The 57,671-nt window shown below is 59.1% G+C and carries 50 protein-coding genes and 1 pseudogene (1 of these 51 cut by a window edge); 21 read left to right on the top strand and 30 right to left on the bottom strand.

The features are described from left to right. On the bottom strand, positions 1 to 484 hold the start of the coding sequence (locus FHX16_RS10410; protein WP_114713745.1) for an ABC transporter substrate-binding protein. It extends 842 nt beyond the left edge of the window; only the first 484 of its 1,326 coding nucleotides appear in the window; the start codon lies at positions 482 to 484; its stop codon lies beyond the left edge, outside the window. A gap of 666 nt (positions 485 to 1,150) precedes the next feature. Here FHX16_RS10410 and FHX16_RS10405 point away from each other — a divergent pair. Both FHX16_RS10405 and FHX16_RS10400 read left to right on the top strand, forming a co-directional pair. Then, on the top strand, positions 1,151 to 1,297 hold the full coding sequence (locus FHX16_RS10405; protein WP_183755383.1) for a hypothetical protein: 147 nt from the start codon (positions 1,151 to 1,153) through the stop codon (positions 1,295 to 1,297). 147 nt (positions 1,298 to 1,444) lie between these two features. Continuing rightward, positions 1,445 to 3,166 (top strand): hypothetical protein, encoded by a 1,722-nt coding sequence (locus FHX16_RS10400; protein WP_183861926.1) that lies wholly within the window; start codon positions 1,445 to 1,447, stop codon positions 3,164 to 3,166. Positions 3,167 to 3,223: 57 nt separating this feature from the next. Here the strand turns inward: FHX16_RS10400 and FHX16_RS10395 are convergent, their stop codons facing one another. From FHX16_RS10395 to FHX16_RS10380, 4 genes are all read right to left on the bottom strand, one after another. Continuing rightward, complete coding sequence (locus tag FHX16_RS10395) at positions 3,224 to 3,367, bottom strand: hypothetical protein (protein ID WP_183862038.1); 144 nt, start codon at positions 3,365 to 3,367, stop codon at positions 3,224 to 3,226. Continuing rightward, positions 3,360 to 4,454: an amino acid ABC transporter permease gene (locus FHX16_RS10390; protein WP_183861924.1), complete on the bottom strand. Its 1,095-nt coding sequence runs from the start codon at positions 4,452 to 4,454 to the stop codon at positions 3,360 to 3,362. Before FHX16_RS10390 ends, FHX16_RS10395 begins: the two co-directional genes overlap by 8 nt. Positions 4,455 to 4,456: 2 nt before the next feature. Then, positions 4,457 to 5,605 (bottom strand): amino acid ABC transporter permease, encoded by a 1,149-nt coding sequence (locus FHX16_RS10385; protein ID WP_183861922.1) that lies wholly within the window; start codon positions 5,603 to 5,605, stop codon positions 4,457 to 4,459. Between the two features lie 66 nt (positions 5,606 to 5,671). Beyond that, positions 5,672 to 6,694 (bottom strand): amino acid ABC transporter substrate-binding protein, encoded by a 1,023-nt coding sequence (locus FHX16_RS10380; protein WP_183861920.1) that lies wholly within the window; start codon positions 6,692 to 6,694, stop codon positions 5,672 to 5,674. A 475-nt stretch (positions 6,695 to 7,169) separates the two neighbouring features. On the opposite strand from FHX16_RS10380, the gene FHX16_RS10375 reads away from it, so the two are divergent. Together FHX16_RS10375 and FHX16_RS10370 are read left to right on the top strand one after the other, a co-directional pair. Beyond that, complete coding sequence (locus tag FHX16_RS10375) at positions 7,170 to 8,363, top strand: amidohydrolase family protein (RefSeq protein ID WP_183861918.1); 1,194 nt, start codon at positions 7,170 to 7,172, stop codon at positions 8,361 to 8,363. Further along, positions 8,363 to 9,847 carry an amidohydrolase family protein gene (locus FHX16_RS10370; RefSeq protein ID WP_183861916.1) on the top strand — a complete coding sequence of 495 codons (1,485 nt, stop codon included), beginning with the start codon at positions 8,363 to 8,365 and terminating at the stop codon, positions 9,845 to 9,847. The genes FHX16_RS10375 and FHX16_RS10370 overlap by 1 nt, the downstream gene beginning before the upstream one ends. Before the next feature lie 133 nt (positions 9,848 to 9,980). Here FHX16_RS10370 and FHX16_RS10365 read toward each other — a convergent pair whose 3' ends face one another. Further along, a complete protein-coding gene (locus tag FHX16_RS10365; protein ID WP_183861914.1) occupies positions 9,981 to 10,676 on the bottom strand; it encodes a GntR family transcriptional regulator in 696 nt (231 codons plus the stop codon). A gap of 442 nt (positions 10,677 to 11,118) precedes the next feature. Between FHX16_RS10365 and FHX16_RS10360 the strand changes: the two genes are divergently transcribed. From FHX16_RS10360 to gltS, 5 genes are all read left to right on the top strand, one after another. Next, the gene (locus tag FHX16_RS10360; protein WP_183755391.1) at positions 11,119 to 11,376 is read left to right on the top strand and encodes a glycine zipper domain-containing protein; all 258 of its coding nucleotides are present in this window, start codon (positions 11,119 to 11,121) and stop codon (positions 11,374 to 11,376) included. 370 nt (positions 11,377 to 11,746) lie between these two features. Continuing rightward, positions 11,747 to 13,294 carry an AbgT family transporter gene (locus tag FHX16_RS10355; protein ID WP_183861912.1) on the top strand — a complete coding sequence of 516 codons (1,548 nt, stop codon included), beginning with the start codon at positions 11,747 to 11,749 and terminating at the stop codon, positions 13,292 to 13,294. Positions 13,295 to 13,337: 43 nt separating this feature from the next. Next, on the top strand, positions 13,338 to 14,540 hold the full coding sequence (locus FHX16_RS10350; RefSeq protein WP_405049271.1) for a M20/M25/M40 family metallo-hydrolase: 1,203 nt from the start codon (positions 13,338 to 13,340) through the stop codon (positions 14,538 to 14,540). A 112-nt stretch (positions 14,541 to 14,652) separates the two neighbouring features. Beyond that, positions 14,653 to 16,488, top strand: a complete 1,836-nt coding sequence (locus FHX16_RS10345; RefSeq protein ID WP_183861908.1) for an SLC13 family permease — start codon at positions 14,653 to 14,655, stop codon at positions 16,486 to 16,488. Between the two features lie 84 nt (positions 16,489 to 16,572). Next, positions 16,573 to 17,778, top strand: a complete 1,206-nt coding sequence (gene gltS / locus FHX16_RS10340) for a sodium/glutamate symporter (RefSeq protein ID WP_183861906.1) — start codon at positions 16,573 to 16,575, stop codon at positions 17,776 to 17,778. A gap of 95 nt (positions 17,779 to 17,873) precedes the next feature. Here the strand turns inward: gltS and FHX16_RS10335 are convergent, their stop codons facing one another. The 5 genes and pseudogenes from FHX16_RS10335 to FHX16_RS10315 form a co-directional block, all read right to left on the bottom strand. Next, complete coding sequence (locus FHX16_RS10335; protein ID WP_259127526.1) at positions 17,874 to 19,013, bottom strand: helix-turn-helix domain-containing protein; 1,140 nt, start codon at positions 19,011 to 19,013, stop codon at positions 17,874 to 17,876. Between the two features lie 10 nt (positions 19,014 to 19,023). Beyond that, a complete protein-coding gene (locus FHX16_RS10330) occupies positions 19,024 to 19,275 on the bottom strand; it encodes a hypothetical protein (RefSeq protein WP_183861904.1) in 252 nt (83 codons plus the stop codon). Positions 19,276 to 19,576: 301 nt separating this feature from the next. After that, positions 19,577 to 19,942: pseudogene (locus tag FHX16_RS10325) on the bottom strand (AI-2E family transporter); the annotation flags it as partial. Positions 19,943 to 20,077: 135 nt separating this feature from the next. Beyond that, positions 20,078 to 23,167 (bottom strand): efflux RND transporter permease subunit, encoded by a 3,090-nt coding sequence (locus FHX16_RS10320; protein ID WP_183861902.1) that lies wholly within the window; start codon positions 23,165 to 23,167, stop codon positions 20,078 to 20,080. After that, positions 23,164 to 24,270, bottom strand: coding sequence for an efflux RND transporter periplasmic adaptor subunit (locus FHX16_RS10315; RefSeq protein WP_183861900.1), 1,107 nt, complete (start codon positions 24,268 to 24,270; stop codon positions 23,164 to 23,166). Before FHX16_RS10315 ends, FHX16_RS10320 begins: the two co-directional genes overlap by 4 nt. Positions 24,271 to 24,854: 584 nt before the next feature. Here FHX16_RS10315 and FHX16_RS10310 point away from each other — a divergent pair. Then, on the top strand, positions 24,855 to 26,003 hold the full coding sequence (locus tag FHX16_RS10310; protein ID WP_259127522.1) for an alpha/beta hydrolase: 1,149 nt from the start codon (positions 24,855 to 24,857) through the stop codon (positions 26,001 to 26,003). Between the two features lie 39 nt (positions 26,004 to 26,042). On the opposite strand, the gene FHX16_RS10305 is transcribed toward FHX16_RS10310, so the two are convergent. The 7 genes from FHX16_RS10305 to FHX16_RS10275 are packed head-to-tail and all read right to left on the bottom strand — an operon-like array spanning position 26,043 to position 31,569. Next, on the bottom strand, positions 26,043 to 29,168 hold the full coding sequence (locus FHX16_RS10305) for a complex I subunit 5 family protein (protein WP_183861898.1): 3,126 nt from the start codon (positions 29,166 to 29,168) through the stop codon (positions 26,043 to 26,045). Beyond that, positions 29,162 to 29,530: a sodium:proton antiporter gene (locus FHX16_RS10300; protein ID WP_183755399.1), complete on the bottom strand. Its 369-nt coding sequence runs from the start codon at positions 29,528 to 29,530 to the stop codon at positions 29,162 to 29,164. The genes FHX16_RS10305 and FHX16_RS10300 overlap by 7 nt, the downstream gene beginning before the upstream one ends. 17 nt (positions 29,531 to 29,547) lie before the next feature. Beyond that, positions 29,548 to 30,249 carry a hydrogen gas-evolving membrane-bound hydrogenase subunit E gene (gene mbhE, locus FHX16_RS10295; RefSeq protein ID WP_183861896.1) on the bottom strand — a complete coding sequence of 234 codons (702 nt, stop codon included), beginning with the start codon at positions 30,247 to 30,249 and terminating at the stop codon, positions 29,548 to 29,550. After that, positions 30,246 to 30,590, bottom strand: coding sequence for a monovalent cation/H(+) antiporter subunit G (mnhG, locus tag FHX16_RS10290; protein WP_183861894.1), 345 nt, complete (start codon positions 30,588 to 30,590; stop codon positions 30,246 to 30,248). Before mnhG ends, mbhE begins: the two co-directional genes overlap by 4 nt. After that, positions 30,583 to 30,834 (bottom strand): hydrogenase subunit MbhD domain-containing protein, encoded by a 252-nt coding sequence (locus FHX16_RS10285; protein ID WP_183755402.1) that lies wholly within the window; start codon positions 30,832 to 30,834, stop codon positions 30,583 to 30,585. The genes mnhG and FHX16_RS10285 overlap by 8 nt, the downstream gene beginning before the upstream one ends. A 5-nt stretch (positions 30,835 to 30,839) precedes the next feature. After that, entirely contained in the window at positions 30,840 to 31,100 is a 261-nt protein-coding gene (locus FHX16_RS10280) for a monovalent cation/H+ antiporter complex subunit F (RefSeq protein ID WP_183755403.1), read from the bottom strand. Continuing rightward, positions 31,093 to 31,569 carry a Na+/H+ antiporter subunit E gene (locus FHX16_RS10275; RefSeq protein ID WP_259127514.1) on the bottom strand — a complete coding sequence of 159 codons (477 nt, stop codon included), beginning with the start codon at positions 31,567 to 31,569 and terminating at the stop codon, positions 31,093 to 31,095. The genes FHX16_RS10280 and FHX16_RS10275 overlap by 8 nt, the downstream gene beginning before the upstream one ends. Before the next feature lie 543 nt (positions 31,570 to 32,112). On the opposite strand from FHX16_RS10275, the gene FHX16_RS10270 reads away from it, so the two are divergent. After that, positions 32,113 to 33,837 (top strand): hypothetical protein, encoded by a 1,725-nt coding sequence (locus FHX16_RS10270; protein ID WP_183861892.1) that lies wholly within the window; start codon positions 32,113 to 32,115, stop codon positions 33,835 to 33,837. 591 nt (positions 33,838 to 34,428) lie between these two features. Here FHX16_RS10270 and FHX16_RS10265 read toward each other — a convergent pair. The 4 genes from FHX16_RS10265 to FHX16_RS10250 form a co-directional block, all read right to left on the bottom strand. Further along, complete coding sequence (locus tag FHX16_RS10265; RefSeq protein ID WP_183861890.1) at positions 34,429 to 35,628, bottom strand: mandelate racemase/muconate lactonizing enzyme family protein; 1,200 nt, start codon at positions 35,626 to 35,628, stop codon at positions 34,429 to 34,431. 19 nt (positions 35,629 to 35,647) lie between these two features. Continuing rightward, a complete protein-coding gene (locus FHX16_RS10260; protein ID WP_183861888.1) occupies positions 35,648 to 37,009 on the bottom strand; it encodes a mandelate racemase/muconate lactonizing enzyme family protein in 1,362 nt (453 codons plus the stop codon). Between the two features lie 68 nt (positions 37,010 to 37,077). Next, the gene (locus tag FHX16_RS10255; protein ID WP_183861886.1) at positions 37,078 to 38,244 is read right to left on the bottom strand and encodes a mandelate racemase/muconate lactonizing enzyme family protein; all 1,167 of its coding nucleotides are present in this window, start codon (positions 38,242 to 38,244) and stop codon (positions 37,078 to 37,080) included. Between the two features lie 55 nt (positions 38,245 to 38,299). Beyond that, entirely contained in the window at positions 38,300 to 39,010 is a 711-nt protein-coding gene (locus tag FHX16_RS10250) for a GntR family transcriptional regulator (RefSeq protein WP_183861884.1), read from the bottom strand. Positions 39,011 to 39,213: 203 nt separating this feature from the next. On the opposite strand from FHX16_RS10250, the gene FHX16_RS10245 reads away from it, so the two are divergent. From FHX16_RS10245 to FHX16_RS10220, 6 genes are all read left to right on the top strand, one after another. After that, entirely contained in the window at positions 39,214 to 40,692 is a 1,479-nt protein-coding gene (locus FHX16_RS10245; protein ID WP_183861883.1) for a sugar ABC transporter substrate-binding protein, read from the top strand. A gap of 73 nt (positions 40,693 to 40,765) precedes the next feature. Further along, positions 40,766 to 41,725 carry a carbohydrate ABC transporter permease gene (locus FHX16_RS10240; protein ID WP_016555152.1) on the top strand — a complete coding sequence of 320 codons (960 nt, stop codon included), beginning with the start codon at positions 40,766 to 40,768 and terminating at the stop codon, positions 41,723 to 41,725. Next, a complete protein-coding gene (locus FHX16_RS10235) occupies positions 41,722 to 42,612 on the top strand; it encodes a carbohydrate ABC transporter permease (protein WP_259127499.1) in 891 nt (296 codons plus the stop codon). Before FHX16_RS10240 ends, FHX16_RS10235 begins: the two co-directional genes overlap by 4 nt. Positions 42,613 to 42,623: 11 nt before the next feature. Beyond that, a complete protein-coding gene (locus FHX16_RS10230) occupies positions 42,624 to 43,721 on the top strand; it encodes an ABC transporter ATP-binding protein (RefSeq protein WP_183755411.1) in 1,098 nt (365 codons plus the stop codon). 33 nt (positions 43,722 to 43,754) lie between these two features. Beyond that, a complete protein-coding gene (locus tag FHX16_RS10225) occupies positions 43,755 to 44,918 on the top strand; it encodes a mandelate racemase/muconate lactonizing enzyme family protein (RefSeq protein ID WP_259127496.1) in 1,164 nt (387 codons plus the stop codon). Between the two features lie 21 nt (positions 44,919 to 44,939). Next, positions 44,940 to 45,683: a ribonuclease activity regulator RraA gene (locus FHX16_RS10220; protein ID WP_183755413.1), complete on the top strand. Its 744-nt coding sequence runs from the start codon at positions 44,940 to 44,942 to the stop codon at positions 45,681 to 45,683. Positions 45,684 to 45,829: 146 nt separating this feature from the next. Here FHX16_RS10220 and FHX16_RS10215 read toward each other — a convergent pair whose 3' ends face one another. Both FHX16_RS10215 and FHX16_RS10210 read right to left on the bottom strand, forming a co-directional pair. Then, positions 45,830 to 46,624: a potassium channel family protein gene (locus tag FHX16_RS10215; protein ID WP_259127493.1), complete on the bottom strand. Its 795-nt coding sequence runs from the start codon at positions 46,622 to 46,624 to the stop codon at positions 45,830 to 45,832. A gap of 206 nt (positions 46,625 to 46,830) precedes the next feature. After that, positions 46,831 to 47,787, bottom strand: a complete 957-nt coding sequence (locus tag FHX16_RS10210) for a LysR family transcriptional regulator (RefSeq protein WP_259127491.1) — start codon at positions 47,785 to 47,787, stop codon at positions 46,831 to 46,833. 98 nt (positions 47,788 to 47,885) lie between these two features. Between FHX16_RS10210 and FHX16_RS10205 the strand changes: the two genes are divergently transcribed. Beyond that, positions 47,886 to 48,713: an SDR family NAD(P)-dependent oxidoreductase gene (locus tag FHX16_RS10205; RefSeq protein ID WP_259127489.1), complete on the top strand. Its 828-nt coding sequence runs from the start codon at positions 47,886 to 47,888 to the stop codon at positions 48,711 to 48,713. A 134-nt stretch (positions 48,714 to 48,847) separates the two neighbouring features. Here the strand turns inward: FHX16_RS10205 and FHX16_RS10200 are convergent, their stop codons facing one another. Next, entirely contained in the window at positions 48,848 to 49,360 is a 513-nt protein-coding gene (locus tag FHX16_RS10200) for a GNAT family N-acetyltransferase (RefSeq protein ID WP_259127487.1), read from the bottom strand. Between the two features lie 330 nt (positions 49,361 to 49,690). Between FHX16_RS10200 and FHX16_RS10195 the strand changes: the two genes are divergently transcribed. Further along, a complete protein-coding gene (locus tag FHX16_RS10195) occupies positions 49,691 to 52,381 on the top strand; it encodes a PAS domain S-box protein (protein WP_259127752.1) in 2,691 nt (896 codons plus the stop codon). A gap of 74 nt (positions 52,382 to 52,455) precedes the next feature. Continuing rightward, entirely contained in the window at positions 52,456 to 52,752 is a 297-nt protein-coding gene (locus FHX16_RS10190; protein ID WP_071224919.1) for a hypothetical protein, read from the top strand. A gap of 295 nt (positions 52,753 to 53,047) precedes the next feature. Here FHX16_RS10190 and FHX16_RS10185 read toward each other — a convergent pair whose 3' ends face one another. The 3 genes from FHX16_RS10185 to FHX16_RS10175 form a co-directional block, all read right to left on the bottom strand. Next, on the bottom strand, positions 53,048 to 54,133 hold the full coding sequence (locus FHX16_RS10185; protein ID WP_183861870.1) for a patatin-like phospholipase family protein: 1,086 nt from the start codon (positions 54,131 to 54,133) through the stop codon (positions 53,048 to 53,050). Between the two features lie 232 nt (positions 54,134 to 54,365). Then, entirely contained in the window at positions 54,366 to 55,115 is a 750-nt protein-coding gene (locus tag FHX16_RS10180) for a 2OG-Fe(II) oxygenase (RefSeq protein ID WP_183861868.1), read from the bottom strand. Next, positions 55,112 to 55,678 (bottom strand): methylated-DNA--[protein]-cysteine S-methyltransferase, encoded by a 567-nt coding sequence (locus FHX16_RS10175; protein ID WP_183861866.1) that lies wholly within the window; start codon positions 55,676 to 55,678, stop codon positions 55,112 to 55,114. Before FHX16_RS10175 ends, FHX16_RS10180 begins: the two co-directional genes overlap by 4 nt. A gap of 179 nt (positions 55,679 to 55,857) precedes the next feature. Between FHX16_RS10175 and FHX16_RS10170 the strand changes: the two genes are divergently transcribed. After that, complete coding sequence (locus FHX16_RS10170) at positions 55,858 to 56,073, top strand: hypothetical protein (protein ID WP_183861864.1); 216 nt, start codon at positions 55,858 to 55,860, stop codon at positions 56,071 to 56,073. Between the two features lie 193 nt (positions 56,074 to 56,266). Here FHX16_RS10170 and alkB read toward each other — a convergent pair whose 3' ends face one another. Together alkB and FHX16_RS10160 are read right to left on the bottom strand one after the other, a co-directional pair. Continuing rightward, positions 56,267 to 56,917: a DNA oxidative demethylase AlkB gene (alkB, locus tag FHX16_RS10165; RefSeq protein WP_183861862.1), complete on the bottom strand. Its 651-nt coding sequence runs from the start codon at positions 56,915 to 56,917 to the stop codon at positions 56,267 to 56,269. An 8-nt stretch (positions 56,918 to 56,925) separates the two neighbouring features. Further along, a complete protein-coding gene (locus tag FHX16_RS10160) occupies positions 56,926 to 57,549 on the bottom strand; it encodes a hypothetical protein (protein ID WP_183861860.1) in 624 nt (207 codons plus the stop codon). Positions 57,550 to 57,671: the final 122 nt, after the last annotated feature.

Here is a 57,671-nt window from a genome sequence, read left to right as displayed (position 1 = left end):
GCAGTTCTGGCCGCTCGAACCAATCCTTGCGATAGGTCCAGCCGACGACGTCGCCCATGGCGGGCAGTGCCCAGTAGTTCGGCGTGTTCTTCGGCCATTCCGAATAGCCCACGACGGTCGCCGGCACGAAGTCATCCATCTTGATGCCTTCCTTGTCGAAGAAGTCGTTGAGCTTGACGTAGTGGCCGTTCTCAGCCGAGCCGCCGATCCACTGGCTGTCGCCGATGATCAGGTCGCATAGCTTGCCGTGGGAGTTCAGTTCATTGAGGAAGCGGTCCGCGTAGCTCGTCCAGGGCACGAACTCGAACTTCATTTCGGTGCCGGTCTTGGCGGTGAAATCCTTCGAGAGTTCGACCAGCGCATTCGCCGGGTCCCAAGCGGCCCAGCAGAGTGTCAGTTGATCGGCTTTGGCGAGATTGGGCAGCGCCGACGAGATGATGAACGCCGAGGCCAGCCCGAGAAGGGCTTTCGATTTCTTCTGCATTAGTTCCTCCCAGAACCAAAGGCCGGCTCCCCGCCGACCGCGCAAGTTCACCCATTTCTGAAAATGCTAACATGAACTCCTCAACTCTCATGTTTAGCAATATGTTTAGTAATAGATAAATTTATAAACAAAGCAAGCGGGTTTTTATTGTTGCGACGCCTAGGGCCGGACTGCTTGTTTACGACGCCGAAAGGCCAGAAACCTTGCCGATATCAGGGCTTGCCTTGCTATTGGCGGCGTGTCGCCCAAAAGCTGAGGCGCCCGGGCATGGAACTGCTTCTCCATGATCGTCGCCGCTTCCGTCGCCGCGAGGATGGAAGCGCTTCGGTCGCGCCTCCGGCGCACATCGAGATCATCCGCGTCTAGAGATCAATGGATACCGATATCGTATCCCTGGGGTAGTACTTGGCGCACCCGGCACGCTCAATGCCTCGATACGTTGAAATTATTCTCGCTCCCTGCGAGGTTTTCCGGTAATATAGTTGGGGAAGCGATAGCCGACTAGCGCTCGAGAGAGCTCATGAATTCGCGCCTCGTCGCTCGGCACTACTCAAATTTCAGATGACATATCTTCCGCCACCGCAAGGTGGCGTCGATGCAGCACGCGTGGCCGCTATTTCGCACGTCAACGGTCCCGCAAGTCCTTGAAGCAACGGGAGAAGGAAGATGGATTTCATCGAACAATGGTTCGGGGTTTCCCCAGACGGCGGCGACGGTACGACCGAACTCCTCTTTTTTGTGATCATCATGGTCCTCCTTGCTGCTATCGTCTGGCGTCGCTGGATAACGCATCGCAAAACCCGCAACTTTTGAGTGCTCCAATGGTTCCCGTCCCGTTTGGCGGCGGCGGAGCAGTGCGCGGCATTTCGGCCATGAACGATCTCTCGTTTTCGGACCACTGCGGTCAAAGCAACTTGCAGCGGCGGTTCATGGACGAGCTACTTGCGAGGAGGCACGCCTATGACCACGGATGTTGTCACAATTTATGAGGACGCAGGCTTTGGAGGACGAAGCAAAGCGCTTGCGCCGGGTGGCTACCGCTTTTTTACACCCGACGATTTCAACGACGTCGTGTCTTCCATCAGGATTCCAACAGGGCTCGGGGCGCAACTCTTCGAGCATGCCGATGATGGCGGCGGCTATGGCATTTCCATCGACTTGCTGGAGGATTGTCCGGATCTCTCTGTGTACGGTTTCAATGACAAGATCTCGTACGTGAACGTGTTTTCAATCGCCGATCGACCGGGCTTTGTCTGGGCGCGGAGCCGCATGGAAAACGGCCAGTTCATCCCGGGTCACTGGGAGCGCCAACGAGCGAATGGAGCCCTGCCAGACAACTCTACGGCAGTGGTGTCGCCGCCATATGCGCCACATCCCTCCACTGCGGCAACGGTGATGCAAGTTGACGGCGCCCAAACAATCATCACGTTCCTGGGCGGCCAGAACGGCTCGGACGCAGCAATGTGGGATCATGCGGTTGCCGACCAGATGGGGATCATCGGCAGCGACTTCAGAGGCCCCGAAGAGATTGGCTCGGCCGCTTTCGAGCGGGCGTCGAACAATATAGCAATTCCTGACAACTTGAACTTCTGGTATCCGCAAAAACAGCCGCGTGACCACCGATCCGTCGTCTATTTCAAGCGGACGCTGGTCGGCAAAGTGGATAGCGTTCATATCGCCGATATCAACGGTACCTACGAAGACCATGACGTCAACATAGACGTCATTCCCAACGAGAAGTACCAGTACCTTATCACCGACGGGCATCCACGCGAGTACACCGACATCATGAGCGCCCAGTGGAATCTGAGTCTTCACCAGTTGGGCAAGCCCAATTGCGACGATAGCGAGAGTGTCGCCGAGGCCGCCCTGGTCGAAGCGGAAATACAGCCTGACGGCGATGTCCACTCCGGAACGGCGCAGACATTGAACGACTTGATCTTGGCACGAGGGCCTCAGGATATCTGCATCTACGGTGTCTGGATTTACGACAAGGGCCACTGCTGCCACTCGGAGATTCATCCCGCCGAGCAAATCTGGTGGCGGGATGATGTCAGCGCCAATCAGCACAAGTATACGCTTAATGTCTTCTGCGATGCCTCCAAACGTTTCTGGTGGCGGGACCAGATGGACGATGGCACCAAACTCAAGCCTTGGGGTGCGCCACCGATTGCCGGCACATTTGCCATCGCGTTCGAGGCTGAATTGGGCAAACCCGCCGTCACATTCGAGGTATCCAACATCAATGATTACAACGTCGCGGTCATTCCCAATGGTAACCAAGTCTACAACCTCGTTTACCAGAACAACGTTCTCGTGTCGTTCATTCCACACAACGACGCGTTCAAGGTGACGTATGAGAACGTTGGATTGACCCGCGACAACAAGGTCAGGGGATTCCTCGTCATCCAGACAACGGTTGGAACTGTTACCCAGACGACAACCCGTCTGGTCATTCCCAATTCCAATCCGCAGTTAGCGCCGATCGTTGCGGATATCCCGCCCGGCACGGACGTCAACACGATAGATCAGCGGTTCGAACGGGAAGCCTTCAAGAAAGTTGAAGGGCGCTATATGTTCAGCGTGATGCAGACCAATCCGTTGCCGCACCTTGTGCACGGCGTCTGGAATTCAGATTTCCTACGACACCGGCTGCATGTCACACCGGAGATCGGCAGATAACACCACGCGAACTCGGGCTGCGTTTGCTTACGGCCCCAAAGCGGACCAACTTGTCGTTCAGCCAACAAAGCGGTCCGCCGACGGCATATGGTCACGCCCGGCGATCACGCCTGTCGATACCAGTGTCTCAAAGAACTCCACCTTGAGGTCGAAGGACTTCAGGAGTTTTTGGGTGCTTGGCAGGTGAATGAAATTAATCATGAGTCGTCCTGAAATAACGCTCGAGGAAGCGACTGTAAGCCCCCATCAGCGCGCTGAAGATAAAATAGACGGCGGCAGCAAAGACATAGCCTTCGAGCACCGCAATACCCTGCCAGGCGGGATCGCGCATGGCCGAGCGTACCGTGTCGAGGAAATCGAGCAGGCCGACAATGGTGACGAGGGTGGTGTCCTGGAAGAAACTGATAAAGAGCGCGACGAGCGGTGGGATGACCTTCTTGATTGCCTGCGGCAACACGATCGTGAGCATCGTCAACCAATAGCCCATGCCGAGTGATGCACTCGCCTCCAGCTGACCTCTCGGCACGTCCTGCAGTCCGCCGCGCACAATCTCGGCGATATAGGCCGCGGCAAAGATGATAATGGCGATCTGGGCACGCAGAAGCTTGTCGACCGTCACACCATCCGGCATGAACAGCGGCAGCATGACTGTCGCCATGAAGAGGATGCTGATCAACGGCACGCCGCGAACGATTTCGATGAAGCTGGTCGCCAGCACACGGATCACTGGCAGGTCGGATGCGCGCGACAAGGCAAGCAGGATACCAAGCGGCAACGCCAGGGAAAGCCCGACGAAAGCGAGCATGAAGGAAAGCGGCAGGCCGCCCCATTGGGTCGTTGGAACCGCGGGTAGCCCGAGGACGCCGCCAGCCATCAGTCCATACAGAACGGGCAGGATGACGAACACCCAAACGAGCAGCAGGTTACGGCTCCATAGCTGCGGAACCATGGAAGCGACGGCCGCGCCGATGAAGACAATCAGCGAAAGAAATGGCCGCCACTGTTCCTCGAACGGATAAAAACCGAATGCCATGTAGCGAAGCTTGGCGCTGAGGAATGGCCAGCAGGCACCGCTCCCCACCTTGCAATCCTCAGGCGTTCCGGCAAACGTTGCGTCGATGAGCAGCCACCGGGTGGCGAGCCAGCCGATACCGATGACGGCTGCGCCGCAAAGGATGGTGATCAGCACGTTGCCCGGCGTCCCGAAGAAATCTTGCCACCAGCGGGATAGCCGTCGGGGAGGCGCGTCGCCTGTGGTTGTGCCGAGCACGAGTTGGAGTTCCGTCACGGTCAGCGCTCCTTCAGGGCAACGTGCTTGTTATACCAGTTCATGATGAGCGAAATGGCGATCGACAGGCCAAGATAGGCGCCCATGAAGATCGCAATGGTTTCCATTGCCTGTCCGGTCTGGTTCATGACGGTGTTGGACACCATCACGAGGTCGGGGTAACCGATGGCGATCGCCAGAGAACTGTTCTTGAAGACGGTAAGATATGTGTTGGTGAGCGGCGGAATGATCAGGCGAAGTGCCTGCGGCAGGATGACAAGGCGCATGGCTCGCCGCCGGGGCAGACCGAGCGCCATCGATGCTTCCCATTGCCCTTTATGGACGGCCTGGACGCCGGCACGGACGATCTCGGCGACGTTGGCAGATACGCTGAGTGCAAGCCCGAACCAGAGTGCCACAAATTCCGGCCTGACCTGCAATCCTCCCGTCAGGCGGAAGCGGCCCTTTTCCGGCAAGTCGATGGCCATGTTAACGTCCCCCAGCAGCAGGACGAGGCCAATCGGAGCAATGGTAGCGAGCAATGCGATGAGGGGGCCATGGTTGGAGGTGCCCGTAGCAAGCCGTCGGCGCAGCGCGATATGTCGAATGAGGAGCGCCGAGACGATGCCGAGCCCGACTGCTCCGAGAGCAATGGAAAGGCCGCGCTCAAAGCTGATGGAGGGGATGACCAGGCCGCTGTTGGAGAGATAGACATGCGGCGCGAGCGGCAGGGCTGCTCGAACAGGCGGCAGCACATTGATGATCACCGCGTACCAGAACAAGAGGTAGAGCAGAAGCGGAATGTTCCTGAGCGCCTCGACGTAGGACAGCATCAGCCGCTGGAGCAATGGATTGCGCGACATGCGACCGATGCCGACTGCAAGCCCCAGGATCGTGCCAAATAAGCCGGCCAGCAGCGAAACCTTGACTGTGTTCGCAAAGCCAACGAAGAGGGCGCGAGCAACGGTGTCGGTCGGCTCGTAGGCGATCGCGGCCTCGCTGATGACGAAACCGGCCTGGCGCGACAGATAGGAAAAGCCGGTCGTGATGTCATGTCTGGCAAGATTGTTGCTTGCGGTCGCAAACATCGACCAGGCGACAAGCGCGACGACGCCGATTGCCATCCACTGGTAAAAGAGCGCGCGAAAGCGCGCGTTGTTCATGAAAGCCATTGAGAGCATTCCGATGAGAAACCGCGCGAGGTGGTTGCGCCCGCAAGCTGCGGGCGCAATGTTGTCTCAACGGAACGGTGGAGCGTAGAGCAGGCCACCGGAATTCCAGGGCGCGTTCGGGCCGCGCGTCATGGCGAGGCGGGTGTTTTCCCCAAGGGCGCGGTCGAAGACTTCGCCGTAATTACCGACAGACTTGATGATGTTGTAAGCCCACTTGTCGTCGAGCTTCAGCATCTCACCCAGATTGTCGGTAACACCAAGCATACGCTGGATCTCCTGGTCGTCGCTCTTCAGCTTTTCATCGACATTGGCCTTCGTGATGCCCTTTTCCTCTGCCGCCATCAGCATCCAGACGGACCAGGACACGACGTCGCGCCAGTTGGAATCGTTTTGGCGAACGGCTGGTGCGAGCGGCTCCTTCGAGATCGTCTCAGGCAGGACGACATAATCGTCCGGCTTGTTGGAGACAGCGCGGATCGAGGCAAGGTCAGATCGGTCCGAGGAGATTGCGTCGCAACGTCCGCTGAAGAAGGCAGCGCGGTTTTCATCCGGGCTTTCGAAAACGACGAGCTCGAACTTGGAGCCCAGCTTGCCGAAGAAATCGCTGAGGTTCTGCGCCGTCGTCGTGCCCGGCAGCGTGCAGATTGCGGCGTCCTTCAGCTCTGCGGCGCTGGTGACGCCGAGCGACTTTGGCACCATGAGACCCTGACCGTCATAGAAGACGACTGGTGCGAAATCGAGGCCGAGGGAGGCTTCGCGGCTGTAGGTCTGCGTCGTCTGGCGTGAGAGAACGTCGATCTCGCCGGACTGCAGGGCCTGGAAGCGGGTGTTGATGTTGGTCGGAACATATTCGACCTTGTCACCATCTCCCAAGGCTGCTGCCGCGATCGCCCGGCAGATGTCGGCGTCGAAGCCCTCCATGCGCCCTTGGTCGTTGGGTGCCGCAAAACCCGGCGTCGCGAGCGACACGCCGCAGATCAGCTTGCCGCGCTGCTTCACCGTGTCGAGTGTGTCGGCATTGGCGATCGCAGCGGTGGCCAGTACGCCGAGAACTGCGCTGAGGCAGCCGGCCAGAGTTAGTCCTTTCATTCAATCCTCCCGTGATTGCGGCGTTATCGTCGGCAACTCCTCTTCGCCTTGGGTACGATAATGCCTCCAATATTGTCTACAATACATTATTTGCGTTGACAACGTATGGCCTGTCCTTTGATCGGGGAAGCTCTGACTGCCGTGAAACGCGCGGCCTGCAAGCCTGTGGAGCGTAGCCACAGTCTTTGGCTCAGTAAAATATTGTAGACAATTTGCGTTGACATAGCTTCGAAGGCTGCCTTAATAGCCGACGCGGGAGCAAGGGACGTGGTTGCTCGCGGAGGAGCATTCGCCCTGCCAGTGTAGCAAGGCGTTGCGGCTTGGACTGGCTGCAAACGAGCTGGACCAGCCTTCCGTGTGGGCTTTCTCCCAACCTGAAGTCATTGATAAAACCGTCCGCCCTTTAGCGAACGGACCGAGCCGCATCCTGTCAACTGGCCCACCTGATGCGCACAAGCCGAAACGGAGGTACCCCATGCACGATCTCTTACTCCGCAACGCCAGGCCGATGGCTGGCGAAAGCTGCGACATCCTGATCAGGCATGGCAAGATCGCGGGTCTTGGATCGTATCGGCCAGAAGACGGCATGGCCGTGGAGGATGGCAACGGCGCGATAGTCGTGCCGGGCCTGATCGACGCCCACACCCATCTCGACAAGACGACCTGGGGCATGCCCTGGCATGTCAACGATCGCCCCGCGATCCTGCAGGGGCGGATCGATTTCGAAAGAGAAAACCGGCAGGAGATCGGCATCGACGCACACCGGCAATCGATGCGTCATGCGATCGGCCTTGCGGCGAACGGCGCGAGCCACATCCGCAGCCATGTTGATATCGACACCAGGCACGGGCTGTCCCTGGTTGAGGGGGTGTGGAGGACGCGAGACGCGCTGAGGGACATCATCGATATCGAGATTGTCGCCTTCCCGCAATCCGGCGTCATGGTCATGCCGGGTACGGTGGATCTGTTGGATGAGGCACTGCGGCAGGGCTGCGAAGTGCTGGGTGGCATCGATCCCTGCGGGATCGACCGCGATCCCAAGGGACAACTCGACATCCTGTTTGCACTCGCCGTGAGACACGGCGTTCCGATCGACATCCACCTGCATGAAGCCGCAGATCTCGGCGCATTCACCATGGAACTGATCTTCGAACGCATCCGCGCCAACGGCATGGAAGGCAAGGTGGCGATCAGCCACGCCTTTGCGCTCGGCATGAATGACTATGTCAGGGTCGGGAAACTGATAGAAGAGATCGCCCGTCTCGACGTTGCGATCCTGACGACCGGTGCGCCGTCCGTCAACGTGCCCTCGATCATGCGGCTCAAGGAAGCGGGCGTGCGTGTCGGTGGTGGCTGCGACGGCATACGCGATACCTGGGGCCCGTGGGGGCAGCCCGACATGCTCGACCGCGCAAAGGTGATCGGCATGAAGAATGGACTGCGCACGGACCAGGAGCTTGCCCATGTTCTGAACGTCGTTTCGAAGGGCGGCGCCGACGTCATGCGGATCGACGGTTACGGCCTTGATGTTGGCTGCAATGCCGATTTCACGCTTCTGACCGGGGAGACACTTGCGCACGCCGTCGTCGACACCGCGCCCCGACCACTGGTCGTCAAGAACGGCCGCGTTGTTGCCCGCAAGGGCAAGGCCATCGTGGAGATGCCGTGATGAACAAAGCATCCCTGGAACTCGGCCGCCGCCCCGAAGGCCGTACGCTTCTTACCGCAAGCTGGGTTGTTGGCCACCAGGACGGCTCCCACCGCCTGCTGCGCAATGGCGAAGTGGTATTCGAGAACAACGAAATTCTCTTCGTCGGCCATCGCTTTCCTGGCGAAGTGGCTCGGCGCATCGATTTCGGCAATGCACTGATCAGCCCCGGCTTGATCGATCTCGACGCACTGTCCGATCTCGACACGACCATTCTCGCCATCGACAATCATCCCGGCTGGGCCAAGGGTCGCGTCTGGCCGCGCTCCTATGTCAAGGCCGGCCCCTATGAGATGTACAGCCAGGACGAACTGGCCTTCCAGAAGCGCTTCGCCTTTGGCCAGTTGCTGTTGAACGGCATCACGACGGCAGCGCCGATCGCCTCGCTGTTCTACCGCGAGTGGGGCGAGACCGTGGCCGAATTCGATGCGGCGGCTGATGCGGCCGGCGAACTCGGTCTCCGGGTCTATCTCAGCCCCGCCTATCGCTCCGGCGGCATGGTGCTGGAAGAACCGGGGCGCATGGTGCCGGTCTTTGATGAGGAGCGCGGCTTGAAGGGCCTGAAGGACGCTATCTCTTACATCGAGCGGCAGAACGGTCGTCACGGCGATCTCGTCCGTGGAATGCTGGCGCCTGACCGCGTCGAGACGTCTACCCTGGCACTCCTCCAGCGCACGGATGCTGCGGCCCGCGAACTCGGTTGCAAGTTCCGCCTGCACATGGCGCAAGGCGCCATGGAGGTCGATACGGTTCGCATGCTGCACGGCTCGACCGCCCCTGTCTGGCTTGCCAAGGCCGGCCTTTTGAGCGACCGGTTGATCGCGCCTCACGCCACCAATGCAACGGAGGAGGACCTTGCCCTCTACGCGAAAAACGGCGTTTCCATCGTTCATTGCCCGCTGGTCTCGGGCCGCGGCGGGAGCACGCTCAATTCCTTCTCGGCCTGCCGCAAACGTGGCATCAACATCGCCATGGGCACTGATACGGCGCCTGCTGACATGTGGATGAACCTGCTCGTCGGGTTGATCACGGGCCGCATCAACGATGGCGCGCCGGATCGGCTTCGCTCGGCCGATCTCTTCGATGCCGCGACGCTTGGGGGCGCGCGTGCGCTTGGCCGGACGGACCTCGGCCATCTGTCCCCCGGCGCTCGTGCCGATATCGCCGTCTTCGATCTCGACGACGTGATCATGGCGCCGTCGATCGATCCTATTACAACTTTGGTCACCAGCGGTTCGGGCAAGGTGACGCGCGCTGTGTTCGTCGACGGCCGCGTCTCGATGCTGTCCCGCAAGGTTGCGGGCCTCGACATGGAGAAGGCACGGGTACAGGCGCAGGCGCAGTATGACGGGCTGATCGCCAAGTATCCCGAACGAAGCTGGAGCAATCCCCCGGTCTCGGAGATCTTCGCTCCCAGCTATCCGGTTGACGCTGACCTTGGGTGAAGTTCGGTAGGCGGTCATCGACGTCCGCTATCTCGAACTAGAATTTCCGGGTCACCGCGACAAACAACGCGCCCCGTGAACTCCCGGGCGGCATCGGGTTTATCAAGGAGGCGACATCTGCTTAAGGATACAGCTACGCAAGGGCTGCTCGCAGGTCATGGGAAAGGTCGCGGATTTCGCTCAGGTCGAGTTCTGATTCAACGTGCTCTAGGTGATGGGCCATCAGGTGAGTGGCCTTCTCGGCATCCTTGGCGGCGATCGCCTCGACGATCTCCTCGTGCTCGTCAGGTCCGCAATTGAAGCGGCGGTTCGTGTTGCGGTAGACAGCAGTGATCAGCGAGGAGCGGGCGATCAGATCCCTCATCGTCGTGAACAGGAAGTCGGAGCCGACGGTTTCGGCTAGCAGTAGGTGGAAGCCACCGGAGAGCTTGATGATGTCGCTCGTGACGTCCGCGGCATTGGCAGCCCGTTCCTTGGCAACATGGTCGCGCAGCCGCCTGAGGTCGGTCTTGTTGACAGACTGGCACAGGCGTTCGACGACGCAACGCTCCACCGTGCGGCGTACGAAGAAGACATCGCGGGCCTCCTCGACCGAAGGCTTGGAGACGAACGCGCCCCGATTGGGAATGATCGTGACGAGACCATCGCGTTCAAGCACCGTGAGGGCCTGGCGGATGCGGGCGCGGCTGACGTTGAAAATCGCCGCCAGTTGCTCTTCCTTGAGCTGAATACCGGGGCGGAGCCTGCGCTCAGCGATAGATAGCCAGACTTTCTCGACAATTTGTCGCGCAGACGGGCCAGGTTGTTCGGTCACGAAATTCACTCCCATTCGGGTAAGAGAAGCTCGATGCCGCAGGGAAAGTCAACCGTAGCAATTGGTGTTTTGGTTGCATAATTGTCAGCAATATCGGGGCAAATTGTCGAGGAGAGGCAGTGAGTTCTTTGATGCAGGTCGACTTATCGGGCTTCAGGGCAAGCTGCCCGTCTGTTGAGGCGACTCATGACATCACGGCGGACTGGACCTGTGCGGATGAACATGCCGACGTGAAGCGGTGTGGACCGTAATCGAGGGCTGCCAGGCGGGTGTGAGGACAGTCTGATCATTCCGCCCCGGCGGACGGCCCTTGCCACATTGTCCAGAGATTTGAACTCAGAGCTTGGTTTTGGGATTCTATGCTGATCACAGCCATCTTGGCCACACTATAGTCACTGCAAGCAACGCCTTTCTCCTACGGTCTTCGGATTTGTAAAACGTCGCAAAGGGGAGATTAATGAAGAGGTTACTGATTTTCTCGTTGGCGGGCCTGGCGCTTGCGAGCTGCACACCGACGCAACAAGGTGCGGGTATCGGCGCCGCCACTGGTGCGGTGGTTGGTGGTGCCGTCACGAACGACGTGCGTGGTGCGGCCGTCGGCGCGGCGATCGGTGGAGCCTCCGGCGCCGTGATCGGAAACGTGGCCGGTCGTCCGGGCCAGTGCGAGTTTCGCGATCGCAACGGTCGGCGCTATATCGCAGCCTGCCCGCGCTAACGATGAAGACGGGCGGTGTCATTCGCGTGAGCAGGCGATGGGGGCCAACACGTTCTCTCAACACGGGCCATCCTGACGCCGGCTGGATTTTTGCGATATGCGGCATTCCCGTCACCGAAAGAGCGCGCTGATTTTAGCTCCTGCAACGGCTCTGGTGAATGAGCAGGCATGGCGTTTAACGCATTGAAATATAAAATTATATTTGTCGTTGCAGCAACGGGTTCACTTGCCGGCGACGTGCAAAGCGGTTGATCCATAGCGCTCCATTCGTGCCATTTCGCAGGCCGACCACTGTTAAGGCAACGCACCTAGCAAGCTCATTTGACCATCCATCGGGTGCGACATACGTCGGTTCAACTGGAGGCAAGACATGGCCACTGCCAATACCGCATCAAAGACCACGATGCAGAGGTTCCTGGACGGCGTCGAAAAAGTGGGAAACATGGTTCCCCATCCTGTGATCATTTTCCTGATCCTGATTGGCATCGTCATCGTCCTGTCAGCCGTACTTGGCGCTTTCGGAGCGGCCGTAAGCTATGAGCGCATCAATCCCGACACGCACGAGATTGAGCAAGCGTCGACATCGATCCGAAGCTTGCTGAATGTCGAGGGCATTCGCTTTCTATATTCGTCCCTTATTCCCAACTTCATGAGTTTTACGGCTGTCGGATTGATGATCGCTGCCATGATCGGTGCCGGCGTGGCCGAAGAATCCGGTCTCGTCACAGCGCTGATCCGCAAGCTCGTCATTGTCTCGCCGAGCTGGGCGCTGACCTATATCCTGGCTTTCGTCGGTATCCTCGCAAGCATCGCGGCAGATGCCGGCTATCTGGTGCTGATCCCGCTTGCCGGTGTGGCTTATATGGCAGTCGGGCGGCACCCGTTGGCTGGTCTTGCGCTTGGTTTTGCCGCCGTGGCTGGTGCCTTCACGGTCAACATGCTGATCAAGCCGCTCGATGCCGTGCTCGTTGAATTTACCAACGACGCTGCGCATCTGGTTGATCCAGCGCGTTCAATCGGTCTTGCATCAAACGTCTGGTTTTCCATTGCCTCGGTGCTGTTTTTGACCGTGGTGATAGCGTTCATAACCGATCGCATGATCGCGCCCAGGCTTGGTGAGTATGATCCGGCAGCGGCGGAAGGCGGTGTGCAGGCTCAAGGGGCCACCCTTTCTGAGCAGGAATCACGCGGCTTGCGGTTCGCACTATACGGCCTTATCGGTCTCCTGGTTGTTTTCCTGCTGTTGACCATCCCGAGCGGCGCGCCTCTGCGCAATCCCGATACCGGCGAGCTCATCGGCAACTCACCCTTCATGAACGGCCTGATTGCACTCATCATGCTGATCTTCCTGGTAACAGGATGGACCTATGGCATCGGCGCCGGAACGTTGAAAACGCTGGCCGAGGTCATCGCGGCGATCGAGAAGTCGATCAAGAACATGGGCGGCACAATCTTCCTGTTCTTCGTTCTTAGCCAGTTTGTCGCCTATTTTACCTATACAAACATCGGCACCGTCATGGCGCTCAGCCTTTCAGGCGTGTTGCAGGCAGCCAATATTGGCGCACTGCCGCTGCTTATCGGCTTTATCGTTGTGGTCGCGATTATCGACCTGCTGCTAACCGGCGCCATTGCCAAGTGGGCAATCTTCGCTCCGGTCTTCGTCCCGCTTCTCATGAAGCTTGGTGTTGAACCGGAAGCCGTCCTTGCCGCCTATCGCGTCGGCGATTCCCCAATGAACGCGATCACTCCACTCAATGCCTACTTCGCACTCGTCGTCGGCTTTGCCCAGAAATACGACAAGTCCGCAGGTGTCGGCACGATCGTCTCACTGATGCTTCCCTATGTGGTGCTGATGTTCGTGTTGTGGACCGGCCTCTTTGCGGTCTGGAAGGCCCTCGGACTGCCATGGGGCCTATGACAATCCTCAAGCGAATAGATACTCGAACGAACGGATGGACATCATGAGCAACATCTCAATTCCTCTCGACGTCGCCGCAGCTGAAGACCATCTGATGCGTTTCCTGTCGGTGGAGGGTGTCACCGGGTCTGAGAGGAACATCGGCCTTGCCGTCTGCGACGCCTTGAAGAAGATCGGCGTCCCGGAATCGGCTATTCGCTTCGATGACGCCAACAAGCGTATTCCGCTGCCGACGGAGACGGGCAATCTGATCGTGGACATCCCGGGAACGCGGCCCGGGCCACGCCTTCTCTTTTCCACCCACCTGGACACCGTGCCGCTTTGCGCGGGCGCCAAACCAAAGCGCGAGGGCGACCGCATCGTGTCCGACGGGACCACGGCACTTGGCGGCGATGCCCGAACCGGGGTGGCACTCCTTGTCGTGGTTGCCGAGACGCTGATCAAGCATAAGCTGCCTCATCCGCCAATCACCCTACTGTTTACCGTTCGCGAGGAGAGTGGGCTGCATGGGGCACGAGAACTCAACCCGGCTGACCTCAACGGCGCGGCAATGTGCATCAATGTCGATGGCCAGATGGCTTCAGAACTCATTGTCGGCGCTGTCGGGCAGGAAAACTGGGAAGTCGAAATCAAAGGTCGCGCGTCGCATGCCGGCGTTGCGCCAGAGAAGGGTATTTCGGCGACACTGGTTGGCGCCGTGGCGTTGGCGGAAGCAAAGCATAACGGCTGGTTCGGCAAAGTGGTCAAACCGGATGGTCGCGGCACAAGCAACGTCGGTATTTTCGGTGGCAAGGACAACAAACCCGCAGGTGATGCGACCAACGTCGTAACCGACTACGCCTTCATCAAGGGCGAAGCGCGCAGCCCGGAAGCTGCTTTCGCGACGAAGATTGCCAACGGTTACAAGGAGGCGTTCGCGAAGGCGCAGAGCGAAGTGACCGACTATCAGGGCGACAAGGCAGAGGTGAAATTCAGCCACAAGCCCTCCTATCCGCCATTCGAGTTGGGCAAGGACACGCCGATCGTGAAGCGCGCGACAAAGGCCTTGCAAATGCTTGACATCGAGCCAGTGTATGTCTTCTCGAACGGGGGATTGGATGCCAACTGGCTCGACAAGCATGGTGTGCCAACCATCACCATCGGAGCCGGGCAAGCCGAGATCCACACGATCAAGGAATATGTGAACCTCAAGGAATACGAGAAGGGCTGCCGTTTGGGTGTACTCATGGCGACACTCGACGATTGACGAGTTCTGGAAGGTTAATTTGGTCGGCCGCAGTCGCTCGGCGCTCATGAACGCCTGCGCTGGGGCCGGCTTGATTTTGGACGGTTCGGGCAGGCAAGAGGGAGCAGGGCGATTGAGTCCAATAGCATACACAGCGACTATCATCGCCGTTGCCGTCGTACTGTTCGTCTGGAACAAGCTGCCGGTCGTCTTCGTCGCCATGCTGACGGCACTTGCCTTGTGGGCGAGTGGTGTCCTGACGCTTGGACAAGCCCTTGGCGGTTTCGGTGATCCAGCGGTCATCTTCATCGCATCCCTTTTCGTCGTCAGTTCCGGGCTCGAGGTCACCGGGGTGACCGCTTGGGCCGGACAACTGCTGATCCGCGGGGCCGGCGAGGAAAGCCGGACACGCCTTCTCCTCCTGACCATGGCACTTGTATCGCTCCTGACCGCGCTGATCAGCGTCAATGGCGCTGTCGCAGCCCTGCTGCCGGTCGTGGTCGTCATAGCTGTCCGCCTTCGGCGCAGTTCGTCGCAGCTGCTCATGCCGCTGGTGTTTTCGGCACATGCAGGCTCGATGCTGGCCCTGACCGGAACACCGGTCAACGTGCTGGTTTCAGAAGCAGGCATCGACGCAGGCGTCGGTGGGTTCGGCTTCTTCGAATTTGCGCTTGCGGGCATCCCACTCCTGGCAGGCACCATGGCCATCATCATCCTCTTCGGAAAGCAGCTGCTTCCGGAGCGTAACGGCGCGACTATGCCCGCCGATTTCAGTCGCCATGCCAAGACACTGGTAGAACAATACGGCCTTGCAAGCGGGATCTACCAGATGCGAGTGCGTGCAAGCTCGCCCTATGTCGGCAAAGCCGCGAGCGCGTTCGATCTTTCGGGCCATCCGGGATTGCAACTCGTCGCCATTCAGGAGGGCGAGACGGCCGGTCCACTGCGCAGGTCTGCCATCGCTGAGGGCGATCATTTTATCTTGCGCGGTGAACCTGACGTTGCAGCGGCCTACGCTGCCGACATGCACCTGGCCCTTCGCGACGACAAGGCGAACGGTCAGGGTGAAGAGACCTTGTTCAATCGCAACTCAGGCCTTGCAGAGGTCGTCATCCCGCCACGCTCCGGCCTCATCGGCCAAGCAGTTTTTCCCGGCATGGTGACCGAGAGCGGCGATCTGATCATTCTGGCTGTCCAGCGCGCCGGCGCCGGAATATCGCCTGGCAGCGCCGCCAAGGAAGCGGGCGGTATCGTCCTGCAGGCAGGCGACACAATGCTGCTGCAGGGAACGTGGAAGGCGCTCGATGTGCACCTGAACGATCCCGACGTTTTGGTTGTCAATTCGCCCGAGCTTGTCCGACGCCAAGCGGTCCCGATGGGTCCCGGCGCGCGTCAGGCCGTTATCATCCTGATTGCGATGGTTCTGCTGCTTGCCACTGGTATCGTGCCGCCGGCGGTGGCTGGCTTACTTGCTGCAGGAGCAATCATCCTTTCGGGGATCATGAGCGTCGAACAAGCCTATCGGGCTGTGGGCTGGACGACCGTCATCCTCGTTGGCGCGATGATGCCGCTTTCGACAGCAATGGTAGAAACAGGCGCGGCGAAGCTGATGGCGGAGCATCTGGTGAATCTCGTGGGTGACGCCGGTCCGGTTGCGCTGCTTGCCGGACTGTTTGTTCTGACGGCAATCATGGGGCAACTCATCTCCAACACTGCAACAGCATTGATTGTCATCCCGATCGGCGTCGCAGCGGCCACCGCCATGGGCATTTCTCCGCGCCCCGTCCTTATGAGCACGGCCGTTGCAGCCGCCGGCGCCTTCCTCACGCCAATCGCAACACCGACGAACCTGATGGTGATGGGCCCGGGGGGCTATGCCTTCAACGACTACTGGAAACTGGGATTGCCGTTGCTGATCTGGTTTTTCGTCGTGTCAGTGTTCATCGTCCCTCTAATCTGGCGCTTCTAAGCTGCCGGTTATCCAGGCAGAGGCGCGCTGGAACAACAGTCGACTGCAAGTGCGGCAAGGCCAGGATGTCAGTAAGGGTGACACATGTCGGTGATACAGGTCCCGGGACTTTTGTCCTTTACCATCGCAATTCTCGTCTTTTTTGCTGGTGCCAATCTCAATCGCTTCATTCCCATGCTAGCTCGGTGGAGCATTCCGGAAGCAGTCACCGGCGGACTTCTCGCGGCGTTGGCGACACTTGCCGCCTACGAATTCTTTTCCGTCGAGATCAGTTTTACGCTTGCCGCACGCGACATGCTGCTTCTCTACTTCTTCACGGGCGTCGGGCTTAACGCCAGGCTTTCCGATCTGGTGGCAGGTGGAAAGCCACTACTGATCCTTCTTGCCATCACGCTTGTGTTCCTGGTCATCCAGAACGCAATTGCCATCGGCGCCAGCAATCTGCTTGGTCTTCCCCCAGGGATGGCGATATTACTGGGGTCGACGTCCCTGATCGGCGGTCATGGCACCACCATTGCATGGGCTCCGATCATCAGCAATCGTTTCGGGCTTACGAGCGCACTGGAGGTTGGCATTGCCAGCGCCACGCTTGGTCTTGTGATTGCCAGTCTCATCGGCGGGCCGATCGCACAGTACCTCATCACCCGTTATCGGCTGAGCGGAAGCAAAGACGAAGAACTTACGATAGGTGTGTCCCGAACAGCTGCCAGCACGCACGATGACGAGGTCAGCTACATCAGCCTCTTGCGCACTCTCCTAGTGACGAACATCGCTATCCTCATAGGATACACACTCCATGAGATCATCCTGGACGCCGGCATCAATCTTCCGCTCTTTGTTGTGTGCTTGCTGGTCGCTATTGTGATGACGAACACTATCCCCTCCATAGCACCGAACCTCCCTTGGCCAACGCGCAGCCGCGCGCTCTCACTTATCTCAGATCTCTCGTTGAACGTGTTTCTCGCGATGTCGCTGATGAGCATGCAATTGTGGGGATTAGGTGGGCTCGGTCTGGCGCTTGTCATCGTGCTGGCGATTCAGACGATCGCTGCGATTGCCTATATACTTTTTGTGGTGTTTCCGGCCATGGGGCGCAACTATGAAGCGGCGGTCATTTCCGCCGGGTTCTGTGGTATTTCGCTGGGTGCGACCCCCACAGCGATCGCGAATATGACCGCAGTTACCAAAATCCATGGCGCGGCAACGATCGCCTTCATCATCCTGCCCCTCGTTTCGGCTTTCTTTATCGACCTTGCGAACGCCGCCGCTCTTGGCTTTCTTGTCCGGTGAGGGCCTACCAGCACGGATCATCAAGAACGCTCGGAGACGCCGATTCTGACAAATGCGTACGACCTTGTGTTCGACCGTCAGCACGCACACCGGAGCTATCCCTGTAGCCTCCTCAGTAGCACACCAAGTCTTTCCTCGGACGCGCAATCCTCAAGGTCCGGGCAAAGCGGAATGCCGCCACCGCTTCGATTCCGGACTTCACTCGGGCTGTGGCCGAACGCTCGCTTGAATGCGCGGCCAAACTCGGCCCCGTCGCTGAATCCACGCTCTTCAGCAATCTGGAATATGAGCCTTCGATCGTTGGGGTCGGTTAAAGCGGCGTAGGCGCTGAGCAATCGACGATGCTGGATGTAGTGCATCACCCCGCCGAAAGGCTCAAACAGGTTATATAGACGCGTGCGCGAAATGCCGAGCTCTCGGCGTATCAGTTCACTGCCGAGCTTCGGATCGAGCAACCGGCTTCGCACCAGCTGCCGCGCCCTTTCGAGAAGCACATTGGCAATCGGTCCTTCGGCGGCCTCGATATGGTCTGCGGATGGCGAAACGCAGGCAAGGATCATTGCCTGTGTCGCTGCGGTCAGCCCAGGCAAGTCGGCATGAACCAGCGTTGGCAGGCGATTACTCACGCCAATCAGATAGTCCGAGAACAGTCGTCCCATGCCTGACCTGAGTGTCGAAAATTCGGCCGAGCCAAGGGTGGCCGCCGTTTCGAGAGAAAGATCCCGCGGCACGAACAGCATTAGCATCTCGCTTTTGTCGACGACGCCGGTGAAGGAACGGCCAAGCGAATGGATCTGGAACTCGCCCGGATCCGCGGTAAACTCGTGCCTTGCCGCATTGGTGCTTATTTGACCGGACAACAGAACTGTCATGGTCCAGTGGTCGACCGGATCTCGCCGAACATGTCCTGGAAGGCTAGAAAAGGCGAGGCTGTCAGTGCTGATCCTGGCAAGGACGAGACTGCCAAGATCCCAAAGCTCCTGCCGGCCGCTAAAGTTTGCCGTCATTGGATCGGTATCAGAAAGCTCAAGCATAGGTGCGAAGCTATTGCGCCATGCCGCAAACTGATCCGGCCGCGAGAGCCCCTCGGTCGAGAACTCAAAAGGAGATAAAAACGAAGGCGTACCTTCCTCCGGCTCTGCATCAACGGCCTCGTAGTCCGAGCTCACAAAGCTCATGTGGTTCAGTTGCCGTTCGTGCAAGCTGGCAGGAGTCATGACGTCTTCTGTCGTCATCGCGTCACCCTCAGTTGGCCGTAGGCAAGACGGAATCGCCAGGCGCCGCTTGCCCGGCAACCATATTGCCGCCGTCATTCCAACGTATCGTGCCAGGCTTAGCGGCGAAGCCGCCCGCGCAGGCGTGAGAGGCGCTGGTTGGCGTCACGGGTTTGCATCGAAAACCAGCGCTCGAAATCGCGGCGATCGTTTCGCGCTCGAAGTTCTGTGCCAGGTATGCACTGCTCGACAGGATGCGTGAGAGAACACTTATGCGATTCATTCTTAACTCTCCTCTTGGGCCCAAGAGCGAGGGCCGGATGATGTCTGAATGATGCAAGCGGACTGGTTTGCGAGCGACTGAAGCGAGCACTTCGCGCGGCGAAAGCTGGGTTTCAGCCTTCGTCCCTATCTTGCGGCAAAGCCGCCTATGGCAGTCGATGTTCCTCCCAAGCGTAATCTAGCGCCGTCGACGTCCTTTCTCAACTGTCAGATGCACAAGCATCAGAGGAAGTCGCTTTTAGCGTTTCCAAGTTGTTTTAGATGGCTTTAAACACATCTCTGTGCACGCCGGAGATCCAGCTTCACGGTCCGTGGTCCATGTCTGCGTTGGAACCGCCCGACAGCAGCGTTGCGACCCACTTTCCCGATGGCGTGCCTGCGCTATAAACAATGAACGCGATCGGGTGGGCAGCCGATGAAAGCCCCAGATGTGCCCCACATTATGGCGAAGGGGATATTGCAAGCGAGGCACCGCTGAGCCGCGGCTCCAGATAGCTCCCGATGATGAATTGGATGACGTTCAGGCTCGCGAAAATGAGCACTGCCGTCTGCCGGTTGTCGAATTGGGCAATGGCAAACAGTGTCGGAAGCGCGGTTGCAGCAAACGGCCCGAGGAAAGGGATGTCGTTGAGCGCGAAAGCGATTGCACCCCAGGCAGTGGCAAGTTCGCAAATACGCCACCGACCGACTGCAGCCTAGCTGACAGCGGTTGTCCTTTGCAATGCGTCACCCCAACCTGTTCCTTTGTCTCGTCGAGCGAGGCTTTGAGCACGACCACGCGATGAGACGCGGCTGGAGAACTCTCACACTCCAGCGGCAGCCGGTTTAGTCGTGGAAGTTTCGATCTTTTCGGCCTCTGCCTTAGCCGGAATGCGAAACCACAGGACGTAAAGTACCGGCAGGAAGATCAGCGTCAGCGCCGCAGCGACCACGAGACCGCCGATGACGGTAAAGGCGAGGGGTGACCAGAAGGGATCACGGATGATCGGCAGCATTCCGAGCACGGTCGATCCCGCTGTTAGGAAGACCGGTCGCAGACGCTGGGCGGTAACGTCGATCACGCTGCGCCACGTCCGGCCCTTTTCTTCAATGGCAAGGTCGATCTGGTCGATGAGCACCACGGAGTTTCGGGTGATCATGCCGATAAGTGCGATCATGCCCAGAACGGCTATGAAGCCCACCGGCGTATTGGTTATCAGCATGATCAGCACGACGCCGATTAGCCCCAGAGGCACAACGCTGATGACGAGGAGCAGGCGCTGTACGCTCTGCAGTTGGAACATCAGCACGATAAGGATGATGACGGCCATCACCGGAAGCATCTCGACGACCGATGCAAGCCCCTCTTCGGCCCCCTCGACTGCACCGCCTACCTCGATCGGGTAGCGCGGGTTGGCCTTTTGCAGCTCATCGATCTTGGCAGCCGCAGCTTCGACGACACCGGCCGCCAGCACACCTTCGGCGGTGTCTGCCTGAACAGTGATCGTCGTCGAGCCATCGCGACGCCAGATGACGGGCTGTGTGGTCTGGTAGTCGATCGTGGCGATGCTGGAGAGCGGCACCGTATTGTTGGGGCCGACGGGGATCTGCAGTGTGCGAATGGTGCTGATGTCGACGCGCTCGTCGGCGGCCGCTCTCGCCACCACATTGATAAGGTAGATCGAGTCCCGAACCTGCGTGATCGGAATTCCCGATGCCGTGGCGAACAGCGTCTGGGCAATCACAGAGGAATTGAGGCCCACCAGCCGGGCACGATCCTGATCGACATTGATGACGATTTTTCGAACCGGCTCATTCCAGTCGAGGTTGGGCTGGACGACGCCCGGAACCTTGCTGATGGCGTCGGCGACTTGCCAGGCGACATTTCGCACGCCCGGAATATCCGGTCCACTGACCCGGTACTGAACAGGCCAGCCAACCGGCGGTCCCATTTCCAGCGGCGAAACGCGCACGATGATATCGGGCAATTTCTCGTCGAGCGCCTTTTGCAAGCGTGCCTGCAGCGCCTCGCGCACACCAACGCTCTTGGCGATCACCACTGCCTGGGCACGGGAGGGTGCTGGAGCCTGCAGGTCCATCGACAGGTAGAAGCGAACGGGATCGGAGCCGATATAAAAGCTCCAGTCAGCCACATCCTCGTCGGCGGCCAGAACTTCTTCCGCCTTCGAGACGTCAACGGCGGTCGCATCCTGCGATGCACTCTGCGGCAGGGTGAGCTGCAGGATAAGCTCCGGCCTGTCTGACGCTGGAAAGAACTGCCGTTTCATGGCGGACGATCCAAGGAGAGCAGCCACAAACAAAGCGGCGGTGGCAAGCACGACAAGGAGGCGCATTCGCATGCAGGCGTACAGGAGGTTCTTGAAGCCGCGGATGAGTGCTCCATCCTCCTTCGGACCCGTTGCAGTCCCTGATTTCAGGACGGCAAGACCAACGATCGGTGTCAGCAGCACCGCCACGAGCCAGGACACGATGAGCGCGAAGCCGATCACCAGAAAAAGGGATCGCGCATACTCGCCCGAAGAGCTGCTTGCAAAACCGACAGGAATGAAGCCAGCGATCGTTACCAGCGTGCCGGCCAGCATCGGAAATGCGGTTGAAGTGTAGGCGTGGGACGCCGCCTGAACCCGCTCGTAACCCTGCTCAAGCTTCGCCATCATCGTCTCGACGGTGACCATCGTGTCATCGATCATCAGCGTCAGCGCAATGATCAATGCTCCCAGCGAGACGCGCTGCAGGGCAATGCCTGATATGTCCATGAACAGGAAGGTCAAGGCAAGAACAAGCGGGATTGACACGGCAACCGCGATGCCGGCTCGAATTCCGAGAGCCAGGAAACTCACACCGAGAACGATGACGACTGCTTGGCCGAGCGAGGTTGTGAAGCCGCGGATCGCTGTCTTGACGACCGCAGGCTGGCTCGCGACGTGCGTGAGGTTGATGCCAATTGGCAGATCGTCCTCAAGCTTCTGCATCGTCGCTTCGATATTCTGGCCAAGCTGCAGGATGTCGCCCCCCGACGCCATGGAGATGGCGATACCGATAGCCGGCTTACCCTTGATGCGGAATCGCGGCTGGGGCGGATCTACGGTTCCGCGCACGACACTGGCAATATCTCCAAGACGCACGAAGCCGGATGCGGTTGGAATGTTCAGTTGCCGCAGCGTTGCCTCGTCGGCGAGACTGCCGGAAACCTGAAGAATTGTTCGATCCTGCGCCGAGGTTATGAGACCTGCAGGCAGGACGGCGTTCTGCGCCTGTATAGTTCCGATCACTGTTGCAGCACTGAGGCCGAGGCTAGCGAGCCGCTCGGTCGAGAATTCGATATAGATCGTCTCGTCCTGGGTCCCGATAAGCTGAATCTTGCCGATATTGTCGATCTTGAGCAGCCGGGTGCGGGCCTCGTAGGCCCAGTCACGGACTTCGCGATCGGTAAAGCCATCGGATGTAAAGCCATAGATGATGCCGAAGGTGTCACCGAAGTCATCGTTGAAGAAGGGTCCGCGCACACCAGCTGGCAGCGTCGACACCATGTCTCCGACTTTCTTGCGGGCCTGATACCAGGATTCTCCGACCTGATCGGGCGGCGTTGAATCGTCGAGCGTCACGTAGACGATTGATTGTCCGGCCGTTGTCAGGCTGCGCAGACTGTCGAGGTGGGGCACCTCTTCGAGCGTCCTTTCCAGACGGTCGGTGATCTGATCCGTGGTCTGCTCAATCGTTCCGCCCGGCCACCCGGCGGAGACGATCATCGTCTTGAAGGTAAACTCTGGATCCTCGTCGCGTCCCAGATTGATGTAGGCAAGGATGCCCGCTATGGCGCTTAGAACCACGAGGAAGATCACAAGGCTCCGTCGCTGGATCGCCCAGAGCGATAGATTGAAGCCCTCGTTCATTCGACGCTTCCTTCAAGCAAGCGAACCGGCATGCCCGGGCGCAGTTGCTGCACTCCGGCAACCACCACGTTGTCTCCGCTTGAGAGGCCCTTGGTCACAAGGAAATCTTTCGTGTCGAAGCGATGGACCTCGACCGGCACAAGCTTTGTCGTCTTGCTGGCCGCATCGACAACCCAGACGGCACTTTCGCTACCTTGGCTGAAAAGTGCTGTTATTGGCAGCCGCGCCGCGGGCTCACCGGAAAGCCGGATTGTACCACGCACGGCACTTCCGAAGCGGAATTCGTCGGGCGCGGTATCGAGCCCGACGCGGACCGTGAAGTTGCGGGTGATCGGATCAGCAGTCGGCGAAATCTCTCGAACCGTTCCTGTCGCCTTGATGGCGGGGTTGCTGAGAAGCTGCACGTCTACGCGGGCATCGCCTCCGGTCGTCTGGATTGTGGCTTCGGGAACCTGGAAAACCGCGTCACGTGTTCCAAGCTGGGCAACCCGCACCACCATTTGTCCACCGCCGACGATCTGTCCCACTTCACCTCCGATCGCGGTGACGACGCCTGCGGCATTTGCCTTCAGGACGCGGTTGTCAAGATTGGTCTGCGCTATTCGCAGACCGGCTTGTGCCGCGTCTACACCAGCCTGTGCCATACTCGCCTGGGCGGTCGCTGCATCGAAAGCCTGACGGGTTGATGTGCGGGGATAAAGTTGCTGCTGACGCGCACGCTCGGTCTCTGCGTTCTGGAATTGGGCCTGAGCCGCAAAGAGATTTGCTTCAGCTTTTCGCACTGCGTCCTGAGCGTCTTCGGTATCAAGACGGGCGAGAACGGTGTCCACTTTCACGAGGTCGCCAACCTCGACGTCGCGCTCGCGCACCTCGCCTCCCTGCCTGAAGCTGAAGCTGGTTTCTGTACGCGGACGGATCTCCCCGACGAGCGACCCATATGTATCCTCGGGATTGAATGAAACCGCGACGGTTCTGACCGGTCTTGGAGGGCGCTCAGAAGCCTCCTCCTCGTTTCGGCAACCCGCCAGGAGGATGGTCGCCAGCATAGCGACCGACACGCCAAACATTGCGCGGGATTTCGAAGTAGCCAGATGCATCTTCATGGGCGGTTCCCCCGGATACCTACTGGCGCGATGGCGTTTCTCCATGCGCGGACAGCTGTAAAAATGGGATAGATTCAATGAGATAAATGCATTTTGGCGGGTTTGATGCGTCACTGGGCATCGGAAATATGCGCCCATTACACATCAATCGATCTGTGCCAGTAATCAACGCGAACGGTAGAAGTCCTGAGTAGGGACTCAAGTGATCGTGCTCCTTTAACGTCCGGCTCGGCTTGCGTGGTCTTCGGAACCGAAGGCGCAGGCGCTCTGGTTAAGAACTATAGAGCGGTTCAAGAAGCGAAGTGATCAGCATAGAATCCCGCAAACATGCCTGCAGTCCAGATTTTGGCAATCGGCGGGAGGTCTCTATCGGCGCAAAGATTTTCCGCATCATTCTGTCGCCGGAACGACACGAAAATCTGGATGCTGCGAGCAACAGCTGGAATTCGTCTACCGCACCCGCCGCGGATAGCTTAGAACAAGGAAGTGCTTCGCCTCATGCGTGTGGCCAGGGTGAACGATCCAGCCGATTGTCTTTGTTGTTGAACGATTTTAGCAGCTTGCCAGGGAATTAGGTCGAGCCCGTGTCCTCAATTCGATTGTCAGTCATTGTGATCATCCTGTTGGCTCTCGTCGGCTGTGGCGGACCACGCGCCGTGCTTGGCCTTCCCACGGCATCATCGTCAGGAGCAGAACCACGGGCAATCGTTCCAATCTACGTCGCGACTACCCGCGCCCGATCCGACAATCTTTCGCTGCCGTATTCGGCCGAGCGATCGAGGACGTTGAATTTTGCGAAACTCGACATTGGCATACCACAAAACCACGTTGCCGGCCGCGTCGAGAAAAGCGGCCGTGCTCCTGATCCAAGCAGGCACTTTTCAGCACGGACCTATCAGCCGATTGCCGAGCGGCAGGACTTCATCAGGCAGATGAATGTCGCGCTCGCGCAGCGGGCATCGGAAAATCGCGAGATTTTCATCTTCGTTCACGGATACAACAACAACTTCGCCGACAGCGTCTTCCGCAACGCCCAGATCAGCTACGACTACAATATCAAGTCGGTCTCGCTGCATTACGCCTGGCCGTCAGGAGCGTCGATCCCGCTTTACGTCTTCGATCGTGACAGTGCCCTCGTTGGCCGGCGAGGACTTGCCGAGACGATCGAGATCGCCGCAGAGACCAATGCAACGAGAATCATCCTGGTTGGTCATTCCATGGGCGCCTATGTCGTCACGGAAGCGTTGCGCGATCTGGCCCTCAGGGGGCGTACCAGCACGTTGAAGCGGCTGGGTGGCGTCGTTCTCGCCGCACCTGATATCGATGTCGACGTCTTCCTGAGCCAGATTGACGACATTGGTGACATCCCGCGACCATTTGCAATCATCGTCTCACAGCGCGATCGCGCTCTCGGATTTTCCCGGCGATTGGCGGGTGGTCACCCGCGTGTCGGCAGCGGCTCCGAGGTTGCTGCCCTTCAAAAGAGAGAGATCGCGGTTATCGATGTCTCCGACATCGATGGTGGCAGGCATAGTGTCTTTGCCAGTTCACCCACGCTAATGGACGTGGTCAACAACGATGCCTTGATGCGCAGTATTCTCAGAGAAGACCAAGCGCCGGCTAGCCAGACGATGCTGGCCGACGGCGCATCGGTGATCGAGGGCGCTGCATCACTGATAATTTTCCTTCCGAGCCGCATTCTGGGTGGGATCGCACAGGCGGCCGGCCAATAGCGATGACAGGGGCCAAGATTGTTGGGCCGCTGCCGGACATCAAGCTGGAAGAAGCCTGAACGTCCCCAGCAGATAGATCGCGATTGCATAGTAGAGCACATAGAGCGCGTATGTCTGGCCGTTGCCCGTGTAGACCCTTCGCACTACTCCCGCCGCGCCGATCGTCAGATCGCAGATTCCGTCCCAGATAAAGTTTGCAATTGGGGTAACGAGCGGTGCAAACGCCGATCGATAGAAGGCATAAAAATGCGTCGTGCTGACGGGAATGGAGCGCCCGCGCCCGGTTCGATAGACCAATAGGAAGCCCCCTAAAAGAACCGCTGTGATCGCGACAGTGACTGCCATGATGGGGATAGGATTCCAGTAGCCATAGATGGTCTCAAGCGACATCCCCTGCCAGACCAGAGTCGAGGCGAAATAAGGATCGATCGCCGCAGACACCGGATCCATTACCAGCTTCGGAAAGAACGACAGCAAGACAATTGCGAGGACTAGAACGAATTGCGCGGCCAAGAGCGGCAAGGGCGCCTCCGCCACAGCCTCAGCTGCGGGGCTTCTTGGACCAAGGAAGATCGAATAGCCAAATCTGAACATGTATAAGAAACCGATGAAGGTCGCGAGGACGGCAACGATCGCGAGACCATACCAGCCCCTGTCCATCATTGCGCTTAGCAGCAACCACTTGCCGCCGAAGCCGGCAAGTGGGGGTAGGCCGGACATCGAGACAAGGGCAACAATCACGCAAGCAAAGGTGAGAGGCATTTCCCTGGCGAGGCCACCGAGCTCATCGAACAATCGGGTACCGGTTCGCAGAATGACGGCTGTGGCTGCAAGAAAGAGGACACCCTTGACCATCAGATGATTGGCAACAAGGTAGAACGCCGTGACCCAACCGAGATGACTCATCAACGCTATCGCCGTGATGATGTAGCCAATCTGACTCATGCTGGAATAGCCGAGCATTCTTTTCAGATCGGTTTGTTGGAACGCCATAACGGCACCAGCGACGGTCGTCAGTAGTCCGATCCAACCCATCACGTGCGCCATTTCGAGTCCGACGTCAGAGCGAATGGCGAGGTATGTCACCATGAACAGCCCGAAGACCGCAACCTTGCTGATCACGGCGGAAAGCATTGCCGACAGGTCGTCGTCAGCCTCGGCATAGGCGCCAGGCAGCCAGACATGAACGCCAACCGCGCCGGCTTTGATCAGAAAGCCGATCGCGAGGAACATGAAGGCACGCGCCGCATCCGGGCCAGCCGTAGCGAAAGCCGAAAGCGCGGTGCTGCGGTTGGCATCGGTGGCAACGCCAAAGCCTGCAAGCAGGCAAAAGGCCGATACCAGGGAAAAAAGCAGGAACTGCAACACATAGGAGTGAGCACCGGGCCGTTGCGCGATCAGGAAATAGGAAGAGAGAGTGATGATTTCCCAATGGAAGAAGAACTCCAGGCTGGTAGCGGCGCGCAACAGACCGGCGATCGACAAAAGCAGGATCGCCATCATTGGATAGAAGCCCTGGCGAGGATCGGCCCGATAGAGACTGGCAAAAGCAATGACCAGACCGCCGGCAAGAAGAAGTGCAGCAAACAGTCGGGGCAAACCTTCGAGGTCGGCAGCGATCCACGATCCGACAACCAGCACCGCCGCCAGCATCAATACGCACTTGATCCTACCCGGAAGCCCATCGAGAAGGCAAAGCAGGCCACCGACACAAAGGGGCGCGACAAGCCATGGGGACGCTGCGCCCGCAAGAGCCGCCGCCACGGTGCCGCTCACAAACAGCAACACAGCGCTGGCCACCACCGGAAACAACCTGAATGGAGAAAGCTCGAGCGAGGCAGGGTTTCCTGTCGGAGAGCTGGTGTCTTTCGCGCTCGACGGCGGTCGCGTCGCCTGTTTGAACCAGCGGAACATATAGGCTGCCTCAAGCAGCGATCCGACCAGGATGACAGCGATCCAGACAGATCGCTCCCCAGCTGCAGCTTGCATTACGAGTTCCCATTTCGCCCAGAACCCTGGGAAGGGCGGCAGCCCGGAAATAGCGACCAAGAACACTGCAAGGATCGAGAGCAAAAGACGATTTCCGGCAATATCGGACCAACGGTCGACCTCGGTGCGCTCGACGATGCCGGCAAGCCAGAACAGGCCGGCCTTGGCCAACAGATGATTGACGAAGAGACCCCCGACAACCAGCGGCAGCGACTGCTCGGCCTCGAGGTGGTGGAGCAGCGCAAGCGCCAGCACCAGCAGCCCCATTTGTGCGATCGAGGAGTAGCCGAGCATCCGCTGCACGCTTGTCTGCCTCAGCCCAACGAGATTGGAGAATAGGAAGGTGACGCCGCCCGACACTGCGAGAATGCCCAGCTGATCTTCAAAGAGCGGCAGCAGCTTGAAAAGAGCGAAGAACACGCCGGCCGACACTGCGACGGAGGAAAGCGCGGCGATGCCGCTGTGGGCCGTCTCGTAGACGTCGAGCCCCCAACCGTTGGCAGGGAACGGCTTCAGCTCGAGTACGAGGCAGGCAAGCACGAACAGCAGCGCAGTCGCCCCGATCGGCCCGGTTATCGCCGCCCGGTTGGTGACCATCTCGTCGATATTGAGTGTACCGGTCACATGATAGAGGAGCCCGGCGCCCAAAAGAAAGAACGAGGAGGCGAGCACCGTCGCCATGATGTACTTGAAGCTGGCCGCAAGCGCTGCCGGGGTCCGCTCCAATCCAAGAAGCCCGTAGGTCCCGATCGACATGATCTCCAGGAACACGAACTGGTTGAACAGGTCGCGGGTCATTACCATCCCGTTGATGCCCATGATCAGGATCAGGTACAGCAGAAGTGCCGAATAGTTTAAGCGCAGCCGCTCCCAGAGATGCCAGGCGCCAAGAAGCCCGACAACATTGACGCAAACAGAGAAAAAACCTTCCCATGGACCAAACCGCAAATTGATCGAGAACGGTGGCACGCTGCCAGCCGTCAGGATCTCGAAGGTCGGCTCGCCGTTGTGGATTCGCCAAAGGCAGACGCATGAAATGACGGTCATTCCCAGCATCGCCACGACGAAACCAACCGCCGGCAATGGCTTGGCGATACGGTAGAGCAGGGGGATGAGAAATCCTCCGCCAATGCCAAGCAAGAAAATATTCAGCGGCTGCAGAAGGCTGTCTACCATTTGGACTCCGTCAGCGCGTCAATCGAGAGTGTTTTCCTCACGGCGTGGAGTCGGATCGCGAAGGACAGCATGATTGCAGTCACCGAAAAGCCGATGACAATGGCCGTAACGACGAGCGCGGCCGGAATCGGATCGACGGCGTGCTTGGCCGCGTCTGAAGCGCTGAGTGCCTCGTCGATAATCGGCGCCGTCCCGCCGGTGACATAGCCGGTCGCCACGAGGACGATGTGCATGCCTGTGTCGATCAGCGAAAAACCGATGATGATGCGAAGGATGTTGCGATGTCTCAGCATTCCCCAGAAACCAATGAGGATGAGAAGAAATCCGGTGGCCAGAAGTATGTGTGATATCGGCAGCCCCATGGCGCTTCCCATCTCGTCTAGCTGCGAAACCGGTCGATAATGACACTCAATTCCGCGCCGACCTTGATGCCCAGGAGCGCCGAAATCAGCGGGATCGCCCCGGCGCTGATCAGCGTCCCAAAATTGCCGCGTGGTAGAATATGGCTGTCCAGAAACCCGCTGCCGAAGGCAATACCGACGATGCCGATCAGGACGTAGAACACACCTGCAAGCGATTCCGTTGTGCTGAGAAAGCCGTGGTTGATCGATCCGGAAGGGTAGGCGAGCATCAGGAGCATGACACCGGAAGCAACGACTGCGCCCCCCTGAAAACCACCGCCGGCCGACAGGTGACCATTCATGATGACATAGGCGCCAAACAGGAAGATCAGCGGAAGAACCACCTCTGCACCATTGCGCACCAGTTCGCTCGGGCCGCGACCAATGATATGGGATGCGCTATCGCGGGAAGGTGCTTTCCCGCCCGCCTCGCCCGTAAGGAGCAGGCCCACACTCGCCGCCACCATGAATAGCACCGCGACTTCGCCGAGCGTATCAAATCCCCGAAAGGTAATCAGAATTCCGGTCACAACGTTTGGCGCACCAAGATCGGCGGGCACCTCAGTCAGATAGTGAACTGCCAGCGCCGAGAGCGTCTGGCGCTCGTCATAGTCGCTCACGAGTGAAGCAAAGATGACGCCGAATATCAGCACACAGAGCAGGCCAAATACGCGCCTCATGCCGAGCCCTCTTTGCCAGCACGGTCGTTCTCGTCGCGCAGGGCATCAACGACGGTCGCCGCCGCCATCGGCGTACGGATTGCGTGCGCCGCCCGCGACAGCGCATGTGACGACAGCGGATTGGTCATCAGCACGAAGTAGGCGATGATCAAAAGCTTCAACGACCAGTCCGGATGATAGATGCCAAGTCCGGCAAGAACGAGAATATTGCCCAAGGTCGAGGCTTTGGTGCCCGCTTGGATGCGGGTGAAGACATCAGGCATGCGCAGCAGCCCGATACCCGCGGAAAAGAGGAAGAACGCCCCAACGAGGATCGTCAGACTGCCGATCAGCTCACTCATCGACCGCTCCTGCGCCTCTGGTCTTGCGGATCGCGTAAAGGAAGATCAGTGTTGCCAGGCCCGAGCCGATCGCTGCCTCGGCCATGGCGACATCTGGCGCGGCCAAGAGCACATAGGACGCGGCCGCAAACAGGCTTGCGAGACCCGCGCTGACCATCGCCGCCATGAGATTGCTCAGCAAGACGGCCAGCACTCCGCTCACCAGAATGCTCCCGCACACCAACAGGATGAGCATCTCGAGCATGGCGGCTATGGCCCCTTTTCCAGGAAACGAGCAATGGCAAGAACCGCCAGAAAGCTCAGCAGTCCGTAGACAAGTGCAACGTCGATATAGACAAAGCGTCCTGATATGTGGGCGTAGAGCGCTATCAACGAGATAGTCACAACGGTCAGCATGTCGATCGCCACCACACGATCGATCGCCGTGCGGCCGATGATCAGCCGCAGCACACCAAAGACGATGCTGAAGAAGATCAGGACCACGGCAATCTGCAGGATGATTTCAGCCAAATACCGCCCCCAGGTGCTTCTCAAAAGGACCGATGATCATCCGCGTCGCTTCTTCCGGGTCGGTGGTCTTTACGTCAAGCCAATGAACGAAGAGGGCGTCACCTCTAAGATCCATGACAAGCGAGCCGGGCGTAAGCGCGATTGAATTGGCAAGGACCAGCCGACCGATCGGCGATGTGAGTGGCATCCTGACCTTGACGATCCCCGGACGAATAACAATGCGCGGCGCGTAGACATAGCGCAGCATGTTCATATTTGCCTTTACCAACTCGACGAGGAAAACGCCGGTATAGGCAATGGAATGCAGAACCTTGGTTGGCGTTACCGTGATCTTCCAGGCATCGCCGCGACGCACGAAGATCGATGCCAAGACGAAAGATACCAGAGCGCCCACGGCCACGATCGGGGCTTCAACCGATGAATTGACCACCAGCCAGACCACAAACAGGAAGCTTGCGAGAAGGACCACGCCCTGTGGCAATCCTGATCGGCGCGGTTGGGATGTTGCTTGGTCGTCTGGCATCGCGCAGGCTTTCAACGGGTTCAGGTGGAGTGGTAGCGCGCATTCCGGGTCGGTAGGTTTAAGTTCATGCATCTACTCGCGCGGCGATGTCGATCCGCGAGTTTTGGTCGGTCTTGGCAACACATTAGCATCGGCTGCATCGGACTGTGATCGGCACTGAATCCAGAAACTATGCCTGTGGTCCGATATGCCGCCGCATCGGAGCGCATTTTTGTGCCATCTCTTGACCTGTATCCAAAACGGCGAAATCAATCACGCTGGCACAAGGCTTACGTGCGGAACATGCTCTGTGCCACGTCGGAACGCCCATTTGATTGGCGACACGCCCACCGGCGGGGATTAGCGTAGACGTCGTGCTGGAGGGAACGATCTTATGAATTTTCAGACATCTCAAGTCGATCGGATGATGCGCAAATCGCGTAGGTTTGCTCCCCTGCAACGCTGTGTCGGATCAATAGATGTAGCCGGATCCAAACGGATGCCGATTTCATGAACGAGAAAGCCTCGCAATCGGTATCTGCCGTTCCCGCCGCACTAAGCCTTGCTGACTATCGCCCGCTCAGCGTGGCAGAAGAAAAGGTGGTTGCGCATCTCCAAATGGGCGACTTCGACCGTTTAGGCGACGGCCTGCGCCCGCGAGACGAAGATCCCGAGCGAACGGTGCGGGCGGAGCTTTTGCGGTATCTCATTCTCGGCAACGATGAATACCGTCTCCATGAAAAAGGGCTAAGGCTGACCGGAGCGTGGATCACCGGTATCCTCGACCTCGAGGGATGCAGAATTCCCCGCGACATTGGCCTTAAGGACTGCCATTTCGAAGCCTCGCCGATATTGCGCTCCGCGATTATCGACAATCTGTTCCTGGATGGCTCAGCCTTGCCCGGATTGCAGGCTGATAGGCTCGAAGCACGGGGCTGCCTCTCGCTTCGTGCCGCGATCGTAACTGGCGAAATCCGGCTCCCCGGCGCGCGTATCGGCGGCAGCATCGAAGCGGATGGCGTCTCGATTGCTTCGCCGGACGGCATCGCGCTCGACGCCGATGGACTGGAAACCAGTGGGGGCATTCTGCTGCGCGGCGCCGATGTGCGTGGTGGTCTCAATCTTTCTGCCGTCCGCCTTGGTGGTGACGTCAATGCGGTCGGGGCTCGCCTGGAGCGGCCGGGAGAAGTCGTCCTGAACGGTGACGGGATTGTGGCGGCAGGCGACCTCGCCCTAAGAGGGGCAATCATTGTCGGCGAGACACGTTTGCTCGGTGCCCGATTTGGTGGCGACATTGATTGCACGTCGGCCTCACTTTCGCAGCCGGGGGGCTATGCATTGCGGCTCAATCGAACCACGATCGACGGCGCATTCTTTTTGCGGCAAAACGCATCGGTCGAGGGCACACTCGACCTGACAGCCACGACAATCGGTGCGATTGATGACGAGATGGCGAGTTGGCCGAAAACCGGCGACTTGCTTTTAAACCGTTGCCGGTACGGCGCTTTTATCGGTGGTCCTGCGGACGCGGAAAGCCGCCTTGACTGGCTTGCACGCCAAACGCCTGAACGCTGGGGGGCGGACTTCTGGCCTCAACCCTATGAGCAGCTGTCGAAGGTCCTTAGGGAAATGGGCCATGACGAGGAAGCCCGCGCTGTCCTCATCACCAAGGAGCGGCTGCAGCGAAAGGCACGTCGGGCGCGTGCCAAGAACCCGGCCTTGAGGGTCGTCCTGGCGGTTATGGACGCCATCCTTGCGGTGACGCTGCGCTATGGGCGGCAGCCACTTCTGGCGCTGGTCTGGCTGATGCTCTTCTGGGCGATTGGCGCTGGGGTCTTTGGGATTGCCTACCGAAGTGGCGCGATGAAACCGAATAGCCCGGTCGTGCTGCGCTCCCCCGAATGGACGATGTGCGATCTGCAACGAACCGAAACCCGCTTCATGCCGTCTGCGGGACAGGATCTGAGGGGACGTGCCGAAGTCGGGCAGAACCAACTGACCTGTTTTCGCAATCAGCCGGAGGCAGCCAGCTACCCGGAATTCAATGCATTGATGTATTCGCTTGATGTTCTTCTGCCGGTGGCGTCGATCGGACAAAAGGAGTACTGGCGGCCGGACTCGCTGAAACCAACCGGCACCTTCACTTTGAGGTACTATTTCTTCCAGTCGGTGATCGGCTGGGCGCTCAGCCTACTGGCTGTCGCCGGTTTCTCGGGACTGGTGAAATCGCAATAAGGCCAGACACCTTGAGCGCTCTGGCAGGGCCAGGAGTTTGATCGCAAAAAGGCTATCTGGATACGATCGGCGTAGTGCATCCTTCATTCGGTACTTCGTCAGGATGCTATCCAATCGCCGCTCTCGCCGGTGAAGTGCGCAGAGGTCAGACCGGAGTGACAGTTGGATTTCAAACAGACAGGGCCGGCAATCCGATGGATTCCGCCAGCGCATCATGAGGGCCGAACATCGGAGTATTGCCCGGATTATCGGTCGCAAAATGCCAGCAGAAGAGCGTTTCGCATGTGGCTCGTGGATATCCGGTCTTGAGTGCGTGCCGGCTCTTGCAGACGCACTACTATCCCTCGAGCGTCGCGTTGATAAGCTGGCAGGATGTCGGGACCCATAAGGTAGTATTTGTGGCGTCTAAGGAATTCGAATGTCGAAACAGGGGGGCGGTACCCGGAGGTTGCGCTCCGACCTATGCCGCATCACCGCTTTCGACGCCGCCTCGCCGGCAGTTGCCCATTCAAGTCGCCTCGTAGAAAGCTCCTCACGCATACGCGTCGAGGACGCTTTTTGCGTTTGGCCTCAGCGCGTGTGGAGTGAGGTTCAGTCGAAGAACCCCGAATCTTCCTCTCTGAGATATCTCCTGGCCCTTTCGGCGTCGATATCGAGCCCCAGGCCCGGCGCTTCCAGTAGGTCCACCATGCTGTCCTTCACGATCTGCGGCGGCAAGCCGATTACCAGATCCTCCCACCAGGGGTCGGAGGCGCTCGGATATTCGAAGGCGACGTAATTTGCCGGCAGCGTAGCGCAGACATTGATCAACGCGCCGAGGCCCAGCAGGCCGTTTGCGGTGCCGTGCGGTGCCATGAGGATCGAGTGCATGTAGGCGTGCTCGGCGACCCATTTGAGCTCTGCAATGCCGCCAATATCGGCTGGATCGGGGCCGATGACGCGCACCGCCTGCGTCTCGATCAGTTCCTTGAAATTGTGCCGCAGGTAGATCTGCTCTCCGGTGTGGATTGGCGTAGAGGTGGAAGTGGTCAGTTCCCGATAGGCCTGCGGATTGACCCACGGCACGTAGTCGCCTGTCAGCATATCCTCGAGCCACATCAAATTGTATTTTTCGACCGCGCGAGCGAATTTGATCGCATCGGGGAGCATCCAGCCCGGGCCGCAGTCGAGCGCCAGACTGACTTTGTCGCCCAGCACTTCCTTCATCGCGATCACGCAGTCAAGCATGTGATTGAAACCGCGTTCGCTGATAACGCCCTGGTCCATGGCACCGTGATAGCCGGCCTTCTTCTGCGTCACGCCGTAGTGGAAGCCCTCGATGGTGTCCTTCATGTTGGAGTGGAACGAGATGCCTTGTTTGACCATGAAGAAGTTCTGCGGCTGCTCCATCATCCACTTGACGTCAGCGGCGTAATCCTCCGGCCGATCGCCCGTGCGTTTCTGGCGAATCGAGCCGTTGTAGACGCGCACCTTGTCCCGCACCTTGCCGCCGAGCAGCTTATAGACGGGCACGCCCGCGGCCTTGCCAGCAATGTCCCAAAGCGCATGTTCAATAGCGCTCACCGCCGCGCCGTACGGCTTGAAAGAGCCGCGTTGGCGGATCTTCAGCATTACTCTCTCGACGTCGGTCGGATCCTCGCCGACCAGCGCCTCGCGGAAATGCAGCACCCAGGGCTTGAGATAGGACTTGGTGAATTCGACTTCGCCCAAGCCATAGAGGCCCTCGTCCGTAACGATGCGGACGATCGGGTGTTTCCCGATAACGGCGCAGCGGAGATCGGTGATCTTCATCTTCGTTTTCCTTTTTGCCTCAGCTCCAGGTGCGATCCCAGGAATATTCATCGTCCCAGTGATCCGTCGGCTGCCAAATGCCGGTAACACCCGGTTGCAGATGCTGCGAGATCACCTCATCGACAACGTCGTCAATCCCCAGGCCGGGCTTGTCGGGAACTGTGATGAAGCCGTTCTTCACCAGCGGCTTGGGAAGGCCCGTGACGATATCGTCCCACCAGTCGACATCGGCGGAATGGTATTCAAGCGCCGTGAAGTTTTCGGTCGCGGTCGCGACATGTGCCGCGGCCATTGCGGCGATTGGACTTTCCGCCATGTGGATGGCCATGGCGACACCCTTGTCCTGCGCCATGTCGCCGATCTTCTTGGTCTCGAGGATGCCCCCGCTGGTGAGCAGGTCCGGGTGGATGACGGCGACGCCGCCGCTGTTGAGCAGAGGCTCGAAGCCCTCTTTGAGGTATATGTCCTCACCAGTGCAGATCGGGACCGTGGTGGCGTCCTGCAGTTGGCGATATTGCTCGGTATACTGCCATGGGATCACATCCTCGAGCCAGGCTGGCACGTATTTTTCAATTCGCCGGGCAAGGCGAATGCCGTTCTGCATCGAGATATGGCCGATATGGTCGATGGCGAGCGGCACATCCATGCCGATGACCTCGCGAACCTCGGCGATGTATTGCTCAAGCAGGTCGAGGCCCTTGTCTGAAAAGTGGAGGCCGGTAAACGGGTGCTGGACGTTATGCAAATCGTACGCAGCGTTGCGCACACGGCGCTCTTCGATGGTCTTCAATGGCCCGCGACTGGGATGGTCGCGGTATCCTTCCAGTGAGCCGGCAGGAAACACGACCGCACCGGGCACATCCGCAATCTGCATCAGTCCCAAATCCATCTTGAGGAAAGTGAAGCCGAGCTCCATGCGCTGCTTGAGGCGCTTTCCGGTCTCGGTGCCGCTCGGCACGGTGGCGTCGGTATCGCAGTAGACGCGCACTTTGTCTCGAAACCGGCCGCCGAGCATCTGGTAGACCGGGACGCCATAGGCCTTACCGGCAAGATCCCACAACGCGATTTCAACTGCCGATACACCGCCGCCTTGCCGACCGTGCCCGCCGAACTGCTTGATCCGGCGAAACAGCCGATCGATGTTGCAAGGGTTCTCGCCAAGCAACCGGCTCTTCAGCATCAGCGCGTAAGTGGCGCTGGCGCCGTCGCGCACCTCGCCAAGCCCGACGATGCCCTGGTTGGTGTAAATCTTAAGCAGCACTGTGGTGAACGGCGCCCCGACAATTTCCGCTACCCGCATGTCGGTGATGCGAAGGTCGGACGGCTTGGAATACATGTTCACCCGATTGAGCGCCTCGTCGGCTCCATCTGCCTCTGGCATGATTTATCCTCGTTTTGGTGGGCGGGGCTCATCGCCGCGCGCGCTGGGGCGGCGTGGTGCGTTGCTAGTTAGTCCAGCTCTATCTCATGGTTTTGAAGGTAGTCGCGGTTCATCTCAACGCCGAGACCAGGCTTGGGCGTAAGCTTGAGACTGCCGTTCGAAACATCGAGCGGCCGGTCGATGAGGTGATCGTATTTGCCAAGGTTCCACTCCGATGTTTCGAGTTTGTAGAAGTTAGGAACGGTCATCATCACCTGTGCTCCCGCAACCACGTTGATCGGCCCTGCCGCGTCATGCGGCGAGACCGGGATGTAGTAGGCTTCGCACAGGGCAGAAATCTTCTTGAGTTCAGTAATGCCGCCGGTCCAAGTGACGTCAGGCATAATGTAGTCAGCGAGCTTGTTTTCGAGCACCGGCACGAAATCCCACTTCGTGTGACCGCGCTCCCCCCAAGAGATAGCGGCACTGACCTTCTCACGGACCTGTCTCAGCGCGTTGAGGCTCTCCGGCGGACAGGGCTCCTCGAACCAGTCGATCTGACCAGCTTCCTCGAGGCTCCGACAAAGTCGAATGGCGGTCGGGACGTCGAACCGGCCATGCGCATCGATGAGGATGTCGACATCAGGGCCCGCCGTTTCGCGGATGAGAGCCGTGAGTTCGGCGGCTTCGCGCTCATCCTTGCGGGTCATGCTGCCATCGAGGTAGCCGTCCCGCTGTTCGCGAGGCAGCCCATCGGCGGTGCGGCCTTGGTGGGGGAAGGGATCGAACTTGAGCGCAGTGTGGCCAGACTCGACGATGTCTCGAATTTCGCGGACCACAGCCTCTTTGCTGGTAAACTTAGCCTGGTTCGGGTGGGTGTAGAGCGCGATCTCATCGCGTAGCGGCCCACCCAACAGCTCGTAAATCGGCTTATCCAGGACTTTTCCTCGGATGTCCCAAAGAGCTATGTCGATGGCGCTGACGCATTCGACTGCGGCGCCGCGACTGCCCATGTAGGTGAAGCTGCGGAATATCTTGTGCCACAGGTACTCGATACGCGCCGGGTCCTCGCCCGTCACAGCGGCACCGATCTGCCGCAGGATCGTACAGAGGGCGCGATTGGCGAGCCTTGTCGTGGTGGTGATCTCGCCCCAGCCGCTCACCCCCGCGTCGGTCGTCACCTCGACGAACAGAAACTCTCCCCAATAAGAAGCATCGGACTTGATTAGCCACGGCCGAACGCTGGTGATTTTCATATCAACTGCCTTTGTCAGAAGTGGTCGGGATAGCGATGTTGCGGGGCCAGGTATTTTATCCTGCCCGAGCGGCGTTACGCGCACGCATGTGTTCTAGGATGTGCCGGCCGGAGCCTTCGACATGGCGTGCAATGAGTTCGCCTGCCTCGTTCGCGTTTCCCGCTTTTACATGCTCGATGAGCTCGCGATGCTCGCGAAGGATCGCGGCGCGCCGAGCGAGCGTGAAGTCGAAACGCCGGCTCACGGCTCGAAGCACTTCGCGATGCTTCCACCAAAGCTCGGCTGCGTGGCGGTTGTAGTGCCTCTGGTACATTACGGTGTGGAAGGCGGTGTCCAGCTCGCTGTGCCTGACCGTATCGGCGAAGTCGTTCTCTTCAATCAACCCTTGGATGCGTTCGAGTTCAGCAATGTCCTCGACGGTGGCCATACTCACGAACCATCGCGTCAGTGCCGGCTCGATCAAGACTCCTATCTCGTAGATGTCTCGAACAAAGTCCTGATCAATAGGCCGGACACGCGCTCCGCGGTTAGGAACGAAGGTAACAAAACCTTCGCCGCGCAACAGTTGCAGAGCCTCGCGCACTGGGTTGGTTGAGGTGCCATGGCGCCGGGCGAGATCAGTGACGACAAGCCGTTCGTTGGCAGCGAGCCGCCCTTCGATGATGTCATCCCTGATCAGTTGATAAAGCGAGGCGCCCTCGCTGGAGGCCCCGATAGCGTCGATCCCATCGGGTGGCTGTGCTTTAAAATCGCTCGTTTCGGCCAAGACTGTCTCCAATCAATACATAGATTGCTCGGATATCACGCGATCTTTCCACAAACAATGTACGATTTCTCCGATTGACAGGCAATCCATGATCTGAAAACGTATAATCAGCTCGAACGGATACATTGGCGGCAACGCCCAGCCGGCGAGCAAAGACCGCTCGCCTCGAGGCAGAGCGGCATGGGAGAACCTGGAGGATGCCTATGACGAGGATTTCACTCGGAGGTGCCGTCCTGCGCGGCACTGTCTCCACTGCTTTGATGGTATCGTTGATGTCCGCGTCGGCGCTGGGGGCGTCGGTCGACTTGAGCCAGTGGTCGCCGCAATATGTGCGCTCCATTGCCGGCACAGAGAACTTCGACACGGCGGCCGATTGCGCCAAGGTCACCCCGCTCGATTACAAGGGACGACTGACTTTCTGGTATCAAGGCGTGTTCGAGGGCGACCCCGATCTTTTGCGCCAGTATTACAAGGAATTCTTCGAGACCTTCCGCAAAACCTACCCAAACATCCAGCTTGAGGAACAAGCCCTCACCTATAATGACCTGCTGGACAAGTTCCGGACCGCGCTCCTTGGCAATGCAGCGCCGATGGCGGTCCGCCTGCAAATCCTGGGTGGCACCGAGTTCGCCTCCAAGGGCTATTTGCAGCCACTCAAACCCGAGGACGTTGGATATTCGACCGAGGATTTCTGGCCAGGCGCAATGAAGGCCGTGACCTGGGATGGGGTGACCTACGGCATTCCCACCAACAACGAGACGATGGCGTTCATCTGGAACGCCGACGTCTTCAAGCGCGCAGGCCTCGATCCGGAGAAGGCTCCGGCAACCTGGGACGATGTCGTCAAGTATTCTAAGCAGATCCACGACAAGCTCGGCATATCAGGTTACGGCCTCGTGGCTCGCAAGAATGCCGGCAATACGCCGTACCGCTTCATGCCGCAGCTGTGGGCCTATGGTGGTGGCGTCTTCGACGAAGCAACCGCGAGCCCGGCCTACAAGGAAGTCGAGCTCAATAGCCCGCAGAGCAAGGCGGCATTGCAAGCCTCCTACGACATGTACGTTCGCGACAAGTCGGTTCCGGTTTCGGCGCTCACCAACCAGCAGGCCGACAACCAGCCCCTCTTCCTCGCTGGCCAGCTCGGCATGATGATCTCGCACCCGTCCGACTACAACGTCATGCTCGACCTGCAGAAAAAGGCGACGGACACGGACAAGGCCAAGGCGCAGACGGTCATCGACAACATGCGCTACGGCCTTATTCCGACTGGCCCGGACGGCAAGCGCGCCGTCGTGTTTGGCGGTTCCAACATTCACATCCTGAAGCCCGAATATGTCGAGGGCGGCAAGGTAGACGAGCCGGCTGCAAAGGCTATCATCTGCATGTGGACGAGCCCCGAGTGGTCGTTGAAGATGGCCTATGCCGGCTCGAACCCGGGAAACCTTAACGGCTTCAAGACCAAATGGATGAAGGAACGTCTGGACAGCATCAAATTCCTCGATGTCACGACCTCGATGCTGCCATACGGTATCCCGTTCCCGGCACTGCCGCAGTCCCCCGAGATCATGAACATCATCGTCCCGGACATGCTGCAGAATGCCCTGACCGGAGCCATGACGGTCGACCAGGCAGCGGACGACGCAGCCAAGAAGGTAAAAGACCTGATGGACGGCGGACTCTAGTCCAAGCCTGAAGATCTGACCGGCTGCGCCCCGATCGCAGCCGGTTTGTTCCGACGAACAAGGGCACCGCACAGTGACGATCTTGACTGGCAAGGCCGAGACTCGCCGAAGACTGCAACCCGATAGGCCAGGCGTGCTGCAAAAGATCTGGGAGCATCGCGCTGACTACGCGTACGTGCTTCCGGCGATCGCCGTGATGCTCATCGTCATTGCCTACCCTATCTACTACACGATCGAGCTTTCGTTCTTTAATACGCCTCCCGGCCTACAGCTCCGGGACAAGATTTTTGTCGGTATCGACAACTACATCGCCATCCTCACAAGTCCGGTGTTCTGGAAGGTCACCTCGAACACTCTTATCTGGACGCTCGGGTCCACTTTCATCTCATTTGTCCTGGGGTTTGCCTGCGCCTTGGCGCTCCATCGTGACTTTATCGGCCGTGGCATCCTGCGCGCCGTCCTGATCATTCCCTGGGTCATCAGCGCGGTCGCCGCGTCCTACATCTGGAAGTGGATCTACCATTCGGACTTTGGGATCATTGGCGCGGTGCTGGTCGGCCTCGGATTGGCGGATCGGCCGCCGAATTTCATCGACAGCGTCAGCACCGTGCTGCCCTCGCTGATCGTCGTCAATATCTGGCGAGAGTTTCCGTTTGCCATGATCATGATGATGGCTGGCCTGCAGACGGTTCCCGACCAGTTGCTGCGCGCCGCAAAGGTGGACGGGGCCAATGCATGGCAGCGATTCTGGCACGTCACCTTTCCGCACTTGAGAAACGTCTCGACGGTGACGATCCTTCTACTTGCCGTGGCCAACTTCAATTCGTTCATCATCCCCTGGATCATGACCGGCGGCGGGCCGTCGAACGCTTCGCATATCTGGATCACGCACATTTATGAGCTCGCCTTCGGCCGCCAGCGCTGGGGAGTGGCATCGGCCTATTCGGTGCTGCTGTTCCTGATCTTGATGTCGCTCGGTTACTTCTACGTCCGTGCGCTGAGCGGCAACGAGCAGAGGGATGCGAGCGAATGAGCACAATTGCCGAGGCTCCTCATCGAGACCAGGGGCGTCGCCGCATGCGCATCGATGGATGGCGGTGGGGCGGACGCATCTTCCTTGTGTTCATGCTGCTCTACACTGCATTGCCGATGATCTGGATGCTGATCACCTCGATCAAGTCCGGCTTCGCGGCCATGCAATTCCCGCCGCAATGGTGGCCGGACCAACCCACGCTCGCCAGCTACCAGAAGCTGCTCGATCCGCAAAACAGCGTCGGCCAGGACTTCCTGCGCTTCTTCTGGAACAGCCTTTTCGTCTCCACCGCCACGACCATCCTTTCGGTGATCGTGGCAGTTCCTGCGGCCTACGCGTTTTCACGCTTTACCTTCCCGGGGCGGAACTTTCTGTTCTTCGCCGTCTTGCTTCGCAACATGTTCCCGGCAGTGATCTTTCTCGTGCCGCTCTTCATCCTGATGCGCGCGATCGGGCTGGTAAACACGCATGGGTCGCTCATCCTCACCTACCTCACATTCGGCCTGCCGCTGGCAATCTGGCTCCTCAAGGGCTTCTATGACAACATCCCGGTGCAACTCGAGCAGGCGGCGCGCATCGACGGCGCAACGCGGTTCCAGGCCTTTGTCCTGATCGTGATGCCGCTCTCGGCGCCAGGAATCATTGCCACGGCGATCTATTCCTTCATCGGCGCATGGAACGAGTACATCTACGCCTACACCTTCCTCTCCAAAAACGAGCAGTTGACGCTGCCGGTCGGCATCCAGCGCTTCTTCTCGGAGAATACGACGGACTTTCCGGGCCTGATGGCGGCCAGCTTCATGATGAGCGTGCCCGTCGTGGTCCTGTTTCTCGTCCTGCAACGATACTTCGTACGCGCCCTCACGGAAGGCGCAGTCAAGCACTAGGGGAGTTGCCGTTGGCCCACGTGGTCCTCAAAGATCTGGTCAAGACCTATGGCAGCTTCAAAGCTGTCAACAATGTTTCGCTGACGGTCAACGACGGCGAATTCGTTGCGCTTGTTGGCCCGTCAGGCTGCGGCAAGACAACCACGCTCAATCTTGTGGCGGGGCTTATCCCCATCACATCTGGCGACATCGTCATCGGCGACCGGGTGGTCAACCACCTGGATCCCAAGGACCGGGATATCGCAATGGTGTTCCAGAACTACGCGCTCTATCCGCAGAAATCGGTCTACAAGAATCTCGCGTTCCCGCTGCAGATGCGCAAACTGCCAAGGGACGAGATCGACAAGAAGGTCAAGGAAGCAGCGCGAGTGCTCGACATGACGCAGCTGCTCGAGCGCAAGCCGCGCGAACTTTCGGGCGGGCAACAGCAGCGCGTGGCCCTGGGACGTGCCCTTGTTCGCGATCCGGCGGTATTTCTAATGGATGAACCACTCTCCAACCTCGACGCAAAGCTGCGCGTGCAGATGCGGTCGGAGATCAAGCGTTTCCACCAGGACCTCAAGGCGACGATCATCTACGTGACGCACGACCAGCTCGAAGCGGTAACCATGGCCGACAGGATGGCGGTGATGAACGGCGGCTACCTGCAGCAATACGATTCGCCGGCGCAGGTCTTTGCCCACCCGGTCAACATGTTCGTCGCCAGCTTCGTGGGCAGCCCGGCAATGAGCCTTGTTCCGCTAGAGGCATCAACGGCAAGCGGAAACACTGTGTTGACCAGCGCGGAGGGCTGGCGTCTCGAGCTCTCGCCAAATAACGCCCGGAAGGTCGAAAGGGCCAAAACCAGGAAAGTCGTGCTCGGCGCACGTCACTCGACGATCAAGCTGCACAAGAGTGCGATGCCCGGAAGCGTCCCTGCCAAGGCCTACACGGTAGAGCCGACCGGAGATGTCACCTTCGTTCAAGCGTTTCTGTCCGGCGCCATCGTCAATGTCAGTGTGCCGCCGACCATCGCCGTCGCGCCCGATGAACAGATTTGGCTCGAATTCGATCAGGAGCGGATGCATCTGTTCGACGGTGAAACAGAAATGGCCCTCAAGGCCAACTGAGACCAAGCGGATGCGTGTGAAACGAGGGCGTGGATGACCACGAAGCTTAAAATTACGACGATCAAGCCCTATCCGGTATGGGTCGGAACGCGTAACCAAATGCTGGTCAAAGTCGAGACCGACAACGGCCTCTTCGGCTGGGGCGAGAGCGGCTTAAGCGGTCGCGAGATGGCCGTGGCCGGCGCGATCGAGCACTTTCGCGAGTTTCTCATCGGCCGTGACCCGATGCAGATTGGTCGGATCTGGCAGGAACTCTACCGCAGCCAATACTTCGAAGGCGGGCGCGTTCTGCAGGCGGCGATTTCCGCAATCGACATTGCCCTTCACGACATCAAAGGCAAGGCGTTGGGGGTGCCGGTCTACCAACTGCTGGGCGGCAAGCAGCGCGACCGCATTCCTACCTTCGCCTCGACCGGAGATGAAGCCGAGGGCGATGTTGCCATTGAACGAGCTCGCGAACTACGCGCGCAAGGGTGGCAGGCGATCCGCTTCTTCCCCATCGGGCAAAGCAGCAAGGACATCTTTGAGCCGCGCGAGTCGATCGGGCCTACAGCAACCATGCTGAACAAGGCGCGCGAGACGTTGGGCAACGACGTCGTCCTCGGCATCGACTATCATCATCGGCTGTCGGTGGCCGAGGCGGCGAGCTTCTGTAACAAGCTCGGCCGCGGCGTGCTCGATTTCCTCGAGGAGCCGATACGAGACGAGACACCCGGGGCCTACGAGTCCCTGCGCACGATGACCGACATCCCGTTCGCGATAGGCGAGGAATTTGCCAGCAAGTGGCAATTCCTGCCCTACATCGAACGTGGAATCCATCAGTTCAACCGGCTCGATGTTTGCAATGTGGGCGGGCTCACCGAAGCGATGAAGGTCGCGGGTTGGAGCGAGGCGCACTATGTGGACCTGATGCCCCACAATCCCCTCGGGCCAGTCTGCACAGCCGCAACCATCCACCTCGCCGCAGCGGTGCCGAATTTCGCTTGGCTCGAGACTAGGGCTCCCGAAGCAAAGCTGGGCTTCGATAATTCCGACTTCTTCCCCGTGCAGCCACGCCTCGACGGCCCCAACTACCCGGTCAGCGATCTGCCGGGGCTCGGTGTGGGAGTCAACGAAGAGGCGGTCAAGGCGGAGAGCTTTCGTTTCTGGGAAGCGCCTCACCTGAAGCGCCGCGACGGTTCTGTCACAAACTGGTAGTTTCATCCACCGGAGTCTAAAATGACGCATACGCCCGACATTACGCGACCGCCCAAGGAGCTGATCGACGCACTGAAGGAAATCGGCGCCGCGACGGTTGCCGGCACACTTGGCCACATGGGCTTCCGCAATCCGCACATGGTCGGTCCCGTGTCGCAGAACCGCGGGAAATCGATCGTCGGGCCGGCCCTGACGCTTCAATTCTTGCCGCAGCGACCGGACCTCTTCAGCGAGGGAGAATATGCCGATCCGGAGACGCAGTTGCACCGCCACGTGCTCTATCACGCGCAAGAGGGCGATGTGGTCGTGGTCGACGCCCGCGGCGACATGAGTTCGGGCGTCTTCGGCGATATGATGTCGACGTATTTCAAGGGCAGAGGCGGCGCCGGCATCGTGATCGATGGGTGCATGCGCGATCGGCCCAATGTCGAGAAGCTAGATCTCTCCCTATGGCTGCGCGGCTGGACGCCCAACTATCATGTGCAGACCAGCATCTATCCCAATGCCGTCAACGTCCCGATTGCCTGTGGTGGTGTCACTGTAATCCCCGGTGACATCATCGTCGCAGACGACGACGGGGTGGTCGTGCTTCCAGTCGCAATGGCCTCGAAGGTGATCGAGGAATCGCAAAAGCATCACGATTGGGAGGAGTTCTCGCGAATGAAGCTTATGGAGGGTGGGTCGTTGCAGCGCTACTATCCACTGCATGACGATGCCCGCGGAGAGTACGAGGAGTGGCGCAAAACAAACCGCTTCGAGAACTGAAGCCAGCCTATTGATTGCGGTGGGCCCAACACCTTCCGGGGTATAACCGACCTACAGGAAAAGTCGAATTTCGCCGTGGCGTATCCGCTTTTCGATTCCGCAGCCGGGATCCAGTCGCCATCGGATGCTCTGGATCGCCTGCAGCCTTACGAGCCCTCGTCAGGAATGTTTAGGATTTCGCCGCAGGCCTTGCAGTGAACGGCGTCCGCGTCATGTCGCAGTAGTCCACATCGGTGGCAGGCATATGTGACCTTATGGGGTCGGACCACCGCCTGGGCCAGTCGCACGAACAGCGAGATGCCAACGATCATCGTTACGACGGATGTGAGCTTTCCAACAGTGCCGGGAAGCGTGATATCTCCGAAGCCCGTCGTCGTGACGGTCGCGACCGTGAAATAAAGCGCGTCGACGAACCCTTCTCCCCCAACTTTGTCGTAGAAGAACGAGGTATAGACGAAGCCGGTGATAAGGAAGAGGAATACCACGAAGTTGATGATCGCTCTCACAACATCGAGAAGATGAACGTAGCCCGCCCTGTTGAGAGCTTCCTTGATCAGCGGACTTCGACCGATCGCCCAAAGTCGAAGGACTCTAAGGAACGCGAAATTAAACAGCAAATCCGGGAAGGCGAGGGTTGCCAGGACGACCACGTCAATCCACGTCATTGGGCGAAGGATCCATTGGCGAATGGATGGCGCCGCAATCGCGCGGGCGATCATTTCCACTGCGATCCAAACGGCGATAGCGTAATCGATAATGAGATAAGAGGGGCCTGAACGGAGGTATGGCCCCAAGATGAAGAAGGCGAGGATAGCGATATCGACAAGCGCAAACGCGGCCTGTAGCAAAAATGCTTGCCGGCCGTCGGCTCGTTCGATCCGGCGCAGACCCTGCTTCAAATCCTTTCGGTGCGTGCCGTCCCCGACGTCAAAGATGCCCATAGTCGAAATCTAGGCTCCTAGGCATGGTCATCAAGTCTCGGTATTTGAGATTGCGGACGATGCGGTCGTCTGCATTCGGTTCGAAGTGGTCATCCGGCCGTTAGAGCACAGAGAAGATTGAAGCGATCGACTTCCAATATGCGTCTGCGTTACCTTCACTCGACGGCGGTCGCACGTCGAAGAGACGCGCAAGCTCGTCCGTTCGCTCAAACGACAACCTTTGCTTCTCCTGATAGGCCAGCATCGGGACCTGATCTGACGGCATCAATGAACGCTCGCAGGGCAGGCGCCATCTGCCGCTGCTGCGGGTAGCAAACAAACCAACCCGGGAACGGTGCGGACCAAGCTTCGAGGCAACTGACTAGCCGCCCTTGCCCAATATAATCCGCTACCGTGTCCTCGACCGCAAATCCTATTCCTACCCCTTGAAGCGCAGCATTCAACGCCGTCTCCTTGTCGCTCAAGATGAGGGGACCGTTGACGGCGACGCTGAACCACGCGTCGTTTTCGAAGAATTCCCAGGCATAGGGTGCCTGATGTCCAGGCCAGCGCCACCGTACGCATCGGTGGTGGACAAGATCACGTGGATGCTCGGGGCGACCATGCTGGCTGAAATAGTCGGGTGTCGCGACAGCCAGTTGCCGCAATTCGGGCCCCAGACGGACGGCGACCATATCTCGTTCGATCACCTCGCCGATCCTCACCGCGACATCATAGCCGCCAGCCACAATGTCAACCGTCTCATCATCGATCGTGATGTCCAGCACGATGTCGGGATAGCGTTCGGCAAAGCTCTTGAGGATTGGTTGGATATGCTTCTGCGCGGCCGAGCGGAACGCGTGTACACGGACAGTGCCTGCCGGCCGCTCGCCAGCAATCCTTGTCTGTGCGAGGGCGTCCCCCAGTTCGAACGCCGCCGGTCGCACCCGTCGGAAGAGGTTCTCGCCACCCTCCGTCAATGACACGTTGCGCGTCGTTCGGTGGAGAAGGCGCATTCCGACCCGCTTCTCGAAGCTGCGGATCATCTGGCTGAGTGCCGACGGCGATACGCCGAGCACCTCAGCGGCACGGCTGAAGCTCAAGTATTCGGCAACGGCGATGAAAGCGCGCATTTGGTTGTAGTCGTTCCCCGCCGGGAGCCTGTCCGCCAACATGTCTTGCATTGTTAAGTCCACCTAACAAGGACATTTACTTTTTTGCGGATTATACAGCGCCAGGCGGTGTGGCAAGCTCCTTCCTACCGAAAGCAAAGGAGCATTTCATGACCACTTGGTTCATTACCGGCATTTCACGCGGGCTTGGAAAAGCGCTGGCCGAGGCAGCGCTGGCAAGGGGCGATACTGTCATTGGCACGGCCCGGGGAACCGATCGGCCGGTAGAGGACGGTTCGGGTCGTTTGCACGTTCTTTCAGCCGACCTGAGCGATGGTGGGACCGCGGAGACTGTGACCCGCCAGGCGTTTGAGATCGCGGGTCAGATTGATATCGTCGTCAATAACGCCGGTTACGGCCTGCTTGGCGCGCTCGAGATGGCCGCCAACGAGGATGTCGCAAGACTTTTCGCCGTCGACGTCTTCGCCCCATTTCGCATCATCAAGGCTTCCCTGCCATATCTGAGAGCGCAGGGACGTGGTCACATCATCAATATAACGTCCGTCGCAGGCCGCGCGCCCGGTGTCGGGACCGCGATGTACTCCGCCGCCAAGGCAGCCCTTGAGGGCATGTCCGCAGGTCTTGCCTCGGAGGTCAAGCCTTTTGGCATTAAAGTCACCGCGGTCGCTCCGGGTGCCTTCCGAACGGATTTCCTGTCGGCCCACTCAATCCGCAAGAGCGACGCCGCCGGTGAAGCCTACGCTGAAACAATCGGGAAAAGTTCGGCGGCCTTTGACGCTGCCGATGGCCGGCAGGCCGGAGATCCGGTCCTGGCCGCGGAGGCGATCTTGGAACTCGTGAACTCTGACAACCCTCCTCTTCATCTCCTGCTAGGAAGCGACGCTTTGCGTCGTACACGAAGCAAAATCGATCAGGTCGTCGAGGAGATCGACGCATGGGAGGCCATCACACGGGGTACTGATTTCGTAGAGGCATAAAGAGGCCGTTTCAACCCGATCCGCCATGTAACGCATGGCGGTACGACAAATAGTTCGCCCGTGCTCAAGTGGAGGGCGATGAAGGCCGCGACGTCACTCGTGTCCCGCTCCGTCAGCGGCCTTGGAATTGCGCCTCAACGGGTGGAGAGTGGCGGGGGAGGTGGCGGCGCGGTCGAGCCAGGACCGAGCGAGCACTGAACCATAACACTGTCTGCCCAACGGCCGTAGCGATAGGCGACTCCGCGCAGCAGACCGACGCGAACGAAATTGAACCGTTCGCGCAGCATGAGCGAAGCAGTGTTCTCGGCGTCGATATAGCCAATCATCTGCCGGAAGCCGGCGGCGGCACAAGCGTCGATCAGGTCGTGCATCAGCAGGCGACCGATGCCTTGGCCGAGGTGGTCGTGGTGAACATAGATCGAGCGCTTGACGGTGTGGCGGTAGGCAGGTCGCTTGCGAAACAGGACGACGTAGGCATAGCCTACAACCGCGCCGTCCTTGATCGCGACACGATGCGGAAAGCGGCGGCTCTTCAAGTTCCTGCGCCGCTCGCGCAAATCGTCCGGCTGAGGTGTGTCGCCGTCGTCGTTTGGCTTGATCCGTGCTGCCCAGCGCGGAATTGCGATCCGACTTCTCGCCTGCCTCACGAGGTCTTTGAGTGACGCCCCGTTCGCTCAGGAACTGCGGAACCATTTGGAGCAAGTTGCGTTGTATATCGTTTCGATGGGGGACTTCATGGTTACGGAGGCTTGCTCGGTTCTCGATGCTCAGGAACAGCGCGCCGCTTGGAAGGTTTTTGATGAAAGCGAGGCGCATTATCGTCGGATTTTGATGGTGCCCATGTTGCATTGTGGGATCAGGACTTCTCTCGCCTGGTAGCACGATTGGAAGAGCTTCGCGCAGACGGGGTTGACGATATACGTGGCTACTTTCAAATGCATCCCGAAGCGACAGCGGATGCGGTCAAATTGGTTCACGTGCGAGACGTTAATGTCTACGCCATGGAGCTCTTCGAGGCTCACGACAAAGTCGAGCTTACCGGTGATCTGGGCGCAACTTTCCTCCCAGAAACGTCGGAAGTTTTCCTCGACGAGATCGTCGCCCTCTGGGAGGGCCGCAAGCGCTTTGAGAGCGAGGCTCATGTCCGTACGCTCAAAGGGCAGCATCTCGAGATCCTCCTGACGATCGCCTGGGAGGGCAAAAACTGCGAGCATTCGCTTGTCAGCATTCTCGATATTTCCCGGCAAAAGGCGGTACAGCGACGCTTTCAAACGCTCAACAATGTAGCGCACATTGTGTCGAGCGACCTCGAACTGGAACGAGTTGTCCAGGCAGTGACTGACAACGCAACGAGCCTCTCGGGTGCCGAATTCGGCGCCTTTTTCTACAATCTCAATGACGCAAAAGGCGAACGATTGACGCTTTACACGCTCTCAGGGGCGCCGCGGGAAGCGTTCGAGAGGTTCGGAGTGCCGCGTAATACAAGCGTCTTTGAGCCTACCTTCCGCGGGGAGGGCATCGTTCGCTCTGACGACATCAGGAAGGACGCGCGTTACGGGCACAACGAGCCGCATCACGGCATGCCCAAGGGACACCTGCCAGTCGTGAGTTACTTGGCGGTTCCGGTGGTATCACGCAGTAGCGAAGTCCTGGGCGGCCTTTTTTTCGGCCATAGCCGGCCGGGTGTCTTTACCAAGGAAACTGAGGAGATCGTGGCCGGGATCGCTTCACATGCTGCGATGGCAATTGATAACGCCCGCCTCCTGCGCACCGTTCAAAATGAACTTGAGCATCGCCAACAGGCGGAACTCGCGGCCCGGCGGCTGGCTTCTATCGTGGAGTCTTCGCAAGATGCAATCATCAGTAAGGGCCTCGACGGCATCATTACGAGTTGGAATCAAGGAGCCGAACGGCTGTTTGGTTACACGGCCGTGGAGATCGTTGGAAGACCGGTTACAACGTTGTTCCCCGATGAGCTGATTGCTGAAGAGGCGGATATCATCGATCGCATCCGACGCGGTCAGCGGATCGAGCACTATGAAACCGTTCGCGTGCACAAGGACGGAACGCCTGTCGACATCTCGCTCACCATCTCTCCCGTTAAGGATGCGGAGGGTCGGATTGTCGGCGCGTCGAAGATCGCCCGCGACATCTCCGATCGGAAGCGCGCCGAGGAAGCTTTGGCGCAGCGAACGGCGGAGCAGGCGGTGCTCCATCGCATGACGGACCGCCTGTATCACGGGTCAGAGCTGCAGCTTGCCTTTGATGCTGCCCTCGATGCAATCACTAGCGCGTTGGGATGCGCTCGAGCGTCGATCTTGCTTTTCGATGACCAGAAGGTGATGCGCTTCGTCGCGTGGCGGGGCTTGTCACAGGCATACAGGCACGCTGTCGACGGCCATTCCCCGTGGACGGCAGAAACAACCGATGCGACGCCGATGTATGTGTCGACCCTCGAGGAGGCCGATCTGCCAGCGGAGTTGCGAGCGACTATCGAGGCGGAGAAGATCGGCGCGCTCGCATTCATCCCCTTGTTCGGTGAGGGGAGGGTGATTGGGAAATTCATGGCCTACTACGATCAACCGCATACGTTCAGCACGGAGGAGGAAACTGTCGCCGTAGCGATCGCTCGACAACTCGGCTTCGCCATACAGCGGGTTCGTTCCGAGCAAAGCCGCCTACGTGCGGAAGAAGAACTGCGGGAGAGTGAGCAGCGACTGCAGTTGGCCCTTGAGGCTGGAGGTATGGGCGCTTGGGAATGGGACCTCACCTCTGGCAAGATCATCTGGTCGCCAGGATTGGAGTTGATCCATGGACGTCAGCCTGGTTCTTTCGACGGGTCGTTCTCTGACTTCAAGCGAGACATCCATCCGGAGGATATCGCCGAGGTCGAGTCCGCTATCCATACCGCCGCGGCGAAACGAGAGCCCTATCACGCCATTTACAGAGCGCTGCTTCCGGATGGAGAGCAACGGTGGCTGGAAGCCTTTGGTCGTTGCTTCGAGGAAAGCAACGGCGCACTGAAGAAACTTAGTGGCATTTGCATGGACATTACTGCGCGAAAGCAGGCCGAAGAGCAGCGAGAGATACTCATTGCCGAGCTCAGCCATCGGCTCGCTACAGTCACTGCTATTGCGCGGCAGTCTTTCTCCTCCAGTGCAAGGGAGGACTGCCGCTCCTTCGAGGCCCGGATCAGGGCACTTGCTCAAACACATGGAAGACTTGCTGAGACAGAGTGGTCCGGCGTGTCGTTGCGGACCATTCTGGATGACGAGCTATCACCCTTCCGGCGCGAGGACGGCCAAAACATACGTATGGCTGGTCCACTCGTTTCCCTACCGCCAAAGCCCGCGCTGGCACTTGGTCTCGCCTTCCACGAGCTAGCCACCAATGCGGCGAAGTATGGCTCGTTCAGTGATGCGAGTGGTTATGTTTCGGTCGACTGGGAACTGCACGACGACGGGTTGCGGATCCAGTGGACTGAGCATGGCGGACCTTTGGTCGATCCGCCGACGCGGTCCGGATTTGGCCGACTACTGCTAGAAAAGATCCTTGCCGCTGATCTGAACGGAAAAGTGGACATCGAGTACGACAGGCAAGGAGTTCGGTGTTCATTGTCGCTGCCGGTTCGCGATCGTTTCCAAAGCCGCCGGCGAGCAGCGGGTTAGGGTGTATTGTGCCGAAGTCTAGCGATACACCACGGCGAATTCTCCTAGTCGAAGACGAGGCGATCCTCGCCCTGATGCTCGAGCAGGATGTGGTGGAGGCCGGCTACGTGGCGGTTGGCCCGTTCCGAGATCTCGAGACTGCTTTTCGTGCAGCCATCGATGAACCGTGCGACGCCGCGATCCTCGACATCAATTTGGATGGTGAAAGGTCGTATCCCGTTGCCGAGGAACTGGCAAAACGGGGCATCCCTTTCCTATTTCTCAGCGGATATGGGGCCGAAAGCATGCCTGAGAAATTCCGAGGTTGCTTGCGTCTTGCAAAACCCTACGACCCCGTAGATATCGTACGGATGTTAGACCGAATTGCTTAGCGCCCCCAATGGTCAATCGAGTTTGCTTAGCGCTACTGCTTTCGGGCCGTCAGAATGATCCGAAGAGATTTCCGATCGTGATCACGGCGACAAGGGCGACAAGCGCACTTGCGATAGCCGCCATAGCGAGATCGACATAACCGTCCTTATGCGAAACCCCGCATACCGCTAAAGCGAGGTGGCGCCCCAGCCCGGTTCGGCAAGGAAGCTCGCGTCGATACGCGGCAAGGTCGCGAACGACATCACAAGATTGGTCATGACGACGACCAATGATATCCATGACGGTTCCTAGCGCCTATTGCAGAACCGTATCGAGCAGACTTTCAATATCGAAGGTCGCCCGCGTCCCAATATCTGCCCCATGCAGTGCTAGAAATTCGTGCGCGGTTGCCTGCCCTTCTTGCCGGAGCATGGATAGAAACTCCCATTCGCCATTCATCTTGGATGACGCGTTCAATTCCGCCATGCTCGGCGGCGTGGCTATACGGTGGAGCCGGACACTCGACCATTCCTTTGCCCAGGCAATCTCATCCGGTGCAACGCCGCTCTCCGAAAGCATCCGCTGAAGTATGGCCATCGCTCGCAGTTCCTTCTTCAGGCTGGAGTTGAATGAGATTTCGTTGACGCGGTTAAGAATTTCACGCGCGGTTTTGGGAACGCCTGCGCGCTCGACCGGATTGACCTGAACAAGCACGAGGTCACGCGCCGCACTCTCGCGAACCACCGGCGTGAGAAGCGGATTGCCTGAGAAGCCGCCATCCCAATAAGGATCGCCGTCTATTTCGATCGCCTGATGCAACATCGGCAAGCACGCGGATGCCAGCACGACATCGGCGTTCAGTTCAGCGTTGCGAAAGACCCGTGGCAGACCCGTCCGCACGTTGGTCGCGTTGATGAACAGTTTGATGGGAGAGTGTTTCAGAAGCTCGAAATCAACACTTTCCTCGAGGATATCCCGAAGCGGATTGATATTGCCCGGATTGATCTCATAGGGCGAAAACAGCCGACTCATCACGTCGAAGAAAAGATAGGCCGGGGAATTGTCGAGCGACCAGTTGCCGGTCAACACGTCAAGTGCGGTGCGTTGAAACGGGCTGAAGCGCGCAACCTCGCTGACGCGGCTCCAGAACGCCTCCAGCGCCAATTTTGCCCCCGTCTCTCCATCCACTGCAAAGCCGTGGGCAAGGACGACCGCATTCATCGCCCCGGCGGATGTGCCGCTGATGCTTGAAATGATAAGTCCGGGCTCGTCGATAATCCGCTCAATGACCCCCCAGGTGAACGCGCCGTGCGCTCCACCACCCTGCAGGGCGAGATCAATAGCGATTGGCTCTTTGCCGGATCGCGCGGGGCGAGAATTGCTGCGTGGTCTTGGCGGCATACGGACCTTCCCATTTCAGCATCTCTACCCTATGGCGATTATTGCAGCGCAGCAATAGGCAATTCATAGGAGTTCTGTCGCAGAAAGTCAGATGTAAAGGTCAAGGTCAGCGTTTTGCATTCGCAACGATCGCTGCCGTTGACGGGCCGCCGCCGGGCTGGCCTCTGGCACTGGCAGAGCCAATCAAAGTTCAATTCCGGCGCTGCGGCAGCGCGCCGCCGGAATTGTGAGATCAACGCGCGTCGTGAAAGATGATCCCAACGGTGTGACGCATGCCGGAGCGCACACGGCTGACACCATGGCGCAGGTTTACGCGGTAATTCCCCTTGGCGCCCTGGACCGGTCGATTGTGGACAGCGAAGGCGACAGCGTCGCCCTGGCGAAGCGGTACGACCTCGACGCGGCTCTGCATGCGCGGTCGTTGTTCGGTCAGTGCAAATTCGCCGCCTGTGAAGTCACGGCCCGGCTCTGCGAGCAGGATCGCCACCTGGATCGGGAACGCGAGGTCACCGTAAAGATCCTGGTGAAGGCAGTTGAAGTCGCCTGGGACATACTGCAGCAAAAGCGGTGTCGGGCGCGTCTGCCCGGCGTCGTGGCATTGCTGCAGGAATGCGGCGTGTTCGTCTGGAAACCGCTGCTCCAGTCCCATTCGCTCGTTCCATGCGTTGGCGACAACGGCAAGGCGGGGATACAGCGCCGTGCGGATGCCGCCGATGAGATCGGGCAGCGGATATTTGAAATAGCGATACTCACCCTTCCCGAAGCCGTGCCGCGCCATGATGACATGGCTGCGGAAGTGGCTTTCGTCGGGATAGAGCGACGCAATGTTGTTGCATTCGTCGGGCGTGAGAAGGCGGGGAAGGACGGCGCAACCGAAGCCGTCGAGTTCGTCGGCAAGCGCTGTCCAGTCGTAGGCGACAATTCGTGCTTCCGCGGATGCAACCGTTGAGGCCGGTACCATGTCGATCGCGTTCTTGTTCATGCCTTCGCTTCCTTCTGGATGAGGGCACGCTTGCGCTCGATGCCCCAGCGATAGCCGGCAAGCGCGCCGGTGCCGCGCACGACGCGATGGCAGGGAATGGCCAGCGCGATCGGATTGGCGGCGCAGGCGTTGCCGACAGCACGGGAACTGGCGAGCGGGCTGAGCCAACTCGCCAGTTCCCTGTAGCTGACCGTCCTGCCGACCGGGATGGTCTTCAGCTTTTCCCAGACGCGGCGCTGGAACGGGGTGCCTCTCAAGTCGAGCTTCAGATGGAGCCCGCCGGAAGGCTTTTCTATATATTGCAGGACTTTTGCGACGTCGTCCTTCACGGCATCCTCACTTGCAACGAGTGTGGATTGCGGGAAACGGTTGGCGAGATCGGCCGTCAGCTCTTCGGCTTCGTCTCCGAGCAGGATCGCGCAAACGCCACTGGCGCTGCGTGCGACCAACACCCTGCCGAAGTCGCAAGCGGCGACCGCATAGGATAGGACATCGGCGGGAGGCGAGGCGGGCTTCAGGTGCAGCTTTGTCCGCGGCGTGTTCATTTCGACGATGAGATTCATTGCCGTCACTCCTTGCTTTGATCGGATGATCCAACCTACCGCCGGGGCCGCATCGCCAAACTCCGATCCTTGCTTTCAAATCGAAGTTTCGCCTGGGGAAATAGGGAAGCGCCAGACGCTCGCGGCCGGCCCATGACCAGAGTTCGAGCCACTTCGCCCGCGCGTGCATGCCGCTCCGATTGATCGATAGACCAAGCGAGCCTGAGGATTGTCGTCTCTGCGAGAAGATGGGTCTCGCCCGAGGTGAACAGGACTTCGACTTCCCCGTTGCCGAGCATTTGAAACTCGGCATGGCCGGCGATTACGAGTTGCCCGATACATGTCATCACGAGGGCTTTGTCCGGATTGCCCTGGGCGCGCGCAACGAACATGTCGACGGCGTTGGTTCCGACTAGTTTGCGCCGGCTCGTGCTGGCGCCGTATCCGCCCTGTGAAAACATGAGCGTCCGTTTCCTTATGCTAGCCCTCACGCGGCCAGATCGCAAAAATCCGACAATCGCACATCCCCCCAATTAACGATCCACTTGGCCATAAGGCGGTTCCCGCGGCGCTCCGATTGTTGTCGTCAAACTGAAAGAAGATGGAGCGCTACAAGGCGCCCCGGAAGGTGAGATTGATGCGCATGCGTCCGACGATCGCATGGACGCCATCCTTTAATTCGGGAACACCGTGATAGAAGAGCCGCGAGGGGCCGCCCCAAACCGCCACGTCCCCGTGCCGCAATGCATATTTCTTCACGGGATCGCTCCGCTTCAGGCCGCCGAACTGAAAGGTCGCCGCCAGGCCGAGCGAAACCGATACGATTGGTTTGGCGAAGTCCCGTTCGTCTTTGTCCTGATGCAGCGAAAGACGGGCGCCGGGGTCGTAGCGGTTGATCAGGCAGGCGTCGGGACGGAAGTCCGGATAGCCCGCCCGCGTCGCGGCCTCGACTGCTAGGTTGAAGAAGCAGTCCGGCATGGAAGGCCAGGGATGGCCGGTTTCCGGATCGTTGCGATCGTAGCGATAGCCGGTGCGATCCGTGACCCAACCGGCCCTGCCGCAATTCGTCATCGCCACCGACATCGTAAAGCCGCTCGGCGTGACCATGTGCCGAAACGGCGACTGGCTGGTGATGTCTGCGAGCGCGACGAGGAGATCCTTCTCGTAGGGACGAGCCGCACCGCGCAGCAACATGGCACCCTCGGCCATAATTTCGGTCGCGGGATCAGCGGGGGCAAGCATGTCAAGCAGATCGGGCATGTGAGGGCCTATTGCGTCGTATGGATGGAAGGGTGAACGACGGGCCGATAGCCTGCAAGAAGCGCCATCAGCGTCGAAGGCGGCGTCAGCAGCCAGCCGGCGTCGTGAAGGATTTCGGGCCTGTCGTAACCCGCTTCGGTCCAGCGATGGCCGCGACCGGCCTGTAGCGTGTAAGCAGCCTCTCCGGTCGCAACGACCGCACCATCCGGCAGGTCGGCTAACCGGCTGGGGATCGGGTGCAGGCGTTTGTGGCCGCGCTCCAGCCGTTCGGCATGCAGCACGCGATCCATCTGCACGGCTGTCGGCCGCGCCTCGCTCTTTGCTGCTGCCCAGCAGGTCCGGAAACGTTCCGCGGCCTCGCGCCGGCAGAAGAAGCACGGGCGGTGGCCGGCGGCGAGCCCTACAGCCTCATCGAGGAAAAACAGCTCGGTCCAACTCCGGCCCGCCATCACTTCGCGGCGGCGCCCCTTGAACGCGCAGGTGCAGATGAGCCAGGCCCGGGTCGCCCAGCGCCGCCGCAGCAATGTCTTCGTTGCGGGATCATGGATGATGCCGCGATTGCCGGTAAACAGGCCTCGCTGCGAAATGGCGACGATCTCACCGAAAGGCGTAACGCGGTTTTGAAGCGGCATGGCGTTCTTCTTGGGCCGTATTTACGTCAACACGTTTCCGCATTCGCGCGGCATGCGCCACAGATACCACGCAGCGACCGTACGATGCGCCCACAACGTCTTCGAGATCTCGCGCAAATGCT

The sequence above is a fragment of the Rhizobium sp. BK661 genome (assembly GCF_024808825.1).
GTDB lineage: Bacteria > Pseudomonadota > Alphaproteobacteria > Rhizobiales > Rhizobiaceae > Rhizobium.
Note: the sequence above shows the minus strand (reverse complement) of the source record. Positions and strands in the feature narration are given on the sequence as shown.

Bases quoted from the DNA above. Each gene is read 5' to 3' on its own strand.
- FHX16_RS10405 (WP_183755383.1), top strand. From the start codon at position 1,151: ATGGATTTCATCGAACAATGGTTCGGGGTTTCCCCAGACGGCGGCGAC.
- FHX16_RS10400 (WP_183861926.1), top strand. From the start codon at position 1,445: ATGACCACGGATGTTGTCACAATTTATGAGGACGCAGGCTTTGGAGGA.
- FHX16_RS10395 (WP_183862038.1), bottom strand. From the start codon at position 3,367: ATGATTAATTTCATTCACCTGCCAAGCACCCAAAAACTCCTGAAGTCC.
- FHX16_RS10385 (WP_183861922.1), bottom strand. From the start codon at position 5,605: ATGGCTTTCATGAACAACGCGCGCTTTCGCGCGCTCTTTTACCAGTGG.
- FHX16_RS10380 (WP_183861920.1), bottom strand. From the start codon at position 6,694: ATGAAAGGACTAACTCTGGCCGGCTGCCTCAGCGCAGTTCTCGGCGTA.
- FHX16_RS10375 (WP_183861918.1), top strand. From the start codon at position 7,170: ATGCACGATCTCTTACTCCGCAACGCCAGGCCGATGGCTGGCGAAAGC.
- FHX16_RS10370 (WP_183861916.1), top strand. From the start codon at position 8,363: ATGAACAAAGCATCCCTGGAACTCGGCCGCCGCCCCGAAGGCCGTACG.
- FHX16_RS10365 (WP_183861914.1), bottom strand. From the start codon at position 10,676: ATGGGAGTGAATTTCGTGACCGAACAACCTGGCCCGTCTGCGCGACAA.
- FHX16_RS10360 (WP_183755391.1), top strand. From the start codon at position 11,119: ATGAAGAGGTTACTGATTTTCTCGTTGGCGGGCCTGGCGCTTGCGAGC.
- FHX16_RS10355 (WP_183861912.1), top strand. From the start codon at position 11,747: ATGGCCACTGCCAATACCGCATCAAAGACCACGATGCAGAGGTTCCTG.
- FHX16_RS10350 (WP_405049271.1), top strand. From the start codon at position 13,338: ATGAGCAACATCTCAATTCCTCTCGACGTCGCCGCAGCTGAAGACCAT.
- gltS (WP_183861906.1), top strand. From the start codon at position 16,573: ATGTCGGTGATACAGGTCCCGGGACTTTTGTCCTTTACCATCGCAATT.
- FHX16_RS10335 (WP_259127526.1), bottom strand. From the start codon at position 19,013: ATGACGACAGAAGACGTCATGACTCCTGCCAGCTTGCACGAACGGCAA.
- FHX16_RS10330 (WP_183861904.1), bottom strand. From the start codon at position 19,275: ATGAATCGCATAAGTGTTCTCTCACGCATCCTGTCGAGCAGTGCATAC.
- FHX16_RS10320 (WP_183861902.1), bottom strand. From the start codon at position 23,167: ATGAACGAGGGCTTCAATCTATCGCTCTGGGCGATCCAGCGACGGAGC.
- FHX16_RS10315 (WP_183861900.1), bottom strand. From the start codon at position 24,270: ATGAAGATGCATCTGGCTACTTCGAAATCCCGCGCAATGTTTGGCGTG.
- FHX16_RS10305 (WP_183861898.1), bottom strand. From the start codon at position 29,168: ATGGTAGACAGCCTTCTGCAGCCGCTGAATATTTTCTTGCTTGGCATT.
- FHX16_RS10300 (WP_183755399.1), bottom strand. From the start codon at position 29,530: ATGGGGCTGCCGATATCACACATACTTCTGGCCACCGGATTTCTTCTC.
- mbhE (WP_183861896.1), bottom strand. From the start codon at position 30,249: ATGAGGCGCGTATTTGGCCTGCTCTGTGTGCTGATATTCGGCGTCATC.
- mnhG (WP_183861894.1), bottom strand. From the start codon at position 30,590: ATGAGTGAGCTGATCGGCAGTCTGACGATCCTCGTTGGGGCGTTCTTC.
- FHX16_RS10285 (WP_183755402.1), bottom strand. From the start codon at position 30,834: ATGCTCGAGATGCTCATCCTGTTGGTGTGCGGGAGCATTCTGGTGAGC.
- FHX16_RS10270 (WP_183861892.1), top strand. From the start codon at position 32,113: ATGAACGAGAAAGCCTCGCAATCGGTATCTGCCGTTCCCGCCGCACTA.
- FHX16_RS10265 (WP_183861890.1), bottom strand. From the start codon at position 35,628: ATGAAGATCACCGATCTCCGCTGCGCCGTTATCGGGAAACACCCGATC.
- FHX16_RS10260 (WP_183861888.1), bottom strand. From the start codon at position 37,009: ATGCCAGAGGCAGATGGAGCCGACGAGGCGCTCAATCGGGTGAACATG.
- FHX16_RS10255 (WP_183861886.1), bottom strand. From the start codon at position 38,244: ATGAAAATCACCAGCGTTCGGCCGTGGCTAATCAAGTCCGATGCTTCT.
- FHX16_RS10245 (WP_183861883.1), top strand. From the start codon at position 39,214: ATGACGAGGATTTCACTCGGAGGTGCCGTCCTGCGCGGCACTGTCTCC.
- FHX16_RS10235 (WP_259127499.1), top strand. From the start codon at position 41,722: ATGAGCACAATTGCCGAGGCTCCTCATCGAGACCAGGGGCGTCGCCGC.
- FHX16_RS10225 (WP_259127496.1), top strand. From the start codon at position 43,755: ATGACCACGAAGCTTAAAATTACGACGATCAAGCCCTATCCGGTATGG.
- FHX16_RS10220 (WP_183755413.1), top strand. From the start codon at position 44,940: ATGACGCATACGCCCGACATTACGCGACCGCCCAAGGAGCTGATCGAC.
- FHX16_RS10215 (WP_259127493.1), bottom strand. From the start codon at position 46,624: ATGGGCATCTTTGACGTCGGGGACGGCACGCACCGAAAGGATTTGAAG.
- FHX16_RS10210 (WP_259127491.1), bottom strand. From the start codon at position 47,787: ATGCAAGACATGTTGGCGGACAGGCTCCCGGCGGGGAACGACTACAAC.
- FHX16_RS10205 (WP_259127489.1), top strand. From the start codon at position 47,886: ATGACCACTTGGTTCATTACCGGCATTTCACGCGGGCTTGGAAAAGCG.
- FHX16_RS10190 (WP_071224919.1), top strand. From the start codon at position 52,456: ATGCTCGAGCAGGATGTGGTGGAGGCCGGCTACGTGGCGGTTGGCCCG.
- FHX16_RS10185 (WP_183861870.1), bottom strand. From the start codon at position 54,133: ATGCCGCCAAGACCACGCAGCAATTCTCGCCCCGCGCGATCCGGCAAA.
- FHX16_RS10180 (WP_183861868.1), bottom strand. From the start codon at position 55,115: ATGAACAAGAACGCGATCGACATGGTACCGGCCTCAACGGTTGCATCC.
- FHX16_RS10175 (WP_183861866.1), bottom strand. From the start codon at position 55,678: ATGAATCTCATCGTCGAAATGAACACGCCGCGGACAAAGCTGCACCTG.
- alkB (WP_183861862.1), bottom strand. From the start codon at position 56,917: ATGCCCGATCTGCTTGACATGCTTGCCCCCGCTGATCCCGCGACCGAA.
- FHX16_RS10160 (WP_183861860.1), bottom strand. From the start codon at position 57,549: ATGCCGCTTCAAAACCGCGTTACGCCTTTCGGTGAGATCGTCGCCATT.